The organism is Streptomyces sp. ISL-99, assembly GCF_018614005.1.
Classification (GTDB): domain Bacteria; phylum Actinomycetota; class Actinomycetes; order Streptomycetales; family Streptomycetaceae; genus Streptomyces; species Streptomyces flavidovirens.
In genome coordinates this window covers 1-46,383 of sequence record NZ_JAGGPC010000051.1, presented here as the reverse complement: position 1 = coordinate 46,383, position 46,383 = coordinate 1, and the positions used below count along the sequence as shown (strand labels likewise).

Here is a 46,383-nt window from a genome sequence, read left to right as displayed (position 1 = left end):
CTGATAGGCCGGGTTACCAGTACTCATGTGATCTCCAGGGCGTTGAGGAAACCGGCCACATTGCGGCGGGTCTCGGCGACGCTGTCGCCGCCGAACTTCTCCGCCACCGCGTCCGCGAGGACCAGGGCCACCATCGCCTCGGCCACGATCCCGGCCGCCGGCACCGCGCACACGTCCGAGCGCTGGTGATGGGCCTCGGCGGGCTGCCCCGTGGTCACGTCGATGGTCTTCAGCGCCCGCGGCACGGTCGCGATCGGCTTCATCGCCGCCCGTACCCGCAGCAGCTCACCGGTGGACATGCCACCCTCGGTGCCGCCCGAGCGGCCCGACGTCCGGCGGACGCCCGCGGCACTCGGCACGATCTCGTCGTGCGCCCGCGAGCCCGGCACCCGGGCCAGGCCGAAGCCGTCACCGACCTCCACCCCCTTGATCGCCTGAATGCCCATCAGGGCAGCCGCCAGGCGGGCGTCCAGCCGCCGGTCCCAGTGCACATGCGAGCCCAGTCCCACGGGCACCCCGTGGGCCAGGACCTCCACCACACCGCCCAGGGTGTCGCCGTCCTTGTGTGCCTGGTCGATCTCCGCGACCATCGCCTTCGAGGCGTCCGCGTCCAGACAGCGCACCGGATCCGCGTCCAGCCGCCGCACGTCCGCCGGCGTGGGATGGCTCCCGTACGGGGCCCTGGCCGCGCCCAGTTCCACGACGTGGGAGACGATCTCGATCCCGGCGGTCTCCCTCAGATACGACCGGGCCACCGCGCCGAGCGCCACCCGCGCCGCCGTCTCCCGCGCCGAAGCGCGCTCCAGGACCGGCCGCGCCTCCTCCAGGGCGTACTTCTGCATCCCCGCCAGATCCGCGTGCCCCGGCCGGGGCCGGGTCAGCGGCGCGTTGCGGGCCAGGCTCGCCAGTTCCTCCGGGTCCACCGGGTCGGCCGCCATCACCTGTTCCCACTTGGGCCACTCGGTGTTCCCCACCATCACCGCCACCGGCGAACCCATGGTCAGACCGTGCCGCACCCCGCCCAGGAAGGTGACCTCGTCCCGCTCGAACTTCATCCGGGCGCCCCGCCCGTAACCCAGCCGGCGCCGCGCCAGCTCCTGCGCCACCACGCCGGTGGTGACCGGGACGCCGGCGGGCAGGCCCTCAAGGATGGCCACGAGTGCGGGTCCGTGCGATTCCCCCGCGGTCAGCCAGCGCAACCTGCTCATCGTTCCTCTGCTTTCGTCTCGTCGTCATGGCCGGCGGTTTCCGGTGCGGGACCGCCTGCCGCGCGTGCTCGTGCTCGTTCTCCGGCGGCCCGCATCGCGCCGAGCGGTGCCGCGCGGCATCCCGTGAACAGCTCGACCTGGCCGACGGCCTGATGGACCAGCAGGTCGAGGCCGCCCACGACCGCCCCGCCCGCCCGCTGCCAGGCGGCGGCCAGAGCGGTCGGCCACGGGTCGTACAGCACGTCGAAGAGCACCTCCGGCACCGACGGCACGGCGGTGGCCAGCTCGTCGGTGGCGCCGTGCGGGGTGGTGGCGATGACCAGATCGGCCCGCAGGCCCTCCGCCGCCCGTTCCCACGGGGCGGTGCGCACCGCCGTCCCCAGCCGTTCGCTCCAGTCGCGCATCTGAGCCGCTCGCGCCGCACCGCGCACATAGGCGGTCACCTCACCCGCGCACACCGTGCGCAGCGCTGCCAGCGCCGCGGAGGCGGTGGCTCCGGCGCCCAGCACGGTGGCGGTCTCCACCCGCCGCACACCGTGCTCGCGCAGGGCGGCGACCATGCCCGGGACATCGGTGTTGTCGCCGGTACGCCGCCCGTCCGGGTGGAGCAGAACGGTGTTCACCGCCTCCACCGAGGCGGCGCACTCGCTCACTTCGTCGAGGAGCGGGATCACTGCCCGCTTCAACGGCATCGTGAGCGACAGCCCTGCCCACTCCGGCCCCAGGGACAGGTCCGGGGAGAGGGAGTGCCCGATGGGCGAGCCGAGCACGGCGGCCCGGTGCCGCGTGTACGTCTGCATCAGCGGAACTCCGGGGTGATGTACTCGGTGAAGAGCCGTGCCATCTCCTGGTGGAAGCCGGGGAAGGTCTTCGCCACGCAGGACGGGTCGTCGAGCGTGAGCCGCACCCGCCCGGCCAGCCCCAGGACGGAGAACGCCATGGCGATCCGGTGGTCGCGGTAGCAGGCGATGCGGGCCGGCCGCAGCGGACCGGGATGGATGGTGACCGCGTCCTGCGTCTCGTCCACCTCGATCCCGCAGGCGCGCAGGTTGTGCGTCACCGCGGCGATACGGTCCGACTCCTTGAGCCGTGCGTGCGCCACACCACGGATGGTCAGCGGTGCGTCGGCGAGTGGGGCGAGGGCGGCGAGGGTCATGAAGGTGTCCGAGATGTCACCCATGTCGATGGTGAAGCCGCCGCGCAGCCGGCCGGTGCCGGTGACGGTTACGGAGCCCTCCGACACCTCCACCAGTGCTCCGAGCCGGCTCAGCACCTCCACGAACCGCAGATCGCCCTGGAGGCTGTGTACGCCGAGCCCGGGCAGCGTCACCTTGTGCTCGGTCGCCGCGGCCGCGGCGAAGACGTACGAGGCGGTGGAGGCGTCGGGCTCGATGACCAGGGCGGTCGGCCGGTAGCTTCCCGGGTGCACCTCGACCACGCCGTTGTCGGGTTCCTTGACGTCCGCACCGAAGCGGCGCATGAGGGACAGCGTCATGTCGAGGTAGGGGCGGCTGACCGAGTCGCGCAGGTCGGCCCGTACCGGACGCCGCATCAGCGGAGCGGCCATCAGCAGACCGCTGAGGAACTGGCTGCTCATCGAGGAGTCCACCCGCAGTGTGCCGCCCCCCAGGCCGGCCGCCCGCACGGTCAGCGGAAGGCGTCCCGCCGAGGGTGTCTCCACGTGGGCACCGAGGGCGGTCATGGCTTCGAGGAGAGGGCTCAGCGGCCGGGCCCGTAGCTGTTCGGAGCCGTCGAAGGTGAAGGTGCCCTCGCCCGCCGCGCTGAACGGAGGCAGGAAGCGGGCCGCGGTGCCGGCGTCCGCGCACCACACCTTCGCCGTTCCCACCGGGGCGCGCCCGATGCCGGTCACGTCCCAGTACTGGTCGCTCGGGCTGTTCTCGACGGCCACTCCGAGGTCACCGAGTGCCGCTTTGAAGGCCAGGGTGTCGTGGCTGATCAGCGGAGCCCACAGGGTGCTGGTGCCCCGTGCCGCCGCGGCGAGCAGCAGGGCTCTGGCGGTGATGCTCTTGGATCCGGGGATCCGCGCGGTCAGCGGGCGCAGCCGGGAGAGTTGCGTCGTCATGAACGGGTCGTCCTTTCCACAGCGGCTCGCGCCTCGGCGGCGATCGCCTCGGGGGTAAAGCCGAATTCACGGAAGAGCAGCGCGCCGTCGGCCGAGGCGCCGAACCGCTCCAGGGAGATCACGTGTCCCGCTTCGCCCGCGATGCGGTCCCAGCACATGCCGACACCGGCCTCGACGGTCACCCGGGCCCGTACGCCGGGCGGCAGCACCTGGTCGCGGTAGGCGCGGTCCTGCTCCATGAACCACTCCAGGCAGGGCATCGACACCACGCGGGTCGCGATGCCCTGCTCCTGCAGCAGCTCCCGCGCGGCGACCGCCAGGGACACCTCGGAGCCGGTGGCGATGAGCAGGGCCTGCGGAGTGCCGCCCTCGGCCTCAAGGAGGACGTAACCACCGCGCGACACCTGCTCGTTGGGCGGGTGTACGGGCAGGTTCTGCCGGGACAGTACGAGTCCGTGCGGGGCCGGATCCGTACGGTGCCTGCGGAGGATCTCCGCCCAGGCGGCAGCCGTCTCGTTCGCGTCCGCGGGCCGTACGACATTCAGGCCGGGTATCGCGCGCAGCGAGGCGAGCTGTTCGACCGGCTGGTGGGTGGGGCCGTCCTCGCCGAGCCCGATCGAGTCATGGGTCCACACATGGGTGACCGGAAGCCGCATCAGCGAGGCCAGCCGCACCGCGGGACGCATGTAGTCGGAGAAGGTCAGGAAGGTGCCGCCGTAGATGCGGGTCGCGCCGTGCAGCGCGATGCCGTTCATCACCGACGCCATGCCGTGTTCCCGGATCCCGAAGTGCACCGTGCGGCCGTACGGGTCCGCCTCCGGCAGCGGGTTGCCGACGGGCAGGAAAGAGGACGTGGCGTCGATGGTGGTGTTGTTGGATCCCGCGAGGTCGGCGGAGCCGCCCCACAGCTCCGGCAGCAGCGGCCCGAGGGCGGCAAGGACGGTGCCCGACGCCTTGCGGGTGGCCATGGCGGTGCCGGGTTCGAAGGTGGGGAGCTTGTTCTCCCATCCGGCCGGCAGCCGCCCCTGGGACATCCGCTCGTACTCCTCGGCCCGTGCGGGGTGGGCCTCCCGCCAGCGCGCGAACTCCTTGTCCCAGGCGGCGTGCGCGGCACGGCCGCGGTCGAGGGCCTTGCGGGTGTGGGCGCGTACGTCGTCCGGCAGTTGGAACGACCGGCCCGCATCGAGGCCGAGCATTTCCTTGGTGGCCGCGACCTCCGCCTCGCCGAGCGCGGCGCCGTGCGCCGCGGCGGTGCCCCGTGCGTGCGGGGCGGGCCAGGCGATGACCGAACGTGCGGCGATCAGCGAGGGCCGGTCCTTCTCCTCCCGGGCCGCGAGGAACGCCTCGTGCAGCGCACGGGGGTCCAGGTCCCCGTCGGGCTTCGGCTCCACTCGATGCACGTGCCAGCCGTAGGAGGCGTACCGCTGGACGACGTCCTCCGAGAAGGCGGTGCTGGTGTCGCCTTCGATCGAGATGTGGTTGTCGTCGTAGAGCACGACGAGATTGCCCAGCTTCTGGTGTCCCGCCAGGGAGGACGCCTCGGCGCACACCCCCTCCTGGAGGTCGCCGTCGCCCGCGACGACCCAGATGGTGTGGTCGAAGACGGAGGAGCCGGCCGGGGCGTCCGGGTCGTGGAGCCCCCGCTCGTAGCGGGTGGCCATGGCCATGCCCACGGCGTTGGCGACGCCCTGCCCCAGGGGTCCGGTGGTGGTCTCCACCCCAGGGGTGTGCCCGTGCTCCGGGTGCCCCGGAGTGCGGCTGCCCCAGCGGCGGAACGCCTTCAGATCGTCCAGGGTGAGTGGATAACCGGCCAGCATGAGCTGGACGTACAGCAGCAGGCTGGCATGGCCCGCCGAGAGTACGAAGCGGTCGCGTCCCGCCCAGGAGGGAGCGGCCGGATCGTGCCGCATGACCTTCTGGAACAGGACGTACGCGGCCGGGGCGAGACTCATCGCGGTTCCGGGGTGCCCGTGGCCGGCGTGCTGCACCGCGTCCATCGCCAGGGCGCGGGCGGTGTCCACGGCACGTTGGTCGAGCGTGCTCCATTCCTCGGAGCGTGGCATCGGCCACTGCGGTGCGGTCTGCTCTGGTGCCTGCATGGCGTCGTCCCTACAGAGGTCGGCGGCCTTGGAGGACCGCGGAAGGCTGACGTTGGGGCGCTGCGGAACAGCGCGGTCGAGGTGTGCGCAGGAGGTGGGTCCGGGTGTATGTCCCTGCCCGGTGCCGGACCTCGCTGCGAGGGGCGCGGGTGCTGCCGCGCTCCGGGGGTACCGGCGGCGAGGAGGCCGCCGGAGGGGCCACGCCGTTTCCCGGCCGCCGCTCAGAACTATGGAGGGCAACCTGGTCGCGGCCCAAGCTCAACTTCGAGAACTAGCGTGTGGCAGCTGATGTCTGGTGGGCTGCGGCGCATGGGCGTTGCCGGCCAGCGCGACGACCGCATGGGCGATCGAGGCAAGCGTGATGTGCCGGTGCCATCCGTTGAAGGAGCGTCCGGTGAAGTCCCGGATGCCCACCCGGCCCGCGATGCCGAGGGCGTCGTGGTCCACCCGGTCGGCAAGCCTGCGCAGCCTCACCAGGTAGTCCGTGGGCACCGTGGTGAGGTTGGACAGCCACAGCTCGGCCGGCCAGCGACCGCCGTCCTCCCCCATCCCCACGAGCACCAGCCCTCTGCGCTCCGAGGCAGGGGAGTTCCCCGTGAGCCGTGCGGGTCGCGCCGGGAATCCCACGCGGACGGCAGCGGCCAGGGCCCTGCGCCCCACCGGCTCCGGCGCGTGGCGCCACCCCGACACCGGACGCCGCATGTTCTTGGCCATGACCATGATCTCGTGTGCGCTGCGGATGCCCTGGCCCCGGCCGGGGACGACGGGGTCCGTCACCGTGAGCGGAGTGTTCGGGCCCACTCGCGCCAGGAGCGGCGTACGTGTGGTGGTGAGCCTCTCCAGGAGAGGTGCGTGCGCTTCGTCGAGGTCGAGAACGGTGGGGCGTACGGGAAGTCCCCATCCCATCGCGGTCTCCAGAGCCGCCTCGACCGAGCATTCCTCCATCGTTTCCGCGTTCATCTCGTCCGGAATGGCCGCCTGACTGCGCCGGGAGTCGTCCATGAGCCAGGAGGGAGGGAGGTGAAGGCGCCAGTTGACCGGTGCGCTCAGGTGTTCGGACGTCGCCCAGACACCGACGGCGCGTTGCGCGTTGACCGTTTGTCCCAGGGCCCGGGAGAAATGCCGGTCCACCCCTACGGAGTGCTGTCCCGCCTTGGGGATGATCACAGGCCGCACCACCCATGCCTCGGGAAGCAAGGCGCCGGCAAGGGCTCGGCGAATGGGTACCCAGTCCCAGGTGGAGTCGCAGATGAAGTGATGCAGGTTCTGTTCCGACACGTGCTCTCCGAGCAGTGCCGCGATGTTGCGGATCGACTTGCGCCCCTGGATCTCCAGCAGGCCGTTCAGGTACTGGATTCCCTTTCGGCGCTGGTCACTGCGGGTCAGAGAGGTGAAGACCCGGGAGGCGAGTTCGGCGAGAATCACGTCGCGGGACGCGGAACGAAGCGGAATCGGTATGTCGTGGACAGCATGCGCATCGTGCACATACACGTCAGTCATGGGGGGGTTCCTCACTGTTGCCCGGTGGCCGGACCGCTGGGGATTCGATCGCGGTGCGGTGTGTGTCCGACGGAGCGACGCCTTCGGGGCCAGGGTCAGGTGAGGCCCGGCCACCGCTGTGGTGCGGGCCCCGGCTCCAGGTGGCGGTAGAGGTAGGCGGCGGAGGCCAGCGTCATGTGGTGATGCCAGCCGGGGAAGGAGCGCCCCTCGAAGTCGAGGAGCCCCAGCTCGTTCTGGATGTCCCGGACGGCCGCATCGGTCACGGCCGTGCGGTGGGCGAGTGCGCGTACGGTGGCGGGCTGCGCGTCACGGAGCGAGGTGACCCAGAAGCGGGAGGGCCGCTTCCGGGCGGAGGAGACCTCCGCGACGAGCCGGTGGGCCTGGTGAGCGGTGGGCGCCGAGGGCCGGGAGGAGGGAATGCGGACCGTTGTCGAGTACATGTATGAGTGGCCCGGGTGGGCGGCGGGCGTTCGCGGGCAGCGGGCCTCCGCGAGAGCAGCCGCGTCACTGATGGCCACGGTGGCCATGGACGGGCGGGCCCCACGGAGCGGGACCGGGCTGAGCGGCTGGTGGGACGGCACCTCGACGACGAAGTCCCGTCCCCTTCGGGCGAGATGAGCGGCCAGCCGGGCGGCGCCATGGGCGTAGTCGTGGCCGAGCACCAACGGCGCGGCCTCGGCCACCCCCACGGCGGCGAACTGGTCGAGCATCTCCAGTACGAGCGCCCAGGCCGGCCGGGGCGCCACCTCGTGCGGGATCCGCGCCCGGCGGCGGCGTTCGGGATCGGCGCACCAGGTGTCGTCCAGGAGAAGACGCCAGGCGACCGGGAGGCTGCGCCGGCCGTCGGAGAGGAACAGGCCGATGCCGACCTGACAGTTCACCCGCCGGCCGGTCTCGGGAAGGAGGCGCGGGCGAAGGCCGACGGAGTGATTCCCCCGCTTGCGCAGCAGCACGGACTTTGCCGTCCACACGGCATCGGGCATCAACTCCACGGCTGACCGCGCGAGTTCCGCCTGCGCCGTCGTCCACTCCCAGGGGCTGGCGGTGATGAACTGCTGCAGCGCCTGCGGCGCACTGTCGGGCAGGGCCAGTGTCTGCGCCATCCGCCGGACCGTCTTGCGGCCCGGGGTGTACAGCAGCCCGCGCAGATAGGTGGCGGCCCAGCGGCGCTGGTCGCTGCGCGGGAGATGACCGAAGACCCGCTCGCTGTAGGCAGTCAGGCCTTCGTGGCTCCCGTGCCCCGCGCGGAGCGGTGCACCGAGGACGGCCGTGGCCTGTGCAGACATGACTGACTCCTTGATCGATGCTGGCCGACTGCGGCCGTCGGCGACACTAGAAACATAGCGATAGTTTTTATTTTTTTGAAGAGGACGGGAGGGTTCCGGATGCAACTTCGTCAAGTCGCCGTTGTGGACCGGCCGATGAGCGGTGGACTGTATGGGCGCCCAGTGAGTAGCGGAGAAAGGACGTCATGGCACAGCAGCAAAGGTCGGTGCTGACGCGACGCGCTCTGCTCGACGCCGCCGCGCGAGAGATCGGCGAACACGGCCCCAGCGGCGCGGCCATGCACCGCATCGCATGGGCGGCCGAGGTGTCGATGGGCGCGCTGACCTTCCACTTCCCCACGAAGGACCGCCTGGTGGCAGAGCTGGTGGAGCTCGGCCTCTCGCGGATCGCGGAGAAGGTGCAGGAAGTGGCCGAGCTGCCGGCCTCACCGCTACGCAGGGCCCGCATGCTCGTGTTCACCCTGATGGAACTGCTGCATCGCGATGCCGTCGTACGCGCGGCCGCCCGGCTCACCGAAGAGCTCCCCGGGGTCGACGGCTGGGCGCAGTCCTGGCTCCCGGTTGCCCGCGAGATGTTCCAGCACGCCGAGGAAAGCGGGCAGTTGAGATACGGCGTCACCCCGGAAGCGGTGACCGAGATGGCTCTTTACATCGTCTCCGGGGCGGAGGTGCGCGCCCGCGGCCATGAGCTCCACCGGGAGGACATGGCGGCCGCCAGAACGCGGTTCACCCAGGTCTGCGATCTGCTGCTCTACGGCGTCTCGGCTGTTCAGCCGACCGGACCGGCCTGAATCGGGGACGGATCCCCGGCCGGATCCGCGCGTCCGCACCGGATCCGGGTGTAGCGAAAAAACATAAGAAGGATTATATTTATCTTGGTTCGACAGGGACGATGGAGAGCCGCACGCGCCCGGAAGGGCCCGTGCGGGCTCCGTGCCCCGAGGGGAACGGAATCATCTTGCGGGCGGGGGCCGATGCGATGCCGGCCTCCGCAGACCAGGGGGAGGCGGAACTCGGCATGAGCAGAGGAACGGGTTTGCTGCAGGACAGAGTTGTGATGATCACCGGAGCGTCCAGCGGAATCGGCGCGGCGGCCGGGCGCGTGTTCGCCGCCGAGGGCGCGGCCGTGGTGCTCATGGCCCGGCGCGAAGAGCGGCTGCACGACCTGGCCGCGAAGATAACCGCGGACGGCGGCCGGGCCATGGCGGTGGCAGGAGATGTGACCCGGGAGAGCGACGTCGAACGCGCCGTCGCCCAGGCGGTGTCACGGTTCGGCGGACTCGACGGGGCCTTCAACAACGCCGGATGCGCGGCGGCCGGCCGTCTGCTGCACGAGACGGACGCCGCGGTCTTCGACGAGATCATGGACGTCAATGTCCGCGGCGTGTGGAACTGCCTGCGCCACCAGATCCCGGCCATGCTCGGCTCCGGCCGCCCGGCGGCGATTGTGAACACCTCAAGCGTGGCGGGGGTGCTGGCCACGGGGGCGTCCTCCGCCTATGTGGCAGCCAAGCACGCGGTGCTGGGGCTGACCCGGGCGGCTGCGGCCGAGTACGGCCGGGGCGGGGTACGGGTGAACGCCTTGGTGGTGGGCAGCACGCGGACCGAGATGATGGACCAGGTGCTGACGGGTACTCCTTCACTGGAGGAAGAGTTCGTCGGGCGTTCGGTCCAGAAGCGGATGGCCGAGCCGGAGGAGATCGCCCGGAGCGCGGCCTGGCTCTGCAGCGATCAGGCGTCCTTCGTCACGGGTGTCGCGATGCCCGTCGACGGCGGCTGGACCGCCGCCTGACGCCAGTACGGCCAAAGCTCACAGGGCAGCCCACTCCGGAATCGGAGTGGGCTGCCCCGTCTGTGCCGGGCCTGCGCGAACGGCGCGCCGGGGCCGAAGTGCCGGACACGCCCAGGGGCGTGTCCGGCGGATCAGGCCCGCACCGGCACGGCGACGCTTCCCCTGACCGGAGAGGGAATGATCTCGATGCCGGCCTGCGCGGAGGGGAGGTATCGGTGGCCCGGCTCCCGGGCGAGCTTCACCGTGGCGGAGAAGTGCTCGACACCGTTCTGTCGCAGGGAGATCACGGTACGGCGGTGACCGTCCGGGCCGAGCTGCGGCAGCTGCGCCTCGATCCAGCAGGGCGCGTCGAGTTCGACGTAGCGGAAGAAAGAGGTCTCCATGGCCATGACGGGCAGGGGACGAGGAGCGGGAAGCATCCGGGCGGCCTGGCGGGCCGCCTCCAGGAGGAGAATGCCCGGCGCGTGGTCGAGCGGGTGGTCGAAGAAGAGAGGGTGCGTGGTGTCCACCCGCAGCCTCCAGCGCGTGTCGTTGCCCGCAGGGCTGAGCACCACATCGCGGTGTCTCGCGCGCCGCAGGGCGAACGGAGATATCGGAGCGGCGGGGGAGGCCGGCAGAGCGGTGACGTCCTCGGGGGTTCCGCGACCCGCCCGCAGCCGCTGGTAGACGGCAGGAGCCTGAACGGTCAACCGTGTGGTGCACTGGGCGAGCAGGTCGGCGCCCTGCACCACGGAGACGAGCAGGGTCAGCGCAGCTGCCCGCGTGCCTCGACGGGTTAAGTCCAGGCAGGTGACATGGAGTTCGAGCGGCCCGGAGCGATCCTTCGGGGCAAGCGCCTCAGGGGTGAGCTCATAGCTGAAGGTGTCCCAGAGCAGATGATGGCCCATGGGGACGGCGTACGCGCCGTGGCACAGCAGCGGGAGCGACTGGCGCACCGTCTCGGTGAGCAACAGCGGATCGAGGGCGGTCCGCCCGGTGGCGTAGCACCCATGGACCTTGGGCCAGTGGGCCGAGGCGACAAAGCCGTCGTTCCCGTCGGGCCGCCAGCCCGTCAGGAGAACCTCGGCCGGATTGGCCTTGTGGACGAGCTGCCTGGCCACGAAGGCAGGGCGCTGCGCGAGGGCGGCGTGGATGGCTGTGCTTGGCATGAATACTCCCGGACAGAGGGACGGATACAAGCGCACACGGAACTTCTCGCGCACACGCTTCGAAGCGTGCGGACCAACGCGGACACACGGAGAAGCAGGAACAGGCGCACCCGCCTGGACGGCCGGGGCACTGAGAGATAAAATAAGATTCATTCTTTTTTTTGTCCAGGCTTTACCGGCTCATAGGACCGGCCTTAACAAGCCAAGATCGGAGGGCCGTCATGGCACGACAGATGCAGGAGCGCGCGCTGCGCACGCGCGAAGTGCTGCTGCGGGCGGCAGCAGAGGAGTTCGACGCGTCCGGGTTCGCCGGAACGGGGATCAACAAGATCCTGCGACGCGCCGGGGTGACCGCAGGCGCGCTGTACTTCCACTTCGAGTCGAAGGAGGGCCTCGCCAAGGCGGTCATGCAGGCGCAGCCCCAGACCATCGAGCCGCATCTCGACTCCCGGGGGCTGCAAAGGCTCGTGGACATCACCCTGGTGTGGTCACGGCGGCTTCTGGAGGACCCGCTGCTGCGGGCCGGCGTACGCCTCTCGGTGGAGCAGGGCAGCTTCGGCATGCAGGACGCCACGGCCTTCCTGGAGTGGCGGAACATCATGGAGGAGTGCCTCCGCGACGCCCTCGACGACGGTGAGCTGCTGCCCGCGGTCGACCCGGCATGGGTGGCGGAGTTCGTCGTCAGCGCGTGTACGGGCGTGCAGTTGTACGCCCAGCTGGTGAACGGCCGGGCGGACCTGCCGGAGCGCACGGTGGAGATGTGGCGGCTGCTGCTCCCGGGGATCGCCACCCCCGGAGCCCTGACCCGTATCGATCTCACCCCGGTGCACAGCAGGTCCTGACCCGGACCGCCGTCTACGACGCCGCCGCGCACCACGCGTACGACGTCATGCCTCCGCGACCGCCTTCGGCAGCGCGAGGAGCTGCGGTGCCTCCCGGCTCCAGGGAAATCCGCGGTGCAGCTGGAGCGCGGACGGCACCCCGGAGTCGGCGAGCAGTGCCACGGCCGCCAGCACACCGGGCGCCGGCTCCAGTTCCAGAAATCGCCATGGCAGCGCCTCCTCGTCCTCGGGCGGCCGAAATCCCAGGACGCCCCGTTTCTCGTCCAGAGTGAAGGAGAAGCTGTCGAAGGGCAGTCCGAGTCCCAGGCCTCGCGCTTTGGAGTACGCCTCCTTCAGCGTCCACAGCCGCAGCGTCCGGCAGTCCCGGCTGCGGCCCGGCGCGGCTCGCGCCACCCATTCCCGCTCGTCCCGCGCAAAGGTCTCAATGATCGCGTCGAGCCCCTGCTCACCGCGGTCGACCCGTTCCACATCCACCCCGATCCGGTGACGGCGCACCACACCGAGCAGGTTGTGGCCCTGGGCATGGGACAGGTTGAAGTCCAGCTCCGGTCCGCCGCGTGGCAGTCCTTCGGCCGGCCTCTGCAGGAAGGGCCGCCCCCGTGAGGAGCGCCAGATCACGGCTTCCGCCTCGGGCATGCCGCTCTCCAGAGCCAGTACGCGTCGTACGAGCGCGTGGGCGACCAGGTACTGGCGCCGGTCGCACTCGAACAGGAACCGGCTCGCGATCTTCTGCTCGTGTTCGTCCAGCCAGTGCCTGGCCAGGGTGGTCGCGAGTGCGGAATCGAGCTCGTCATTGGAGCAGAACCACAGCTTGACGGGTTCGGGCCGACCCTGTCCCGGCTCATCGGAAGGAGCACCGGGGACGCCGTCGGAACCGGCCGGCCGGCCGCTGTCCGGGACCTGCCCGGGAGCCGGGCCGGGATGCGTCGCGTTCTCCAGCGCCACAAGGAGCTCTACGGCCCGCCGTCGGTCCAGGAGACCGGCCTTGAACCGGATGAGTATGTCTCGTTCGTCCATTGTTTCCGCCCATTCACACCCGTCGAGGCAGTCGCGTGAGCGCCTCTTCGACGGAGAGTCGGTCCGCCTGCACCGCGTCGAGCAGTGCCTCCAGCTCGATGGCGCCGCCGGTCCCGGCCGGGACCGGCGGCGGCGCGGCTGTCTTGGTGAGGTGAGCGATGTGCACGGCCATGGCGGCGAGGTTCGGGTGGTCGTACAGGGCGACGGCACGCTCGTTCATGCCATGGGCGAGGTTGATGGCCGCTACGAACTGCGCCCCGCGGATGGAGTCCACGCCCAGGAGGTTGAAGGGGGCCGAGGAGTCGATGTCCTCCGGAGCGCAGTGCAGGATGCCCGCCAGCTGCTTGCACAGCAGGTCGAGCACGTCCTGCGCGGCGGGCTCCAGCGGAGTGGGCGAGGAGACCGGGACCGGCGCCGGGGCCGGCAAGGTCTCGGTCTCCTGTGCCACATGACCGGCGAGGGCCAGCGGAGTCGGGTGCTCGAACAGTGAGGTGACCTTGACCTCGCCGCCCCAGCGGGCGTTCACCAGGGATACGAACTTCACGGTCAGTACGGATCCGACCCCCAGCGACCGAAAGGTCTGCCCGGGGTCGATCTGCTCGGGCCGCAGCCGCAGCAGACCGGCAAGCATCTCCACGAGCTCGGTCAGCGGGGCGGGCGGCGGTGCGTCGGCGGCCGCCCCGGGGAGGGTCTGATGTTCATGGGACATGGGCTGGCTCCAGAGTGTCCGTCCCGGCCGGCCGACCAGGGAGTGTCACGGATGCGTCCAAGTGGTCCGGGTGGGGGAATCTCTGCCGCGCCTATCCGACGCGTACGGCTGCCACCTCCTGGAGGAGCGAGGCGATGAGGCCCGGGCCGTCCTGGGTCAGTACGGATTCGGCGTGGAACTGTGTGGAGGCGAAGCCGGGGCCCCGCAGGCCGTGGACCTCACCGGTCGCCGGGTCGTGACTGACCTGTACGGGCCCGTACTCGGGATGCTCGAAGTCGCCGTGTTCGGCATGGGCGGCAAAGGTGTTGTAGAAGCCCACCCGGGCGCGCTCGCCGAACCAGTCGATCTCGTGCTGGACCCCCTGATTGGGCACCGGCCGGCGACGCAGCGGCAGGCCCAGGAGGGTGCTGAGCACCTGATGGCTCAGGCACACGGCCAGGAAGGGCCGGCGCTCCCGAAGCAGTGCGGTGACCGCGCCCCGCAGATGGGCGATCTTGGGGTGGCCCGTCTCCCGCGGGTCCCCCGGACCGGGACCCATGATGACCAGGTCGTGCCGGTCGAAGTCGTACGTCTCGTCGAAACGCCGCACCGTCACTTCGCAGCCGAGGGACCGGACCTGGTGGGCGATCATCTCGGTGAAGGTGTCCTCCGCGTCCACCACCAGGACCTTGCGTCCCGCCAAGGGGTGCTCCGGAGCGGCCGGAGCGGCCGGGTCACGCAGCCAGAAATCGGCGATCTTGTCGTTCCGCCGGTCGAGCGCCTCGCGGACCGAAGGGTGCGACCCGAAACGGACGGGCTCGGCCGCACCGAGTGCCGCGAGCAGTCCGGATGCCTTGGCCCGTGTCTCGCGTACCTCGGACTCCGGATCCGAGTGGCGCACCAGAGTCGCTCCCACCCCGATGCTCATCCGCCCCGAGGAATCGATGTCGGCGGTACGGATGAGGATCGAGGAGTCGAGTGTGCGGCCTCCCGCCGCGTCACGGCCGATCAGGGCGGCCACTCCGCTGTAGTAGCCGCGGCCGACGGGCTCGTACCGGTGGATCACCCTGGCGGCGTTCTCCAGCGGGGAGCCGGTCACGGTCGGGGCGAACAGCGTCTTGCGCAGAATGTCGCGGACGTCCAGGTCGGTCGTGCCCTCGATGAAGTACTCGGTGTGCGCCAGGCGGGCCATCTCCTTGAGATACGGGCCCACCAGGCGGGCGCCCGACGGACAGATCCGGCCCATCATCTTCAGTTCCTCGTCGACGACCATGTAGAGCTCGTCGGCCTCCTTCTGGTCCGCGAGGAACTCCATGACGCCGTCGAGCGTGGGACCGCCTGCGGGGTACCGGTAGGTCCCGCTGATCGGGTTCATGACGGCCACCCCGTCATGCACGCTGATGTGCCGTTCCGGCGTGGCACCCACGAAGGTCCGGCCGCCCGTGTGCACCAGGAAGGTCCAGTACGCGCCGGCCTCGCGCTCCAGGAGCCGCCGGAAGACGGACAGGGCCACCTGCCGGGAGAAGTCGGGCAGCTGCGCGGTGAAGGAGCGCTTGATCACGAAGTTGGCGCCGGCCCCGGTGCCGATCTCGGAGGCGATCACCCGGCGGACGATGTCGGCGTAGTCGTCGTCCGACACGTCGAACTGTCCATCGGTGAACTTGACCGGTTCTCCCGGGAGATGGGACAGGTTCGCACTGAGCGGCACCGCGGCATGCTCGCGCACGGCCATGGAGAGCAGTGACTCCCCGTCGTCGCGGGCCTGGAAGCCCCGCTCGGTGATCTGCCCGTACGGCACGAGGACCAGCAGGTCGTGTCCCGCGCCCGGCACCGGGTCCGGGGGGAGCGGCAGGTCCTTGAGGACGGCGACCTCCGTCACCTCGCCGAGGAGGATCTCCAGGGTGTCCGCCCCGGCCTGTTCCGGCCGGTGCAGCAGCGCGAATTCCTCCGCGCTGCCGTCGAGGATCCGTGCCAGGAGCTCGGGAACTTCATTCGGCGATGTCATGGTGTTCCCCCTTGAGGAAGGCGTCGAGGAAGGCGTCGAGGCGGGCGTGTTCACTGGGCGGCCTCGGACCGGCGCAGTTCGCTCAGCGCGGTCTTGGCCGTGAGCACCCGGCCCGCGCGCTGTGCGGTGTAGTTCAGGGCGAGCCGGTGGTCGTCGGCCGAGAAGTCGGCTGTGGCGTCGGCGACCAGGAAGGGCTGGATGTCGTGGGTGAAGGCCTCCACCACGGTCATCAGTACGCCGATGTGTGCGTACACACCGCAGACGATCAGCTGGTCGCGCCGGTGGAAGCGCATGCGTTCCAGAAGGTTCGACTTGTGGAAGGCGCTGTACCGCCATTTGGTGAACACCCAGTCGCCGTCGCGGGGTTCGAGCCCGTCGACGACCTTGCGGTGCTCCGGGGTCGGGTTCATGCCCGGCCCCCAGAAGTCCTTGAGCAGGCCGCGCTGCTCCGGGGTCATGCCACCGGGCTGCGCGGTGTAGGCCACGGGAATGCCCAGCTCGGCGCAGCTTTCCCGGAGCAGCGTGGCGTTGGACACCAGGGCGCCGCCGGGTTCGCCGGTACGGGGAAACGGCCGGAGGAAGAACTCCTGCATGTCGTGGAGGAGCAGCACGGCCCGGCTCGGGTCGGGCACCCAGCTCACCGTGTTGTCGGGGAGGTCCCCTTCCCCGGGCAGCGGGTACGGCTCAACGGGGGGAATGCTCGGCATGGGCGATGACGTCCTTTCGGTGACGAGGCACTGAGCGCGGGGCGCCGCATGGCCGGCCATGGGCTCGGCCGGCCAAGGGGAAGGCGATGGGCAGGGGGCCACCGCCAGGTGGGCGGTCGGCCGGGGGGGGCCGCCAGGTGTGGCAGGCCAGCGGCCCGGCGAGGTGGGCGGCCGGCCTTCCCCTGGCGCCGGGGGAGGGTCAACAGCCCCGCCAGATGCGCCGGCTCAGCCGTGCCAGGCCGAGACGACCTCGACCGCCTGCTGGGCATTCAGCCGCGGGTCGCAGAAGCTCACGTACTTCTCCCCGAGACGCCCGGCCTCGGTGTCGTCGTGCACGCACTCGAACACGTTCTCGGGGGTGGTCTCCAGGTGGAGCCCGGCCGCCACTCCGCCGTTCTGGGTCACGGCCTCCTGGAAGTTGCGGACCTCCTGAACCACCGTCTTCACAAAACGGGTCTTGATCCCGTCGGGACCGCTGACCGTGTTGCCGTGCATCGGGTCCGACAGCCACAGCACGGGGTGCCCTGCCTCGTGAACCGCCTTGACCAGCGCGGGAAGTGTGCGAGCGGACTGCTCCGCGCCCATCCGCGCGATGAGCGTCAGCCGGCCCGGCTGCCGCTGCGCGTCAAGCCGGTCGCACAGCGCGAGGATCTCGTCCTGCGTCATGGTGGGCCCGACCTTCACGGCGACCGGGTTGGAGATCGCGGAGAGCAGTCCGATGTGCGGGCCGTCGAGCTGCCGGGTCCGCTCCCCCACCCACGGCCAGTGGGTCGACGTCAGCAGCAGCGAGCCGTCGGATTCGCGGCGCAGGAGGGGCAGTTCGTAGTCGAGCAGCAGCGCCTCATGGCTCGTCCAGACCGGTACATCGAGGTCCTTCCTGCTCTCGGTGCCGCGCCAGCCCAGGAAATGGATGATGTCGCTGGCGGCGCGGTAGCCGGACAGCAGGTTCCGGGGGTTCGGGCGCCGCAGTTCGGGGTCGGGCTCCGGGCGATTGACCATGTGGCCGCGGTAGACGGGAAGTTCCCGGCCGTCGACCATCTCGACCGAGGAGGAGCGGGGCTTGGCGAACTGTCCGGCGATGCGGCCGACCCGCAGCACCGGTGATCCGGTGTTCAGCCGCATCGTTCCGGCCATGATGTCGAGCAGTGCGCCCTTGCGCCTGACGTCCGTCGGAGTCGCCTCAGCGGGATCCTCCGCACAGTCACCGGCCTGGATGATCTGCAGGCGGCCGGCCGCGGCCTCCATGAGCAGCGAGCGCAGCCGGTGCACGGCCTCGGCGTCCACCAGCGCGGGCATCTGGCTCAGGTCCGTACGGACCTCTTCGAGCTGCGGTTGATTTTCCCAGTCGGGCTGCTGAAGGGCGGGCATGGAACGGAGGTAGGACACTATGTCGATCATTGAGTTCCCTCGAATTGGCCGGCCGTACGCGGTCCGGCTGTCGACAAACCTGGTGATGGACCGAACCGCACGGAATGACGCGCACAGCTGACGCCCGGCGATTTCAGGAGTCCTTCGGCGGCTTTCGATCGGAGGGTGCTTCACCCCACGAAAGCCCATGGGTCCCGGAGCGCTGAGCCGTTGTCCGCCGCTCAGGTGTGGGAATTTCGATGCCTTCCGCATCGCCGACCGGGACCGTCTCTCGGACAAGTGCCACTCTTGGGCCCGGGCCGCCGGCGGGCAACCGTGGAACTCATAGTTCGTCAGGTGGGGCGATGACGGGCCCGGGCCCGCAGGGCGGACCTGACAGAGTCTGGTTCCTTCGCCCAACAGTTCGGTTCCGTCGTGCTTAGCATCGCCTGGCGCCCGACCTCAGGAATTGGCGTATTCCAGTTACGCGATACGGAGATTCATCATGCGACTTGCGCGAGTGATGGCCGACACGATGGAACGCTACGCGGATCGCCCTGCCCTGAGCGAACGCGCGACAGAGTTCATACGGGAGGCCGATACGGGTCGCACGCGTATCGGCCTGCTGCCGAGGTACGAAATGACCACCTTCGGCGAGCTGTGGAATCGCGTCCGCTCCGTCGCAAGCGAATGGCATCACCGTGCCGAATACGGCGTGCGGGCCGGGGACCGGGTGGCCGTCCTGGGATTCGCGAGCGCCGAGTACACGACGATCGATCTGGCCTGTGCCCATCTGGGCGCGGTCAGCGTGCCGCTCCAGACCAGTTCCCCGGTGCCGCAGCTCGCTGCGATCGTCGAAGAGACCGGCCCTGTCGTCGTGGCCACCAGCGCCGAGCGTCTGGACGTCGCCGTGGAGCTGACGCTGAGGAGCCCGTCGGTCCGGCGCCTGGTGCTCTTCGACTATCACCCGGAAGTGGAAGATCAGTTCGACAGGTTCGCGTCTGCCCGGGACCGGCTTGAGCAGCACGGGCGCGAGGTGGACATCGATCTGCTGTCGGAGGTGTTCAAGCGGGGCGCCGAACTGCCCCCGGCGCCGCTGTTCGAGCCCGCCGGCGACGAGGATCCGCTCGCCATGCTCATCTACACCTCGGGAAGCACGGGCACGCCCAAGGGCGCCATGTACACCGAGCGGCTGTCCAGGGCGATGTGGGGCGGCGCCTGGTCGCAGCTGTTCTCGGACGAGCATGCGGTGAATCTCCACTACATGCCGATGAGCCATGTTGCCGGGCACTCCTCGCTGAAGAACACCCTGTCGCGCGGCGGAACCACGTACTTCACGGCGAAGAGCGACCTTTCCTCGTTCCTCGAGGACATGGCGCTCGCACGGCCCACAGAGATGTCCCTGGTTCCGCGCGTGTGCGAAATGCTCTTCCAGAAATACCAGAGCGAACTCGACCGGCACACGGGCAGCACCGGCGATCCGGAGCTGATCGAGGCGGAAGTCAAGAAGGACATGCGCGAGAAGATCCTCGGCGGCCGTGTGGGGTGGGCCAGTTGCGGATCGGCTCCGCTGTCGGCCGAGCTGAAGGATTTCACCGAGTCCCTGCTCGGAATCGAGCTGCACATCATCTACGGCTCCACCGAGGCCGCTGCCGTATCGGTCGACGGCAGGTTGCTGAGCCCTCCCGTCACCGACTACAAACTCGCTGACGTTCCCGAACTCGGTTATTTCCGCACCGATTTGCCTCATCCCAGGGGGGAACTCCTATTGAAGACCGCGGCGATGGTCCCCGGCTACTACAAACGACCTGACCTGAATGCGGAAATCTTCGACGAAGACGGCTACTACAGGACGGGCGACATCGTCGCGGAGACAGAGCCGGGCCGGCATGCCATCGTGGACCGGCGCAAGAACGTCCTCAAGCTGTCACAGGGCGAATTCGTCGCCACCTCGGGCCTGGAGGCAACCTTTGCCGTCAGCCCGTTGGTCCGCCAGATATTCGTGTACGGAAACAGCGAGCGGTCCTACCTCCTCGCGGTGGTCGTCCCCACCTCGGACGCCCTTGACCAGTTCGGCGGCGACGAGGTGACGCTCAAGAAGCTCCTCGGCGAATCGTTCCAGAGCATCGCGAAGGACATCGGGCTGAACTCCTATGAGATCCCGCGTGACTTCCTGATCGAGACCGAGCCGTTCAGTCAGCACAACGGCCTGCTCTCGGACCACCGAAAGCTCCTGCGGCCCCAGCTACTGGAGAAGTACCGCCAGGACCTGGAGGAGATGTACTCCGATATCTCCTCCAGGGAGACCAACGAGTTGCGTGAAGTGCGCCGCACCGGCATGAACCGACCCGTTCTGGAGACGGTTCAGCGGGCGGCTCGGGCGCTGCTCTCGACCTCGACGGTCGAGGTGAGCCCCGCCGCCCGTTTCAGGGAGATCGGCGGAGATTCGATGTCCGCGGTGACGTTCTCCGACCTCCTCCATGACATCTTCGGTATCCGGGTACCGGTGGATGTGATCATCAGCCCCGGTTACGACCTTCAGCTGCTGGCCGGCTATATCGAGGGAAAGAAATCGGCCGGAGTACGGCGTGTCGACTTCGCCTCGGTCCACGGGGCCGGCAGCACCGAGGTCCACGCCAAGGACCTCACCCTCGACAAGTTCATCGACGCGCAGACCCTCGCCGGCGCCGGGTCGCTTCCCCGGCCCGTCGGAGCGCCGCGCACCGTCCTCCTTACGGGGGCGAGCGGTTACCTCGGCCGCTTCCTGTGCCTGGAGTGGCTGAAGCGGCTTGCCCCGACGGGCGGCAAGCTGATCTGCGTGGTGCGCGGAAAGGACAACGCCGCGGCCAGAAGCCGGCTCGACGAGGCCTTCAGCGGTGGGGACGGTGAACTGGCCCGCACCTTCCGGGACCTGGCCGCCGCGCACCTGGAAGTCGTGACCGGCGACATGGCGGAGCCGCAGCTGGGCCTCAGTGACCAGATGTGGCAGCAGCTGGCCGACGACGTGGACCTGATCGTCCACGCCGGAGCCCTGGTGAACCACATCCTTCCGTACAACCACCTGTTCGACGCCAATGTGGTGGGGACCGCCGAACTCGTACGCCTGGGACTCACCAGCCGGCTCAAGTCGTTCACCTACATCTCCAGCGTGGCCGTTGCCGCCTCCCTGGACGGCGACCAGGCCCTGGACGAGGACTCGGACGTCCGCGAGGCCATTCCCGACCAGCCGGTCGACGACGGCTACGCCAGCGGCTACGCGACGAGCAAGTGGGCCGGCGAGGTACTGCTCCGGGAGGCACACGACCTGTGCGGTCTCCCCGTCACCACATTCCGCTCGAACATGATCCTGGCGCACAGCACCTACCCGGGACAGCTGAACATTCCCGACATGTTCACCCGGCTGCTGCTCAGCCTCATCATCACCGGAATCGCACCGCACTCCTTCTACGCGACCGACCGTGCGGGGAAGCGCCAACGCGCCCACTACGACGGCCTTCCCGTTGATTTCACCGCCGAGGCCGTGGTGACGCTGGGCGGGAACGCGCTGCGGGGCTACCAGACCTTCAGCCTGGTGAACCCGCACGACGACGGCATCTCGCTCGACACCTTCGTCGACTGGCTGAACGAGGCCGGCCACCGCATTGACCGGGTGGACGACTACGACGAGTGGCTGTCCCGATTCGAGACAGCCCTGCGTGCGGCTCCCGAGCCGCAGCGGCAGCACTCGATCCTTCCGCTCCTCCACGGACACCGGACCCCTGAGAACGCCATCACCGGATCCGCCATCCCCTCCGCCCGGTTCAGGGCCGCGGTCCGGGCCGCCCGTCTTGGTCCGGCGGGTGACATTCCGCAACTGTCATCGACCTTCATCGAGAAATACGCGACGGACCTCAAGGAGCTCATTTCGCCCCGAACGGGTCGCCTGGCCGACTGACCTCGGTCCACCCCCCGGCCCCGGCCCCGGTGCCCCGGTGCCCCGACCGTCTGGAACTCGGTCGGGGCGCCGCACCGCAGGTCAGCGGGGCTTGCCACACCTGTACGGCGCGAGTGGCAGACTGCGTTCATGACGACTCACAAGAATCTGCTCTCCGGTCCGGAGCCGACGCATCTGCCGGAGAACGAAGAGGCGTACCGCCTGCTGGGCGAGGAGTCCCGGCCGCCGGCTGAGGTCGTGGCGAAGCACCCCACGTTCGTGCTCGCCTGGGCGATGCTCGCTGACGACGCCTTCGAAGGGGGGCGTGTGGTCGAGTCCTACGCGTATGCCCGCACCGGTTACCACCGCGGGCTCGATGCCCTTCGCCGTTCCGGCTGGAAGGGGCACGGCCCCATCCCCTGGAGCCACCGCCCCAATCGCGGGTTCCTGCGCTGCCTGGCCGCCCTCGCCCGCGCCGCCGACGCGATCGGCGAGACGGAGGAGAAGGAGCGGTGCTGGCAGTTCCTCAAGGACAGCAGCGCGGAGGCGTACACCGAGCTGGCGCGCTAGCCGTCAGCAGTATCCCTGCATGAACAACCATGCCGCCGCTGCTGAAGCAGCAGCAGCAGCGGCGGCGGCATGAAGCACACGACCACATGTAGCTACCCCTCCCCCGCCGGCTCCTCCAGCGGCGGCGCCGTCAGCGGGCAATTGACACGGGACTGCGGGACACAGGCCCCGGCCCGTGGGCCACGTACCGTCCCCCACGCGATCACCGCCCCCACCACCAGCGCCCCCGCACACAGAGGCATCGCCCGCCGGAACGTCTCCCCGAACTCCGCCGCCGACCGGTACGCCTCCGGGCCCATCCCCGCCAGCAGCGGCAGCGCCGCCACCGCGACCAGGCCCGCCGCACGCGCGGCGGCGTTGTTGATGCCGCTCGCCAGGCCCGCCCTCGCCGTGGCCACGGAAGCGAGCACCGTCGCGGTGAGCGGCGCGACGAGCGTCACCATGCCCGCGCCCATCACCAGCATCGCGGGCAGCACATCGGCGGCGTACGACGATCCCTCGCCCACGCGCAGCATCAGCAGCGTCCCGCCCGCGCACAGCAGTGGACCCACCGTGAGCGGGATGCGCGGCCCGATGCACTGGGCCAGTTCGCCGGACTTCGCGGACAGGAAGAGCATCAGGACCGTCGTGGGAAGCAGCGCCGTACCGGCCTGGAGAGCGGAGTAACCCACCACGACCTGCAACTGCAGAGCGGTCAGGAAGAAGAAGCCGCTGAACGCGGCGTACACGCACAGCGTCACCGCGTTGATCGCCGTGAACTGCCGCGACGCGAACAGCGTGAGCGGCATCATCGGATCCGGCCGCCGCTTCTCGACGTACACGAAGACCGCCCCCAGCACGACACCCGCGGCCCCGCAGCCGGCCACCACGGCCGACGGCCCCTGGTCGGGTGCCTCGATCAGCGCGTACGTCACGAGCCCCAGAGCCAGCGCCGCGAGCCCCGCGCCGAGCACGTCGAAGCGGCCGCGCGCCTGCGGATCCCGCGACTCCGGTACGTGCCTGAGCGCGACCGGGACACAGACCAGGGCCAGCGGCACATTCAGCAGGAACACCCAGCGCCAGCCGGGCCCGTCCACCAGCCAGCCGCCCAGGAAGGGCCCGACGGCCGCGCCGACCCCGCCGAGCCCGGACCACACCCCCACCGCCCTCGCCCGGTCGTCGGGGTGGAACGAGGCCTGGATGAGCGCCAGGGAGCCGGGCGTCAGGAGGGCACCGCCGACGCCCTGGAGGGCGCGTGCGGCGATCAGGATCCCGGCGTTCGGCGCCAGCCCGCACAGCAGCGAGGCCGCCGCGAACCACACCACGCCGACGACGAAGACCTTCCGCCGCCCGAACCGGTCCCCGAGCGCGCCGCCCAGCAGGATCAGCCCGGCCAGGGTGAGCATGTAGGCGTTGACGGTCCACTGGAGGGCTGCCAGATCGGCGTCCAGATCCTCGCCGACGCGGGGCAGGGCGACGTTGACGACGGTGGCGTCCACCATCGCCATGGCGGACCCGAGCACGGTGGTGAGCATCACCCACCGGCCCTGGGCCGAGGACAGCCGGACGTCCATGCGGGCATCCTCCCGGCTCGCGCCCCGCCGGGCTACTCGAGAAGGCCCGACTTCGCCAGGAGATAGGCGAGCTCGCCCTGCTCCCGCTGCCGAACTCGTCCGCGGCCCGCCGCACTGCGGAAGACCGCCTGGCGGTCATCGAGACCTGCACCCGTATGGCGTTCCACGCCGACCAGCGCGAGGGGGAACGGCTGGCCGGGGTCTTCGCCGAGAAGGTCACCCTCGACTACACCAGCCTGGCCGGAGGAGAGCCGGCCGAACTCACCCCTGCGGAGATCGTCGCCGCCTGGACGAGCGCGCTGGGCGGTTACGACGCCACCCAGCACCTCATCACCAACCACCTGGTGGACATCGAAGGCGACACCGCCGTCTGCACGGCCGCGTTCCAGGCCACCCACCGGCTGGCCACCCCGCACGGCTCGCCGCTGTGGACGCTGGGCGGCACGTACCGCTTCGGCCTGGTCCGCACGGCCGGGCACGGCTGTGCGGATCAGCTCGGTGGTGAGGACTACGGTCTGGGCGGACGGCAACCAGCACCTGCCCGTGGCGGCGGCACGCACGAGCTGAACCGGTGCTGACGCGCGGGGCCCGGCACCGAATCCGCGATGATCCGCGAATCCGGTGCCGGGCCCTGCCGTGCGGTTCCCGCTTACTTCAGCTTGGTGCCCGTGGAGCGCAGGTTCGCGCAGGCCTCGGTGACACGCTTGGCCATCGACGCCTCGGCCAGCTTGCCCCAGGTGCGCGGGTCGTACGTCTTCTTCGAGCCGACCTCGCCGTCGACCTTCAGGACACCGTCGTAGTTGCGGAACATGTGGTCCGCGACCGGGCGGGTGAAGGCGTACTGGGTGTCGGTGTCGAGGTTCATCTTCACGACGCCGTTCTCCAGCGCGGTGGCGATCTCCTCGGCCGTGGAGCCCGAGCCGCCGTGGAAGACGAAGTCGAACGGGGACACCTTGCCGTACTTCTCGGCGACGCCCGCCTGGAGGTTTTTGAGCAGCTCGGGGCGCAGGACGACGTTGCCCGGCTTGTAGACGCCGTGCACGTTGCCGAACGAGGCGGCCAGCAGGTAGCGGCCCTTCTCACCCAGGCCGAGCGCCTCGGCGGTGCGCAGCGCGTCGTCGACGGTGGTGTAGAGCTCGTCGTTGATCTCGTGCGAGACGCCGTCCTCCTCGCCACCGGTCGGGGTGATCTCGACCTCAAGGATGATCTTCGCGGCGGCGGCCTTCGCGAGCAGCTCCTGACCGATGGCCAGGTTGTCGGCGAGGGTCTCGGCGGAGCCGTCCCACATGTGGGACTGGAAGAGAGGGTTCTGGCCCTTGGCGACGCGCTCGGCGGATACGTCGATCAGCGGACGTACGTACGTGTCCAGCTTGTCCTTGGGGCAGTGGTCCGTGTGCAGCGCGATGGTTACCGGGTACTTCTCGGCAACGATGTGCGCGAACTCGGCCAGCGCGACGGCGCCGGTCACCATGTCCTTGGAGTACTGGCCGCCCAGGAACTCGGCGCCGCCGGTGGAGATCTGGATGATGCCGTCGCTCTCGGCCTCCGCGAAACCGCGCAGCGCCGCGTGCAAGGTCTGGGTCGAGGTCACGTTGATGGCCGGGTAGGCGAACTTGCCTGCCTTCGCCCGGTCGAGCATCTCGTTGTAGACCTCGGGGGTTGCGATGGGCATCTGTCCGCTCCTTATGACGTGCGGGTGTGTGGTGCTGGGCCCTGACCTGGGGGCGACGTCATCGTCGCCCCTATCTTTCCAGACTCTCGCCGGGACTCCACAGGGCGCACTGCCCGCAGGTGCGCGAAGGGCGGACTGTTTCACGTGAAACAGTCCGCCCTTGACGAAAAGCACACGTCAGGCCGGGTGGCCACTCGCACTAGGCGAGGCCGAGCTCCTCCAGCGAGTAGGCGTTGATGTACGGAAGGCCAGCCTCCGCGATCTTCGGGGCCGCGCCCCGCTCCACGATCACCGCGACACCGACGACCTCGCCGCCCGCCTCGCGGACGGCCTCGACAGCGGTCAGCGGCGAGCCACCCGTCGTCGAGACGTCCTCGACGACCAGGCAGCGGCGGCCCTTGACGTCCGTGCCCTCGATCCGGCGCTGCATGCCGTGCGCCTTGCCCGCCTTGCGCACGACGAACGCGTCGAGCCGCTGCCCGCGCGCGGCGGAGGCATGCAGCATCGAGGTGGCCACCGGGTCGGCGCCCAGGGTCAGCCCGCCCACACAGTCGTAGTCGAGCTCGGCGGTGGCGTCGAGCATCACCTGGCCCACCATCGGCGCGGCCTCACCGTCCAGCGTGATCCGGCGCAGGTCGATGTACCAGTCGGCCTCGATCCCCGAAGACAGGGTCACCTTGCCGTGCACCACGGCCTTGTCCTTGATCTGCTGGAGCAGCTCACCACGTACGTCAGTCATGCCATGAGCTTAAAGCCGCCGCCTCACAGTCGCCGCCAGGTCCAGATGGTCTCGATCTCCAGCGGCTCGATGGGCGTCACGAACCGCGGCATCGTGTTGAGCCCGTTCGGCGGCCCCGACTGCGGCTCCACACACACCGCTTCGGGCTGCTCGTCGTACACGACCACCCACTCGGCGCGGCTCGTCACCTTCAGCTCCAGCTGCCCCGGCCAGGTGAGTGTGACGTCCACGCCGTCGGGCATCCCGAAGCAGTCGTCCCAGGGGCCGGGGCGCGGAGCGATCCGCTGCCCGGTGGGGAGGTGGTCGTCACCGCGCTCCTCCTGCCAGGCGGGGGTGAAATCGATCCGCACGTCCTCACCTTCCCCGCCGCCGAGGTTGCGGAGGAACCAGGGGTGCCAGCCGGCCTGCGCCGGGAAGGAGTCGCCGTACGTCTCGATCCCCATCGTCAGCGTGAGGGAGTCCTCGGCCAGCCCGAACGCCTGCGTGACCCTGCCCTGGTAAGGCCACGGGTCGGCCAGGTCGTACGTGAACGCGGCCTCGCTCTTCTCGGCCCGCGCGGTGTGCCAGGCGGCGTCGCGGCCGGTGCCGTGGATGGCGTGGGGCGGGGAGTTGAGCGGCAGCTGGTGCGTGGTCGCGCCGTTGAGGAACCTGCCGTGGTTGAGGCGGCCGCACCACGGCACCATCGGGAAGCAGCCGTAGCGCTCCCCCTGGCGCAACAGCTCGGTGCCGCCGATGCGCAGGCCCGCGATACGGCAGCCGTTGTCCTGGGCGATGGTCAGCTCGGCGTCGCCCGCCGCCAGACGCGTCTCATGGGTGCTCATCCTGCCGACCCTATGGGCTGCCGACCGGCTGGGGCGCGCGCAACGTCCAAGCGGCAAGCATCCCGGCCGCCCTGCGGCAACCATCCAGCCCGTCCGGCGTTTGAGGACCGGGGTCTGGGGCGGAGCCCCAGTTGTGGGAAGGGGCGGGTAGGGGAAAGCTCAGCGCCTGCGTCGCAGCACCCGGCCCACCACCACCGCCGACGCCAGCGCCAGCGCGGCCGCCGGGGCGATCCAGCGCAGGGTGTCGGTCGTCGACGTCGACTGCGGGGCGGGGACCGGCGCGTAACGCCCGCGCGGCGGCGCGTGGTCGACCTCCTCCGCGCTGCGGCCGATCATCGTGCGCCGCGCGTGAGCCGCCTCGGCCGGGGGCTCGGCCGGGGAGGGCACCCCTGGCATGTCCTCCGACAGGTCGGCCGCCTCCGGTACGTCGGGTACATCCGGCACGTCCGGTACGTCGGCCAGCGGGTCCAGCGACGGCGGAGGCACCTCCGTCTCGAACACCGACGCCCGCGACTCACCCGCGCCGCCCTCCGCCGCACCGTCCTCCGCACCCCGCGCACCACCACCGGCCGGCGCATCCGCCAACCGGGCGGTGAAACGGTCCAGCAGCCGCTGGGACGCGGACAGCGTCGCCGGCGGGTCGAGCTCCGTGATGCGGCCCTCGCCGCTCGCCGTCCCCGCGTACGTCACCGTCGTACCGCCGTCGGCCTCCGTCAGGCGTGCCGTCAGCGCCAGCTTGACCGAGCCCGTGCCGCGCGCCTCCGTGCCCTCGCCCTCGACGGCGAAGCTGCCGTCCGGCTGCCCGGTGACACACAGCGTTCCCCGATACGTGATCGTGTGGCCGTCGATGCGGACCTTCAGCCGCCCCGCGAGCGGGCCGGACGCCTCGTCGGCATCCTGCTGGAGCCCCGGGACGCAACGCGCCACCCGGGCGGGGTCCCCCAGCGCCTGTCGGAGGGTCTCAGCCGGAACCGGAACGAACACCTCATGCTCCATGGGAACCGAGCCTACTCACGCACGCCCCCCATGTACCCGACTCGGCGAGGAAACCGCACACGGATCCGGACCGTACTTCAGTACGTGTAGCGCGGATGCACCAGCGTGGAAGGCTCCAGCCCCCGCACCCGCGCGCCGAGCGCCGACCGCTCCGCCGACCGCAGGACCGCCGGCGTGAGCGACCGCAGCCGGGGGGCGTCGGGGGCCAGGCCGAGGCCGGGGCGCGTGTCCCGCGCGGCGAGGACGAAGCCCCAGTCGTGCGGGGCCACCGCCGTACCCGAGGAACGGTCCGGTCCCCCGGTGAACCCGGAGAGCCGGCCGGTCGCACGGTACGGACGCGTCCGCAGGCCCGCCGCCCGCAGCGTCGCGTCGACCGTCCAGTAGGCCTTCGGCCGGGTCGCCAGCGGCCCCGCGTGGACGACCACGCGCCCGCCGCCCGCGAGGACGCGCGACGCCAGCCCGTAGAACTCCTGCGAGTACAGCTTCGTGCTCGGGGTGATGCCGGGGTCGGGCAGATCGCAGATCACCACGTCGTACGGCGGCCGGCGCGGCCCCTCCTCCCGCAGCCAGGTGAACGCGTCGGCGGTGTCGACCCGCAGCCGGGGGTCCTGGTGCGCGCCGCCGTTCAGCGCCGACAGGGCCGGGTCCTTACGGGCCAGCTCGACGACGGCCGGGTCCAGCTCGACCACCGTGACCGACTCCACGCCCGGGTAGCGCAGCACCTCCCGCGCCGCGAGCCCGTCGCCGCCGCCCAGGATCACCACGCGTGCGTGGCGCCCGCGCATCGCGGGGTGCACCAGCGCCTCGTGGTACCGGTGCTCGTCGCGGCCGCCGACCCGCAGCCGCCCGTCGAGGAAGAGGTCGAGCGGCCCGCCGGGGGCGCCGGTGACGACGATCTCCTGCAGGTCCGTCTGTACGGCGACCCGCACCCGCTCCCCGTACACCGCCCGCCGCGCCGCCCGCTCGAAGTCGCCGACCAGGGCGGTCGCGGTGGCGAGCAGCGCCAGCACCACCACGTTCGCCACGACCAGCAGCCGGCGCTCACGGCGCGTCAGCTCGTGCCGGAAGAGCCACAGCACCAGCGCCCCGCCCGCCACCACGTTTACGGCGCCTGTGACCAGCGCACCCGTCAGCTGCCCGAGCAGCGGCAGCAGGATGAACGGGAAGGCCAGACCGCCTACCAGCGCCCCGACGTAATCCGCGGCGAAGAGGTCCGCCACGTCGCCGCTCGTGTCACGGCGCTCCCCGCGCCGGGACACGCGCTGGATCAGCGTCATCAGCAGCGGAATCTCGGCGCCGATGAGCACGCCGATCGCCAGCGAGAAGCCGACCAGCGCGTACCGCGCCCCGCCGAGCCAGGCGAACGTCGCGTACAGCATCAGCGCCGAGGTGCCGCCGCACAGCGCCAGCGCCGCCTCCAGCAGACCGAAGCCCACGGCCGCGCGGCACCGCAGCCGCTTGGCGAGCAGCGAGCCGAGTCCCATCGCGAAGACCATCACCGAGAGCACGACGGACGCCTGGGTGACCGAGTCGCCGATCAAGTACGAGGCGAGGGCGACCAGTTCCAGCTCGTACACGAGTCCGCAGGCGGCACAGACGAACACCACGCCGAGCACCAGGAACCGGCCGGTCCGCGGCGGCACAGGCAGGGCCGCCGGAGCTTCCGGATCCGACAGTGACACAGGCGAATCGATCACCATGGGAACGCTACGTCACAAAGGGCTGACCACCCGTCACCCACAGGGGGGGGACTCCAGCGAAACAGGCATACGCACGCCAACACGTGACCGCGTCACGACCAACTGCCCCTCCTGTGGGTACGCGTGCCAGGTACGCCATCTCACCTGCCCCTCGTACCGCTGTGCCAGCATCGCCGTGAACGCGTGCGGGCTGCCGGGAAACGTTCCCGCGAGGCTGTTGGGATGGTCGGCGACCAGCGCCAGCAGCTCCTGCGCGCGCCCCGCGAACTGGCCCCGCGTGAGGGTCTCGACGCGCGCGGCGAACTCGTACTCCCATTCCCCGAGCCGCTTGGCCACGCCCAGCGGCAGCGGCGTACTGCTGCCCGGCATGCAGGCGACCGTCTCGGAGCAGGACCCTTCGTCGTCCTCCAGGAGTACTTGGTGGGAGGCGCCGAGGAGCCTCAACTGGAGCAGCACGCCGTCGAGTCGGAGATCGAGCACGGCCAGGGCCGGAAGCGGCTCGCGCCCCAGCGCCCAGGCCAGATCGGCGGCGCGCGTGTCGGTGTAGGCAGTCTTGAGAGTCGTGAGCATGAGTGGGCTCCGCAGACAGGCGTTCGGAAGGGTGGACCGGCGTCACCCGGAAGACGAGGTCGAGGAGGTTCGGGGACCGCCTGCTCGGGTCCACATGAGGGCCGAGGGCTGAAGTTCTCGACTGCGAGGGAATCATGAACTGCGCTGTACTCACAGCGTTTTTACCCAACTTGCAGTGGTTTCCATCCCCTCGGGGGCTGAACGGTTCAACTGTTCAACGACAAAGCGCCCGGCGGGAGTTAACCCGCCGGGCGCACGGGCCTGACGTTCGGAATGGTGCTGATGTGGTGCCGGCGCGCGCCCTGCGAGGGCCGCGCGCAAGCGGACCGACTGCCCCGTGTCAGTCGCCTCCGCCGCCTCCACCACAACCGCCGCCACCGCCGCCGCCACCGCCGCAGGACCAACCGCCACCACACGACGACCCGCTGCGGTGACTGCCCTCCCACCAGCTGCCCCCGCTCCTGCGGGAGCGCCGGCCGCCACGCTTCCCCCCGACCGACGCGAGCCCCACGATCACCAGCACCACCAGCACCACAAGGCCGATTTCCATGATTCCCACGGCCCTCACCGCCCTTCCGGTCCCCCGAAGCGAGGTGCTCGCTTCTTACGTGACTGGGGGATGCCCGTGGCGTCCGAAAGCCAAAGCAGACTTGAGCAACTCCAGAGGTTCGGCCCAGGATGGCCGCCATGACGACGCCGGCAGACCACGACGCACGCGGCCAGGACGACGGTCCTCGCGTCCGCCCCCTCCCCCGCCCCCTCCTCAACCGCAGGCTGGCGGAGTTCGGTACGACGATCTTCGCGGAGATGTCGGCGCTGGCCCTGAAAACCGGCGCCATCAACCTGGGCCAGGGCTTTCCCGACACCGACGGCCCCGAGGAGGTCAGGGAAGCCGCGGTCCGCGCCCTGCGCGACGGCCGCGGCAACCAGTACCCGCCCGGCCCCGGCGTCCCCGAACTGCGCACCGCGATCGCCGACCACCAGCAGCGCCGCTACGGCCTGTCCTTCGACCCCGACACCGAGGTCCTCGTCACCGCCGGCGCCACCGAGGCCATCGCCGCGTCCCTGCTCGCCCTGCTGGAGCCCGGCGACGAGGTCGTCGCCCTGGAGCCGTACTACGACTCGTACGCCGCCTGCATCGCGATGGCGGGCGGCACGCGCATCCCGGTGACCCTGCGCCCCCACCAGGGCCGCTACGTACTCGACCTCGACGAGCTGCGCGCCGCCGTCACTCCGCGCACCCGCCTCATCCTCCTCAACACCCCGCACAACCCCACCGGCACCGTCCTGACCCGCGAGGAACTCGCGGCCGTCGCCGCACTGGCGGTCGAGCGCGACCTGCTCGTCATCACCGACGAGGTGTACGAGCACCTGGTGTTCGACGGCGAACACATCCCGCTCGCGTCCTTCCCCGGCATGCGGGAACGCACGATCACCATCTCCTCCGCGGGCAAGACGTACTCCTTCACCGGCTGGAAGGTCGGCTGGATCACGGCGTCCCCCGCCCTGGTGACGGCCGTCCGCAGTGCGAAGCAGTTCCTGACCTACGTGTCGGCCGGTCCCTTCCAGTACGCCGTCGCCGAGGCACTGCGTCTGCCCGAGACGTACTTCACCGCCCTCCGGGACGACCTGCGGGCCAAGCGCGACCTGTTGTCGGCCGGGCTCGCCGACGCGGGCTTCGAGGTCTACCGCCCGGCGGGCACGTACTTCGTCACCACGGACATCCGCCCGCTGGGCGAGACCGACGGCTTCGCCTTCTGCCGCGCGCTGCCGGAGCGGTGCGGGGTGGTCGCGGTCCCCAACGCGGTCTTCTACGACCACCGGGAGCAGGGCGCCCCGTTCGTCCGCTTCGCCTTCTGCAAGCAGAAGGACGTTCTGGACGAGGCGGTGACCCGCCTCCGGCGACTGGCGCCCTGACGGGCGCGGGGGCGACAGAATCCCGGATTCCGGGCAGCCAGAAAGAAATCTGTCGTGACGGTAGTAGACATTGCCGTTCGGTGGGGTAGGGTTTTGCTCGTAGCCAAGACAGCAAGTGAGGCGCGGCAGAGACGAACTGCCGCGCATGCAGGTTCGAGCGAGTTGTGGCACGGCAGTGGAATGTCAGGGCCGGATGGATGCGGGGTCCTGAGGTTGACTGCCGGGCCGGACGGCCCTCAAGGGGCGGATTGTGGCACGGCGGTGGAGTGACAGGGCCGGACGCACGTAAGGGCACTGTCACTGATTGCCGGGCCGGCGGCTCAAAGGGGTCGCGAGCAGTCCCGCAGTTCCAGCAGGAGCTGGCAGATGGTGTTGATCCCCCGGGACCCTGGTGCCGAACGGCACCAGGGTCCCTCGACGCGCCGCACCAACGAGGCTTTGGCGACCGCGGAGACCGCCGACGCCGGCCCGGCGGGCCCGGTGCATAGAATTGGCTCTCATGTCGAAGCCTGACGAGCTGCTCGTTGACGTCGCCGCCATGGTGGAGTCCGGGCAAAGCAATCAGATGTCCCTGACCGTGGTCACCGGTGGCACCGTCATCACCGGTCGACTGGCTCCCGAAGCCGTGTGGCGGCAGCGGGTGTCGGAGGTCCTGACGGATTCGAAGAGCCTGAGCGAGTTCTCCGGCATCTTCACCGCCTCCGCCCGGAAGGACGGGCCGCCCACTCATCTGCACTTCCACGTCGCCCGGATCCTGCAGGGCACGGTGGGGATCCCGGAGACGGGCGGGATGTACCGCGTCTCGATCCAGGACGTCAGCGCCTGGACCATGGGCGACTTCAGCTACTCCGACCACTGAGCCGACCGCTACGACGCGTGCCGGACGAGAGAGACGCAGTGAGGGCCTGACCGGCGCGCGCCGGTCAGGCCCTCACTGCTGTCCAGGTGACGGCGTACGCCTGCCGCCGGTCAGACGGCCACAGGAGTGCCGAGCATCCGGGAGGCCTGCTGGAGCGGGCTGAGGACGGGCATGGGTGCGGCCGGGGCGAGCGTGCGGCAGGTGAAGCCGAGAAGTGCCATGGCCCGCAGGACTTCGCCCGCACTGAAATCACGGCGGTCCTGACGGGTGATGACCTCCCCCGCCTGCTTGACGGGGTAGTGGCGGCGGCCGATGATCACGGACTCGCCGGTGATCGGTTCGGGCTTGACGCCCTTCATCGACTCCAGAACGCCACTCTTCGTCAGCTCGAACGGGAAGCGGGCGATGACACAGCGCATGATGCCTCACAGGGGTTTAAGGGTTGGGGGAGAACGGTCCGGCCGGGCGAGGCGGTTCTAGGCTGCGGCGTCGAAGGCCGGCTGCCGCTGGGCGGTGCGGCGCGGTGCCTGCGCGGGGCGGCTGCGCCGCGAGCGGGCGGAGGAGGCGCCGCGCTTGGGGCGCTCGGACACCGGAGCCGTGATGATGACCGGAACACCGGAGGGGGACTGCGCGCCGGTGATGCGGTTCAGTTCGGCCTCGCCCGAGCGCACCTGGGTGACCTGCGGGCGGATCCCGGCATCCGACATGAGGCGGACCATGTCGCGGCGCTGATTCGGGGTGACCAGGGTGACGACGCTGCCGGACTCGCCCGCACGGGCCGTACGGCCACCGCGGTGCAGGTAGTCCTTGTGGTCGGTCGGCGGGTCCACGTTGACGACGAGGTCGAGGTTGTCGACATGGATGCCGCGGGCGGCCACGTTCGTGGCGACGAGCACGGTGACGTGGCCGGTCTTGAACTGCGCCAGGGTGCGGGTGCGCTGCGGCTGCGACTTGCCGCCGTGCAGCGCGGCAGCCCGTACACCGCTGTTGAGCAGGTCCTGGGTCAGCCGGTCGACGGCGTGCTTGGTGTCCAGGAACATGATCACGCGGCCGTCGCGGGCGGCGATCTCGGTGGTGGCGGCGTGCTTGTCGGCGCCCTGGACGTGCAGGACGTGGTGCTCCATCGTCGTGACCGCACCGGCGGAGGGGTCGACCGAGTGCACGACGGGGTCGGTCAGGTAGCGGCGGACCAGCAGGTCGACGTTGCGGTCCAGGGTGGCGGAGAACAGCATCCGCTGCCCCTCCGGACGGACCTGGTCGAGCAGGGCCGTGACCTGCGGCATGAAGCCCATGTCGGCCATCTGGTCGGCCTCGTCCAGCACCGTGATGGCCACCTGGTTCAGCCGGCAGTCGCCACGGTCGATGAGGTCCTTGAGCCGGCCCGGCGTCGCCACGACGACCTCGGCGCCGCTGCGCAGCGCACCGGCCTGGCGGCCGATCGACATACCGCCGACGACCGTGGCCAGCCGCAGCTTGACGGAGCGGGCGTACGGGGTGAGGGCGTCGGTCACCTGCTGCGCCAGCTCGCGGGTGGGGACGAGGATCAGGGCGAGCGGCTGGCGGGGCTCGGCGCGCTGTCCGGCCGTCCTGGCCAGCAGGGCCAGGCCGAAGGCCAGCGTCTTGCCGGAGCCGGTCCGTCCGCGGCCCAGGACGTCACGGCCGGCGAGGGTGTTCGGCAGGGTCGCGCCCTGGATCGGGAACGGCACCGTCACGCCCTCGGCACCGAGCGCGGCGAGCAGCTGCTCGGGCATGTCGAGGTCGGCGAACGCCTCGACGGCGGGCAGCGCGGGGGTGATCGACTTCGGCAGTGCGAACTCGCCCTGCGGCGCACCGGCTCGGCGGCCGTAACCACCCGAGCGGCTCTGTCCACCCGAGCGGCTCGGTGCGCCGGAGCGGATCGCTCCGCCCGAGCGGCTCGGTGCGCCGGAGCGGCCGGGGGCCGACGAGCGGGTGTGGGGGAAGCGGTCGTTCGTGCGTGTGCGGTTCATACGGAACCTTCCTCGATGCGGCACGTATCAAGGAATTCCCGCAGCGGTTGGCCAGCAGGGAGAATCGCAAGAACGAACCAAAATGAAAGCCAAAGCGAAAGCGAACCCGACCGACACAAGAAACAGCGGGTCAGTCGCAGTCGCTCAAAATCCCAGCGATACGGGATTGAATGCCATACGAAATATGGCCCAGAAATGCAACGAGCTGGGGCCCGCACCCCAAGGTGCGGGCCCCAGCTCAGACTACGCGCGAGCGTCAGGCGGGAACGATGTTCTCGGCCGTCGGGCCCTTCTGGCCCTGCGCGATGTCGAAGTTCACCTTCTGGCCTTCGAGCAGCTCGCGGAAGCCCTGGGCGGCGATGTTCGAGTAGTGGGCGAACACGTCAGCGCCGCCACCGTCCTGCTCGATGAAGCCGAAACCCTTTTCCGCGTTGAACCACTTCACGGTGCCAGATGCCATGTCAATCTCCTTCGGGGCAGTGCCCGGAGTCCGCACTTTGCGGCTCCGCGTCGCCGCGATGATTGCCCCGCCCGGAAAATTTACCGGCAGTACGAACCACAACTGCAACTTGTATAGACAGTAGCACGGCAGGATCGACTCCGCGGCATCAACAATTCCGCCCTGCCGGTTGTGCGAGATATCCTCGACCCGCGTTGCTTCAATTTCTTACTTCGCGGCTACAGATATTCGCTCACCCCGAATCGGTAATGCCGGCCGCCCGGTCGGCCGACCAGCGGTAGCGGCCGTTCGCGGGGCCGCCCATCGTCAAGGTGACCGACTCGTCGCCCCGGAGGTGCTCACCCGTGTCCGCCGACACCGCAGAAGGGGCCGCCGTCCGGCCCACCCGCACCCCCGCGCCCCGAGCGGTCCGCGCGCTGCGCCGGGCGGCGCCCGCCCTCGGGCTGTTCGCCGCCGTCCGGCTGACCGGCGTGCTCGCGGTGGCCCTGGGCTCCTGGTACGCCGGCGAGAATCCGTTCGCGCGGCTCGGTGACTCCTGGGACTCCCGGTGGTACACGGGCATAGCCACCCACGGTTACGGACACCGCACCCTCACCTACCCCGACGGCACGGTCCAGAGCGACCTGGCGTTCTTCCCGCTCTACCCCGCCCTGATCAAAGCGGTCACCACCGTCGTCCCCGTCTCCGGCACAGCGGCCGGCCTGTTCCTCTCCTGGACCGCCGCCGCGGCCGCCGCCTGCGGCATCCACCTGACAGCCGACCGGCTGTACGGCCGCCGCACCGCCACCGCCCTCGTCGTCCTCTGGGGCCTGCTGCCGCACTCGGTCGTTCTGACCATGGCGTACACCGAGCCGGTGCTCACCGCCTTCGCCGCCTGGTCGCTGTATGCCGTCCTCAGCGGCCGGTGGCTCTGGGCCGGCGCCCTCGCCGCGCTCGCCGGACTGGCCAGGCCCAACGGCATAGCGGTCGCCGCGGCGGTGGGGGCGGCAGCGGCGTACGAGCTGTGGAAGCACCGCGGCCACATACCCGGCCGGATCTGGGCGGGGGCGGCCGTCGCCCCGCTCGGCTGGGCGGGCTTCGTGCTGTGGGTCGGGATCGCGAAGGGCGATCCGCTGGGCGGGTACTTCGCCGTCCAGGACGGCTGGGGCTCGCGCTTCGACTTCGGCGCCGGGGCCCTGCGCTTCACGAAACACCTGCTCCTCGAAGCCGAGGTGCTGTCGTTCCCGGTGGTGCTGGTGATCGTCGCGGCGGCGCTGGTGCTCTTCGCACTGCTGCTCCTGCCCCCGGACCGCCCACCGCTGCCCCTGCTCGTCTACACGGGCGTACTCGTCCTCATCACGGTCGGCGGCTCGGGCTTCTTCGAGTCCAAGGCGCGCTTCCTCCTCCCCGCCTTCCCTCTCCTCCTGCCCCTCGCCCACGCCATGACGAAAGCCCGGCCGAGGGCCGCGATCGTGGTGACCGCCGCCCTGGCCGGGCTCTCGCTGAGCTACGGGACGTATCTGGTGACGATCGCCCCGGTGCCGTTGTGACGCGCGGTGCTCAGGCCTCGCCGTCGCCGTCGCCGTCGGCGGAGTCGACGTCCTTCTCCAGGCCGAGCTGCTCGACGAGCCACTTGTCGAACTCGATCGAGGCGCGCACCCAGCCGACCGTCGACGACACGAAGTGCTCCAGGCTGACGCCGGTGCCGATCAGCATCTGCGCCTCACCGATGAGACGGACGGTGCCGTCGTCGTGGGTGTGGCTGTAGACCTTGGGCCACAGCGTGCGGCGGTTCCAGTCGTCGATCAGTTCGAGGAGCTGGACCTTCTCCTCGATCTGGTGCGGCCGGTCGTAGAAGGTCCGTACCGAGAAGACCTGCTGGTCGTCCTCGCCGCGGAACATGAAGTACGTACGGAATTCCTCCCACGGCGCGGCGAGGTCGCCCTCGTCGTCGACGACGTACTTCAGCTCCATCTGCTCCAGCAGCTGCTTGACGAGGTCCTGGTCGGGGACGACGGGGCCGGCGGGCCCTTCGGGCTGCGGTTCGGGCTGGCCCCCGAAGTTCGGGATCGAGGACGGGTCGATAGACATTTTCAATACTCCTGGGGTCTCGCGTATGAGGTCTTCGCGTGGCTGCCTGACATCGACCCTAGTCGCGAAAGCGGGCGGCGGTCCTTCGCCCTGCGCTGAAACCGCCGCCGCGCCACTCACCGTGCCGCGCCCACCGTCAGCCCGTCACCGGAACGGTCCACCCGGACCGTGTCGCCGTCGGTGACCTCGCCCGCGAGGATCTCCTTCGCGAGCCGGTCGCCGATCGCCGTCTGGATGAGGCGGCGCAGCGGCCGGGCCCCGTAGGCCGGGTCGTTGCCCTTGTCCGCGAGCCAGGCCAGGGCCGCCGGAGTGATGTCGAGGGTGAGCCGGCGGTCGGCCAGGCGCTGGGCGAGGCGGCCGATCTGGAGCTCGGCGATGTGCGCCAACTCGTCCCCGGACAGGGCCGAGAAGACGACCAGGTCGTCGAGCCGGTTGAGGAACTCCGGCTTGAAGGACGCCCGTACGACCTCCAGGACCTGCTCCTTCTTCACTTCCTCGCTGGAATGGGGCATCTCCCTGCTCGAACGAAGTTGAGAGCTTGGGGAAGGCTCGACCAGGTACTGGCTGCCGAGGTTCGACGTCAGGACGAGGATGGCGTTGCGGAAGTCGACCGTCCGCCCCTGCCCGTCGGTCAGCCGGCCGTCGTCGAGGACCTGGAGCAGGATGTCGAAGACCTCGGGGTGGGCCTTCTCGACCTCGTCGAGGAGTACGACGCTGTACGGGCGGCGGCGGACCGCCTCCGTGAGCTGGCCGCCCTCCTCGTACCCGACGTAACCGGGGGGAGCGCCGACCAGCCGCGCGACGCTGTGCTTCTCGCTGTACTCGCTCATGTCGATGCGGACCATGGCCCGCTCGTCGTCGAAGAGGAAGTCCGCGAGCGCCTTGGCCAGCTCGGTCTTGCCGACACCGGTCGGGCCGAGGAAGAGGAAGGAGCCGGTGGGGCGGTCCGGGTCGGCGATGCCGGCGCGGGTGCGGCGTACCGCGTCCGAGACGGCGCGCACCGCCTCGTGCTGGCCGATCAGCCGCTTGCCCAGCTCGTCCTCCATGCGCAGCAGCTTCTGCGTCTCGCCCTCCAGGAGGCGTCCGGCGGGGATGCCGGTCCAGGCGCCGACGACGTCGGCGATGTCGTCGGGGCCGACCTCCTCCTTGACCATGGTGTCCGTACGGACCTCCGCCTCGGCGGCGGCGGCCTCCTCCAGCTCGCGCTCCAGACCGGGGATCTCGCCGTACAGCAGCTTGGAGGCGGTGTCGAAGTCGCCGTCGCGCTGGGCGCGTTCGGCCTGGCCGCGCAGGTCGTCGAGCTTCTCCTTCAGCTCACCGACCCGGTTGAGGCCCTGCTTCTCCTTCTCCCAGCGGGCGTTGAGGCCGCGCAGCTCCTCCTCCTTGTCGGCGAGGTCGCGGCGGAGCTTCTCCAGCCGCTGCTTGCTCGCCGGGTCGGACTCGTTCTTGAGCGCGAGTTCCTCCATCTTCAGCCGGTCGACTGCGCGCTGGAGCTCGTCGATCTCGACGGGCGAGGAGTCGATCTCCATGCGGAGCCGCGACGCGGCCTCGTCGACGAGGTCGATGGCCTTGTCGGGCAGGAACCGGGAGGTGATGTACCGGTCCGAGAGAGCCGCGGCCGCCACCAGCGCGGAGTCCGCGATCTGCACCTTGTGGTGAGCCTCGTACCGCCCCTTGAGGCCACGGAGGATCGCGATGGTGTCCTCGACGCTCGGCTCGGCGACCAGCACCTGCTGGAAGCGGCGCTCCAGGGCGGGGTCCTTCTCGATCCGCTCCCGGTACTCGTCGAGCGTCGTCGCACCGACCATGCGCAGCTCGCCGCGGGCCAGCATCGGCTTGAGCATGTTGCCGGCGTCCATGGCGGAGTCACCGCCGGCGCCGGCCCCGACGACGGTGTGCAGCTCGTCGATGAAGGTGATGATCTGCCCGCCGCTCGCCTTGATCTCGGAGAGGACGGTCTTGAGCCGCTCCTCGAACTCACCGCGGTACTTGGCCCCGGCGACCATCGCGCCGAGGTCCAGCGACACCAGGCGCTTGTTCTTCAGCGACTCGGGTACGTCGCCCTTGACGATGCGCTGGGCCAGTCCCTCCACGACGGCGGTCTTGCCGACGCCGGGCTCACCGATGAGCACGGGGTTGTTCTTGGTACGCCGCGACAGGACCTGCACGACGCGCCGGATCTCCTGGTCCCGCCCGATGACCGGGTCGAGCTTGCCCTCGCGCGCGGCCGCCGTGAAGTCGGTGCCGAACTTCTCCAGGGCCTTGTACTGACCCTCCGGATCCGGTGTGGTCACCCGGCGCCCTCCCCTGATCTTCTCGAACGTGTCCAGCAGCCGCTCGGCGCTCGCGCCCTCGTGGGACAGTACGTCCCCGGCCTTGCCGCCCTTGGCCGCGATACCGATGAGCAGGTGCTCCGTCGACAGGTACTCGTCGCCCAGCTCCTTCGCCCGCTGGGAGGCGTCGGCGATGACCGCGAGCAGTTCGCGGTTGGGCTGGGGCGGGGCGACGGTGGACCCCGTCACGCTGGGCAGCGCGGCGAGCACCCGCTCGGTTCCGGAGCGTACGGCCGCCTGGTCGGCCTCGACGGCGGCCAGCAGGTCGATGATGTTGGCGTTGTCCTCGCCCGCGAGCAGGGCCAGCAGCAGATGCGCGGGCGTGAGGTCCGCGTGTCCGTCCTTGACGGCGCGGTTGCTCGCCGCCTGGATCGCGTCCCGGCTCTTGTTGGTCAGCTCTGCGTCCACTGGCTCTCTCCTCCTCGCGGCTACGACCTACGACAGCAGCTATGACATACACAGCATGTGTAAAGTTGAGTCTATTCCACTCAAGGCGCAGAGGGTAGCGACTACCCTGCCGTCATGGCCAATGATCTCGACGTACGGAACCCCAGCCCGGACTACCTCGCCTTCTGGCGCGAGTACCACCTGTGCACCCTGACAACCCTGCGCCCGGACGGCTCACCGCACGTCGTGCCGGTCGGCGTCACGTACGACCCCGAGGCGGGGCTCGCCCGCGTCATCACCAACAAGACCAGCACGAAGGTGGCGAACGTGCTGGCCGCGGGCGAGGAGGGCGCACGGGTCGCCGTCTGCCAGGTGAAGGGCGGCCACTGGGCGACGCTCGAAGGGCGCGCGGTCGTCCGTACGGAACCGGACCTCATCGAGGAGGCGGTACGCCGCTACGCCGAGCGGTACGAGCGCACGCCGGCGCCGAACCCGGACCGCGTCCTGATCGAGATCACCCTGGACCGCGCGATGGGCCGCGCCCCGAGCACGGCCTGAACAGCGTGAACGCAGCACAGCGGCGCCATCGTGTTCAGGTCCACGATGACGCCGCTGTGTGGGGGAGCGCCTGAGCGATTGTGAACGACGGGGGAATCGCTTCAGGCGCTGCGGGGGGTGGCGGTGCTGGTTTCTGGTTCGATCAGCTGGTGGTCACGCTGATCGAGATTGACGAAGACCATGCCGTAACGCACGGCACAGCGAACGGGTTGCGGGGCGCCCCGGGGCTTGCGAAGGCACCGGTACGCACGGACGTCCTCATCCTCTTCACGCGCGACCAGGATCGGCTCGCCGAACAGCGTGACCATCAGCGAGTCGCCACGGTGGGGAATGGCCGTGACCAGGTCGATGAAGTGCCATCCCGAGCGGTACGCGGTGGCCATCTCACGCCTGAAGGTGCGGTCGTCCGGTGGAACAGTCATGCGTCTGTCTTGGCCGGCGTTGCGCCCCAGCCCGTGTCCGGCGGACCTTCCGCCTGCACGTTGCCCCAACCCGTGTCCGGTGGGCCGGCCAGCTGCGAACTGCCCCAGCCCGTGTCGAGCGTCGCCGACCCGGGCGAGCCACTGCCCCCCAGGGCCCCGAGGCCCACGGCAGCGGAGAAAGCAACGGCAAGCGCCGAGCGAAGCAATATTTTGTACATTGTCGGCTTCGTCCTCACTTGAAGGTTTCCTCTCCCCCGCGTCACAAAGACGATGGCTCATTCAGGCACGTCAACGCCACAGAACCGATGCATCATGTTCCTGCATGTTCAGGACCCTGGGGGGTGGAGATTTGCCTATCAATGAGTCAATACCGGCACATCCCCATGCCGTCACTGAGCTCTGCGAGGACGGAGCGGAGCTTTACGCCAGCGCTCTGAGTGCGGGACGCATCGCCCGTACCGAAGTACACACCGCCCCGTGCCTGCTGGACTTCGCCCTGCTGCACCCGGATCCCGACGACGAGAACTGGCTGCGCCCGGTTCCGCCCTCCGTCGCGCTGGCGCAGCGACTACACCCCCTCGAACGCGAAATTCAGGACCGGAGACGTCATTCCGTCGAACTGACCGAATCCTTTGAGCCGTTCATGGCCATCAGCGCCCAGGACCCGGCACCCACGCACGCCATCACTGTGCTGGAAGGTTCCTCCCGGATCAACGCGGCGCTCAATCTCGCCACCGCGGAGTGCCAGAACGAGGTGCTGACGATCCAGCCCGGAGGCCGGCGAACCGAGCACATCCTCAGCCAGGCCCTGGAACGCGACAGACCGCTGATAGACCGCGGCGTCCGGATGCGCACCCTGTACCAGCACACCGTCCGGCACAGCCAGGGCACCATGGCCTACGTCGACCGGATAGCCAACGGCAAAGTAGAGATCCGGACACTTGAAGAACTGGTCGACCGGATGATCGTCTGCGACCAGACAGTCGCCTTCATCCCGGCCCGCGACGACCAGCAAGTCGCACTCGAGCTCCGCCATCCCGGCCTCGTGCACTACCTCATCGGGGTCTTCGAACAATTCTGGCAACGCGCCGTCCCGCTGCAGGAGCAGGTCTCGTACGCCCACACCCCCGATGGCGTATCCGGCGTTCAGCGCTCAATCGCCAAGCTGCTCGTCGAGGGTTACGTCGACGAGGCCATCGCCCGCCGGCTCGGTATGAACGTACGAACCGCCCGCGCGCACATAGCCAAGCTCGCCGCCACTCTCGGCAGCGGCAGCCGCGCCCAACTCGGCTATCGCATCGCCCAGTCCGGCATCCTGGATCAGGATCACTGACCCCGGTCGGTCGTGGCGGCGCAAAAAAGGGGGCGGCCACGACCGGGACTGGGCACGGGGGGTGTCGCCCCCGGACACCGTCAACACTGCTCGCCCGACTACGATTTCGCCACCGTCATCTTGTTGCACTGCAAAAAGCGGGGGGAGCCCAGATGGGCAGAGATGAGGAAAATTCGCCGCATTCGCATGGCGACCGGGAGCTGTGCGACTCCGCGATCCGGCTCTACACCGAGGCACTTCGCAAGGGACGCATCGCACGGGCCGATCTTGAACCCGCCCCTTGCCTCATCGACATGGCACTGCTCCACCCCGACCCCCGGGACGCTTTCTGGATGCGCCCCACACCGCCGTCCGCTGCACTCGCGCACCTGCTGCAACCCATCACCCGGGAAATCCACGAGCGCGTACGGCTCACCACCGCGCTGGCCGACTCTTTGGCGCCTCTGACGGCCGTCGCCTGCGAGGATCCCAGCCTGGCCATCACCGTGCTCGAAGGACTGCCGCTGATCGCCAGTGCCATCGACGACGCCGTCAACGCCGGTTCGGAGGAAATGCTGACGGTTCAGCCGGGCAGCACCCGGCCACCCGAGGCGCTGCGGCAGGCCCTGAGCCACAGCCTGCCGGCCACCGCGCGCGGGATGAGGCTCCGGCACATCTACCAGCATTCGGCACGCTACAGCCCGGGCCTCAAGGAGTACCTGGAGCATTTCACCCCCGATAAGCTCCAGGTCCGCACCGCCGAACAAACCGTCGAGCGCCTGGTCATCGTCGACCGAGCGGTCGCGTTCATCCCGGCCACCCTCCGCCGCGACGTCGCCCTGGAGATCCGACACCCCGCCCTGCTCACCTACCTCGTCCAGGTGTACGAGGTGCTGTGGGCGCAGGCCACCCCCATCGCCGAATACCTGCATGTCGCGTCCCCAAACACCCCCGTCACCGCCGTGCAGCGCAGCATCGCGCGCCTCCTGGTAGAGGGAAACACCGACGAGACGGTGGCCCGCAAGATGGGCATCAGCGTACGGACCTGCCGCTCCCACATCGCCAAGCTCATGCAGGCCCTCAACGCCTCGGGCCGCACTCACCTGGGCGCGCTCCTCGTCCAGTCCGGCCTCGTGGAAGCCGAGGTCTGCGCGCCCCCACCATCAAGCTCGTGACGGACCCGTGATCGCCTCGGTGATCACGAAACCCTTGGCCGGACCTTCGGAGACGGTCACCTCCGTGCCGTACGGAACACGGTGCTCGCCCTCCCAGTCCGCCTTCTCCGGCAGGGGGCCGGTCAGGACGGTCACGGTGCCGTGCTTGTCGTAGTCGTCGACGATCACGTACACGGGGATCCCGGCACGGGCGTACTCGCGGCGCTTGCGGATGCGGTCGCGGTCCAGGTTCCGCTTCCCGGGAGAGGTGACCTCGACGACGAGCCGCACGGCGGCGGCCACGATGCCCAGGCCGTCGGCCGTCACGTACCGCTCGGCGTCCCTGGGTCCGATGTACAGGTCAGGTACCCACGCACGTCCCTCGTGAATGACGTTCGTGTCGTTCCGGGCCGCAAAGTCGCCACCCCTCAGAAACTCCGCCAGCTCGTCCCTGAGGAGATTGACGACCTGGCTGTGCGAATAACGACCGGTGGGCGACACCTCGATGGCTCCCTCAATGATCTCAGCGTGGTAGCCCTCGGGAAGCTCCATGGCCTTCCATGCCTGCCACAGGACCTCATCCAGCTCGGTTACGGACTCAGTCCTGGTGTCCGGCATGGTCTCGGGCCTCTCCTGTGCAAGAGCGGTCATGGTGCAGCACCTCCTCTGCAAGTGTGGGCTCGGGTGTCCTCGGGGCACAACCGACGCCGCCAAGGTAGGCAGGCGTTCGGCGCCCACCTGAGGAAAAGTGACCGACTCACCCAAACAGGTGATGACGGAGGGCTTCACCGGCTGCCGGCCAGCTCGAACCAGACCCCCTTGGCGTGCCGCCCGGCGCGGTTCTCGGCGACGCCCCAGCGGTCGGCCGTCTCCGCGACGAGCGTGAGGCCGCGCCCGTAACACTCCACCTGACCGAGCGGTCTCAGGACCGGCAGCGCGGGGCTCTCGTCGAAGACGCTCACACGCACGAGGAGCGGGCGGACGAGGAGGCGCATCATGGCCTCGCCCTTGGTGTGCAGGTGCACGTTGGTCACCAGCTCGGAGGTGCAGAGGCAGGCAGCCGCGACGAGCTGCCCGTGCCCGAGCGTGAGGAGTACGGAACGGACGAAGTCCCGGCACACCTTTGGCGCGGTGGCGTCAGCGGGTGCGAACAAGCTGTACGAGTGGCTGAGTTGGACCGCGCGGTGCGCGGGTTGCCGGTCGGACAGGTCACAGTCCATCAGGGTCGTCCCCCTTCGGTACGGGTGCGTGGGCTGCGCAACGCGATGGCGTTGACCGAGCCCGGCTGGGAGCGGGGACGGGTGCACTTTCGGCTTGTGCGCACAGGCAGAACCAGTGACCTCGTAGCGTGATGGTCACGACACTCACAGTAGAACCTGAGGTCTTTATTGTTCAACCCAGTCACCGGATTGGGTGGACCAAGTCCCTTAACGTGGGCAGACTTTGAGCGGCCTGGTAAGGAGAGACCCGTGGGATTGCGCACCACCATCAGCGAACGGCAACACCGACTCGCCTTCGAGCTCAAGCGGCTGCGGGAGCAGGCTGGATTGAATGCCGGGGAGGCCGCCCAGCGCATCGGCATGGGACGCGCTCAGCTGAGCCAGATCGAGACGGCCCGGACATCGATCCTCACCGAGCGGCTGCGCGATCTTTGTCGAGCATATGGATGCAAAGATTCGCCCTACGTAGACGCTCTCGTGGCGATGTCCGAGGCAACGGGCAAAGGCTGGTGGAGCGCGTACAAGAACCGCATCGGCCCTGGCGCGCACAATCTCGCCGAACTGGAGGCGTCGGCCACGGAGTTGCGCTTTCACGAGTCGTTGTTCGTCCCGGGCCTCTTCCAGACCGAGGACTACGCCCGCGCCATCTTCAAGAGCCCGAAGCTGGGCTTCGAAAACATCGATGACGCTCTCGCCTTCCGGATGGAGCGGCAGCACATCCTGACCGGTGAGAGCCCGCCATCCGTGCACGCCGTGATCCACGAAGCTGCCTTGCACATGCGCTTCGGGGGAGCTGCGACACTGCGCCAGCAACTGCTGCGCCTGATTGAGCTGGCCCAGCTCCCCACTATCACGATCCAGATCTTCCCGTTCACTGCCGAGGCGTACGCAGCATTCACCGGCAACTTCCTGCACGCCAGACCTGTGGTCCCTGAGCTGGGAACCGTCGTACTGGAACAGCCAACCGGCTCCCTTTACTTGTCAGAACGGGAACAGCTCAGCAGGTACGAAACGTTGTTCGGGCAGCTGACTGAACACGCGTTGCCGCCCATCAATCCGCAAACCACGCCTGAGTCCCACTTCGCGAAGGACTCGCTGGCCCTCATCCAGCACCTGCTCTACGCCCTGTAGGAGTCCCGAATGTTCACGCCCGACTGGCAGAAGTCGTCGTTCAGCGGTGGCCCGGAGGGCAACTGTGTCTACATCGCTTCCGCGCCCGACGGAACCATCCACCTCCGCGAAAGCGACGAGCCGGAAGTCGTTCTCCGCACCAGCCCCGACCGCCTGGCCGCGCTCATCGGCGGGTTGAAGCAGGCCGCGCGATGGTCGAACTCCGCCTGAAACCAGCGGGTTTCCGCATTACCACGTCTCGCCGGGGCCGGCCTGTTGAACCGGCCCGAGGCCCAACAGCGAAAGGCCCGGCATCCCCCGCCGGATGCTGTTGGTG

42 protein-coding genes are annotated in these 46,383 nt (G+C 69.7%); 14 read left to right on the top strand and 28 right to left on the bottom strand.

Translation table 11 applies throughout. The features are described from left to right. Window positions 1–23 precede the first annotated feature (23 nt). From aroC to J7E91_RS29060, 6 genes are all read right to left on the bottom strand, one after another. On the bottom strand, window positions 24–1,208 hold the full coding sequence (aroC, locus tag J7E91_RS29085) for a chorismate synthase (protein WP_214909639.1): 1,185 nt from the start codon (window positions 1,206–1,208) through the stop codon (window positions 24–26). Further along, on the bottom strand, window positions 1,205–2,008 hold the full coding sequence (locus J7E91_RS29080; RefSeq protein ID WP_214909637.1) for a shikimate dehydrogenase: 804 nt from the start codon (window positions 2,006–2,008) through the stop codon (window positions 1,205–1,207). The genes aroC and J7E91_RS29080 overlap by 4 nt, the downstream gene beginning before the upstream one ends. Continuing rightward, window positions 2,008–3,291, bottom strand: a complete 1,284-nt coding sequence (gene aroA / locus J7E91_RS29075) for a 3-phosphoshikimate 1-carboxyvinyltransferase (RefSeq protein WP_214909636.1) — start codon at window positions 3,289–3,291, stop codon at window positions 2,008–2,010. The genes J7E91_RS29080 and aroA overlap by 1 nt, the downstream gene beginning before the upstream one ends. Then, window positions 3,288–5,390, bottom strand: a complete 2,103-nt coding sequence (gene tkt, locus J7E91_RS29070) for a transketolase (RefSeq protein ID WP_251016419.1) — start codon at window positions 5,388–5,390, stop codon at window positions 3,288–3,290. The genes aroA and tkt overlap by 4 nt, the downstream gene beginning before the upstream one ends. Before the next feature lie 258 nt (window positions 5,391–5,648). Beyond that, a complete protein-coding gene (locus J7E91_RS29065) occupies window positions 5,649–6,890 on the bottom strand; it encodes a transposase (protein WP_251016418.1) in 1,242 nt (413 codons plus the stop codon). Window positions 6,891–6,985: 95 nt separating this feature from the next. Further along, window positions 6,986–8,176, bottom strand: a complete 1,191-nt coding sequence (locus J7E91_RS29060; RefSeq protein WP_214909635.1) for a transposase — start codon at window positions 8,174–8,176, stop codon at window positions 6,986–6,988. Between the two features lie 185 nt (window positions 8,177–8,361). Between J7E91_RS29060 and J7E91_RS29055 the strand changes: the two genes are divergently transcribed. Together J7E91_RS29055 and J7E91_RS29050 are read left to right on the top strand one after the other, a co-directional pair. Then, on the top strand, window positions 8,362–8,967 hold the full coding sequence (locus tag J7E91_RS29055; RefSeq protein WP_214909634.1) for a TetR/AcrR family transcriptional regulator: 606 nt from the start codon (window positions 8,362–8,364) through the stop codon (window positions 8,965–8,967). Window positions 8,968–9,194: 227 nt separating this feature from the next. Beyond that, a complete protein-coding gene (locus J7E91_RS29050) occupies window positions 9,195–9,968 on the top strand; it encodes an SDR family NAD(P)-dependent oxidoreductase (protein ID WP_214909633.1) in 774 nt (257 codons plus the stop codon). A 131-nt stretch (window positions 9,969–10,099) separates the two neighbouring features. On the opposite strand, the gene J7E91_RS29045 is transcribed toward J7E91_RS29050, so the two are convergent. Further along, the gene (locus J7E91_RS29045) at window positions 10,100–11,116 is read right to left on the bottom strand and encodes a ScbA/BarX family gamma-butyrolactone biosynthesis protein (RefSeq protein WP_214909632.1); all 1,017 of its coding nucleotides are present in this window, start codon (window positions 11,114–11,116) and stop codon (window positions 10,100–10,102) included. Between the two features lie 221 nt (window positions 11,117–11,337). On the opposite strand from J7E91_RS29045, the gene J7E91_RS29040 reads away from it, so the two are divergent. After that, the gene (locus J7E91_RS29040; protein ID WP_214909631.1) at window positions 11,338–11,958 is read left to right on the top strand and encodes a ScbR family autoregulator-binding transcription factor; all 621 of its coding nucleotides are present in this window, start codon (window positions 11,338–11,340) and stop codon (window positions 11,956–11,958) included. Between the two features lie 45 nt (window positions 11,959–12,003). On the opposite strand, the gene J7E91_RS29035 is transcribed toward J7E91_RS29040, so the two are convergent. From J7E91_RS29035 to J7E91_RS29015, 5 genes are all read right to left on the bottom strand, one after another. Then, complete coding sequence (locus tag J7E91_RS29035; RefSeq protein WP_214909629.1) at window positions 12,004–12,975, bottom strand: 4'-phosphopantetheinyl transferase superfamily protein; 972 nt, start codon at window positions 12,973–12,975, stop codon at window positions 12,004–12,006. A 13-nt stretch (window positions 12,976–12,988) separates the two neighbouring features. Next, window positions 12,989–13,684, bottom strand: a complete 696-nt coding sequence (locus J7E91_RS29030) for an acyl carrier protein (protein WP_214909628.1) — start codon at window positions 13,682–13,684, stop codon at window positions 12,989–12,991. A gap of 91 nt (window positions 13,685–13,775) precedes the next feature. Next, complete coding sequence (locus J7E91_RS29025) at window positions 13,776–15,668, bottom strand: anthranilate synthase family protein (protein WP_214909627.1); 1,893 nt, start codon at window positions 15,666–15,668, stop codon at window positions 13,776–13,778. Window positions 15,669–15,718: 50 nt separating this feature from the next. Then, a complete protein-coding gene (locus J7E91_RS29020; protein WP_214909626.1) occupies window positions 15,719–16,375 on the bottom strand; it encodes an isochorismatase family protein in 657 nt (218 codons plus the stop codon). A 225-nt stretch (window positions 16,376–16,600) separates the two neighbouring features. Then, a complete protein-coding gene (locus J7E91_RS29015; protein WP_214909625.1) occupies window positions 16,601–17,773 on the bottom strand; it encodes a 3-deoxy-7-phosphoheptulonate synthase in 1,173 nt (390 codons plus the stop codon). A gap of 352 nt (window positions 17,774–18,125) precedes the next feature. Between J7E91_RS29015 and car the strand changes: the two genes are divergently transcribed. Together car and J7E91_RS29005 are read left to right on the top strand one after the other, a co-directional pair. Next, entirely contained in the window at window positions 18,126–21,656 is a 3,531-nt protein-coding gene (gene car / locus J7E91_RS29010) for a carboxylic acid reductase (protein ID WP_374224793.1), read from the top strand. A gap of 129 nt (window positions 21,657–21,785) precedes the next feature. Further along, a complete protein-coding gene (locus J7E91_RS29005; RefSeq protein WP_214909624.1) occupies window positions 21,786–22,205 on the top strand; it encodes a DUF3151 domain-containing protein in 420 nt (139 codons plus the stop codon). A 92-nt stretch (window positions 22,206–22,297) separates the two neighbouring features. Here the strand turns inward: J7E91_RS29005 and J7E91_RS29000 are convergent, their stop codons facing one another. Continuing rightward, a complete protein-coding gene (locus J7E91_RS29000; protein WP_214909622.1) occupies window positions 22,298–23,758 on the bottom strand; it encodes an MFS transporter in 1,461 nt (486 codons plus the stop codon). Window positions 23,759–23,913: 155 nt separating this feature from the next. On the opposite strand from J7E91_RS29000, the gene J7E91_RS28995 reads away from it, so the two are divergent. Next, on the top strand, window positions 23,914–24,336 hold the full coding sequence (locus J7E91_RS28995) for a nuclear transport factor 2 family protein (protein WP_251016415.1): 423 nt from the start codon (window positions 23,914–23,916) through the stop codon (window positions 24,334–24,336). Window positions 24,337–24,407: 71 nt separating this feature from the next. Here the strand turns inward: J7E91_RS28995 and fbaA are convergent, their stop codons facing one another. The 7 genes from fbaA to J7E91_RS28960 all read right to left on the bottom strand — a co-directional run bounded on the left by fbaA (window position 24,408) and on the right by J7E91_RS28960 (window position 30,815). Next, the gene (fbaA, locus tag J7E91_RS28990; RefSeq protein WP_214909620.1) at window positions 24,408–25,430 is read right to left on the bottom strand and encodes a class II fructose-bisphosphate aldolase; all 1,023 of its coding nucleotides are present in this window, start codon (window positions 25,428–25,430) and stop codon (window positions 24,408–24,410) included. Window positions 25,431–25,629: 199 nt separating this feature from the next. Continuing rightward, complete coding sequence (pyrE, locus tag J7E91_RS28985; RefSeq protein WP_028810489.1) at window positions 25,630–26,169, bottom strand: orotate phosphoribosyltransferase; 540 nt, start codon at window positions 26,167–26,169, stop codon at window positions 25,630–25,632. 23 nt (window positions 26,170–26,192) lie between these two features. Then, the gene (locus tag J7E91_RS28980) at window positions 26,193–26,990 is read right to left on the bottom strand and encodes an aldose 1-epimerase (RefSeq protein WP_214909618.1); all 798 of its coding nucleotides are present in this window, start codon (window positions 26,988–26,990) and stop codon (window positions 26,193–26,195) included. A gap of 159 nt (window positions 26,991–27,149) precedes the next feature. Then, window positions 27,150–27,986, bottom strand: coding sequence for an SRPBCC family protein (locus J7E91_RS28975; RefSeq protein WP_214909617.1), 837 nt, complete (start codon window positions 27,984–27,986; stop codon window positions 27,150–27,152). Window positions 27,987–28,063: 77 nt separating this feature from the next. Further along, the gene (locus tag J7E91_RS28970) at window positions 28,064–29,686 is read right to left on the bottom strand and encodes a polyamine aminopropyltransferase (RefSeq protein ID WP_214909616.1); all 1,623 of its coding nucleotides are present in this window, start codon (window positions 29,684–29,686) and stop codon (window positions 28,064–28,066) included. 33 nt (window positions 29,687–29,719) lie between these two features. Beyond that, window positions 29,720–30,256 (bottom strand): DUF2617 family protein, encoded by a 537-nt coding sequence (locus J7E91_RS28965; RefSeq protein ID WP_214909615.1) that lies wholly within the window; start codon window positions 30,254–30,256, stop codon window positions 29,720–29,722. 340 nt (window positions 30,257–30,596) lie between these two features. Next, the gene (locus J7E91_RS28960; protein ID WP_214909614.1) at window positions 30,597–30,815 is read right to left on the bottom strand and encodes a hypothetical protein; all 219 of its coding nucleotides are present in this window, start codon (window positions 30,813–30,815) and stop codon (window positions 30,597–30,599) included. 128 nt (window positions 30,816–30,943) lie between these two features. Between J7E91_RS28960 and J7E91_RS28955 the strand changes: the two genes are divergently transcribed. Both J7E91_RS28955 and J7E91_RS28950 read left to right on the top strand, forming a co-directional pair. After that, window positions 30,944–32,173 (top strand): pyridoxal phosphate-dependent aminotransferase, encoded by a 1,230-nt coding sequence (locus J7E91_RS28955; RefSeq protein WP_214909613.1) that lies wholly within the window; start codon window positions 30,944–30,946, stop codon window positions 32,171–32,173. A gap of 499 nt (window positions 32,174–32,672) precedes the next feature. Beyond that, on the top strand, window positions 32,673–33,032 hold the full coding sequence (locus tag J7E91_RS28950; RefSeq protein WP_214909612.1) for a hypothetical protein: 360 nt from the start codon (window positions 32,673–32,675) through the stop codon (window positions 33,030–33,032). Window positions 33,033–33,142: 110 nt separating this feature from the next. Here J7E91_RS28950 and J7E91_RS28945 read toward each other — a convergent pair whose 3' ends face one another. The 3 genes from J7E91_RS28945 to J7E91_RS28935 form a co-directional block, all read right to left on the bottom strand. Beyond that, the gene (locus tag J7E91_RS28945) at window positions 33,143–33,451 is read right to left on the bottom strand and encodes an SCO5918 family protein (RefSeq protein ID WP_214909610.1); all 309 of its coding nucleotides are present in this window, start codon (window positions 33,449–33,451) and stop codon (window positions 33,143–33,145) included. A gap of 57 nt (window positions 33,452–33,508) precedes the next feature. Then, entirely contained in the window at window positions 33,509–35,020 is a 1,512-nt protein-coding gene (locus tag J7E91_RS28940; RefSeq protein ID WP_214909609.1) for a DEAD/DEAH box helicase, read from the bottom strand. Window positions 35,021–35,276: 256 nt separating this feature from the next. Beyond that, complete coding sequence (locus J7E91_RS28935; protein ID WP_028810498.1) at window positions 35,277–35,480, bottom strand: cold-shock protein; 204 nt, start codon at window positions 35,478–35,480, stop codon at window positions 35,277–35,279. Window positions 35,481–35,824: 344 nt separating this feature from the next. On the opposite strand from J7E91_RS28935, the gene J7E91_RS28930 reads away from it, so the two are divergent. Continuing rightward, complete coding sequence (locus tag J7E91_RS28930; RefSeq protein ID WP_214909608.1) at window positions 35,825–37,009, top strand: hypothetical protein; 1,185 nt, start codon at window positions 35,825–35,827, stop codon at window positions 37,007–37,009. A 10-nt stretch (window positions 37,010–37,019) separates the two neighbouring features. Here J7E91_RS28930 and J7E91_RS28925 read toward each other — a convergent pair whose 3' ends face one another. Further along, the gene (locus tag J7E91_RS28925; protein WP_214909607.1) at window positions 37,020–37,550 is read right to left on the bottom strand and encodes a YbjN domain-containing protein; all 531 of its coding nucleotides are present in this window, start codon (window positions 37,548–37,550) and stop codon (window positions 37,020–37,022) included. 116 nt (window positions 37,551–37,666) lie between these two features. Further along, the gene (gene clpB, locus J7E91_RS28920; RefSeq protein WP_214909606.1) at window positions 37,667–40,291 is read right to left on the bottom strand and encodes an ATP-dependent chaperone ClpB; all 2,625 of its coding nucleotides are present in this window, start codon (window positions 40,289–40,291) and stop codon (window positions 37,667–37,669) included. A gap of 114 nt (window positions 40,292–40,405) precedes the next feature. Here clpB and J7E91_RS28915 point away from each other — a divergent pair, with 114 nt between their 5' ends. Further along, on the top strand, window positions 40,406–40,828 hold the full coding sequence (locus tag J7E91_RS28915; protein ID WP_214909604.1) for a pyridoxamine 5'-phosphate oxidase family protein: 423 nt from the start codon (window positions 40,406–40,408) through the stop codon (window positions 40,826–40,828). 101 nt (window positions 40,829–40,929) lie between these two features. On the opposite strand, the gene J7E91_RS28910 is transcribed toward J7E91_RS28915, so the two are convergent. Continuing rightward, window positions 40,930–41,250 carry a (2Fe-2S)-binding protein gene (locus tag J7E91_RS28910; protein ID WP_214909602.1) on the bottom strand — a complete coding sequence of 107 codons (321 nt, stop codon included), beginning with the start codon at window positions 41,248–41,250 and terminating at the stop codon, window positions 40,930–40,932. A 322-nt stretch (window positions 41,251–41,572) separates the two neighbouring features. Between J7E91_RS28910 and J7E91_RS28905 the strand changes: the two genes are divergently transcribed. Next, the gene (locus tag J7E91_RS28905) at window positions 41,573–42,583 is read left to right on the top strand and encodes a helix-turn-helix transcriptional regulator (protein ID WP_214909601.1); all 1,011 of its coding nucleotides are present in this window, start codon (window positions 41,573–41,575) and stop codon (window positions 42,581–42,583) included. Window positions 42,584–42,735: 152 nt separating this feature from the next. Then, the gene (locus J7E91_RS28900; protein ID WP_214909600.1) at window positions 42,736–43,737 is read left to right on the top strand and encodes a LuxR C-terminal-related transcriptional regulator; all 1,002 of its coding nucleotides are present in this window, start codon (window positions 42,736–42,738) and stop codon (window positions 43,735–43,737) included. On the opposite strand, the gene J7E91_RS28895 is transcribed toward J7E91_RS28900, so the two are convergent. Together J7E91_RS28895 and J7E91_RS28890 are read right to left on the bottom strand one after the other, a co-directional pair. Further along, complete coding sequence (locus tag J7E91_RS28895; RefSeq protein WP_214909599.1) at window positions 43,726–44,367, bottom strand: Uma2 family endonuclease; 642 nt, start codon at window positions 44,365–44,367, stop codon at window positions 43,726–43,728. The two genes, J7E91_RS28900 and J7E91_RS28895, sit on opposite strands and share 12 nt — an antisense overlap. A 134-nt stretch (window positions 44,368–44,501) precedes the next feature. Further along, a complete protein-coding gene (locus J7E91_RS28890) occupies window positions 44,502–44,936 on the bottom strand; it encodes an ATP-binding protein (protein ID WP_214909598.1) in 435 nt (144 codons plus the stop codon). 249 nt (window positions 44,937–45,185) lie between these two features. Between J7E91_RS28890 and J7E91_RS28885 the strand changes: the two genes are divergently transcribed. Together J7E91_RS28885 and J7E91_RS28880 are read left to right on the top strand one after the other, a co-directional pair. Further along, a complete protein-coding gene (locus J7E91_RS28885; protein WP_214909597.1) occupies window positions 45,186–46,067 on the top strand; it encodes a helix-turn-helix transcriptional regulator in 882 nt (293 codons plus the stop codon). A 9-nt stretch (window positions 46,068–46,076) separates the two neighbouring features. Beyond that, complete coding sequence (locus J7E91_RS28880; RefSeq protein ID WP_214909595.1) at window positions 46,077–46,277, top strand: DUF397 domain-containing protein; 201 nt, start codon at window positions 46,077–46,079, stop codon at window positions 46,275–46,277. Window positions 46,278–46,383: the final 106 nt, after the last annotated feature.

What these genes read in the sequence shown, in the direction of transcription:
- J7E91_RS28945 (WP_214909610.1), bottom strand. Translation starts at nt 33,451, where the DNA reads ATGCGCTGTGTCATCGCCCGCTTCCCGTTCGAGCTGACGAAGAGTGGC.
- J7E91_RS29035 (WP_214909629.1), bottom strand. Translation starts at nt 12,975, where the DNA reads ATGGACGAACGAGACATACTCATCCGGTTCAAGGCCGGTCTCCTGGAC.
- J7E91_RS28935 (WP_028810498.1), bottom strand. Translation starts at nt 35,480, where the DNA reads ATGGCATCTGGCACCGTGAAGTGGTTCAACGCGGAAAAGGGTTTCGGC.
- tkt (WP_251016419.1), bottom strand. Translation starts at nt 5,390, where the DNA reads ATGCAGGCACCAGAGCAGACCGCACCGCAGTGGCCGATGCCACGCTCC.
- J7E91_RS29040 (WP_214909631.1), top strand. Translation starts at nt 11,338, where the DNA reads ATGGCACGACAGATGCAGGAGCGCGCGCTGCGCACGCGCGAAGTGCTG.
- J7E91_RS28905 (WP_214909601.1), top strand. Translation starts at nt 41,573, where the DNA reads ATGTTCAGGACCCTGGGGGGTGGAGATTTGCCTATCAATGAGTCAATA.
- J7E91_RS29060 (WP_214909635.1), bottom strand. Translation starts at nt 8,176, where the DNA reads ATGTCTGCACAGGCCACGGCCGTCCTCGGTGCACCGCTCCGCGCGGGG.
- J7E91_RS28975 (WP_214909617.1), bottom strand. Translation starts at nt 27,986, where the DNA reads ATGGAGCATGAGGTGTTCGTTCCGGTTCCGGCTGAGACCCTCCGACAG.
- J7E91_RS28900 (WP_214909600.1), top strand. Translation starts at nt 42,736, where the DNA reads ATGGGCAGAGATGAGGAAAATTCGCCGCATTCGCATGGCGACCGGGAG.
- J7E91_RS28895 (WP_214909599.1), bottom strand. Translation starts at nt 44,367, where the DNA reads ATGACCGCTCTTGCACAGGAGAGGCCCGAGACCATGCCGGACACCAGG.
- aroC (WP_214909639.1), bottom strand. Translation starts at nt 1,208, where the DNA reads ATGAGCAGGTTGCGCTGGCTGACCGCGGGGGAATCGCACGGACCCGCA.
- J7E91_RS28925 (WP_214909607.1), bottom strand. Translation starts at nt 37,550, where the DNA reads ATGTCTATCGACCCGTCCTCGATCCCGAACTTCGGGGGCCAGCCCGAA.
- J7E91_RS28940 (WP_214909609.1), bottom strand. Translation starts at nt 35,020, where the DNA reads ATGAACCGCACACGCACGAACGACCGCTTCCCCCACACCCGCTCGTCG.
- J7E91_RS29045 (WP_214909632.1), bottom strand. Translation starts at nt 11,116, where the DNA reads ATGCCAAGCACAGCCATCCACGCCGCCCTCGCGCAGCGCCCTGCCTTC.
- J7E91_RS29030 (WP_214909628.1), bottom strand. Translation starts at nt 13,684, where the DNA reads ATGTCCCATGAACATCAGACCCTCCCCGGGGCGGCCGCCGACGCACCG.
- J7E91_RS29055 (WP_214909634.1), top strand. Translation starts at nt 8,362, where the DNA reads ATGGCACAGCAGCAAAGGTCGGTGCTGACGCGACGCGCTCTGCTCGAC.
- J7E91_RS28970 (WP_214909616.1), bottom strand. Translation starts at nt 29,686, where the DNA reads ATGGTGATCGATTCGCCTGTGTCACTGTCGGATCCGGAAGCTCCGGCG.
- J7E91_RS28950 (WP_214909612.1), top strand. Translation starts at nt 32,673, where the DNA reads ATGTCGAAGCCTGACGAGCTGCTCGTTGACGTCGCCGCCATGGTGGAG.
- J7E91_RS29050 (WP_214909633.1), top strand. Translation starts at nt 9,195, where the DNA reads ATGAGCAGAGGAACGGGTTTGCTGCAGGACAGAGTTGTGATGATCACC.
- J7E91_RS29080 (WP_214909637.1), bottom strand. Translation starts at nt 2,008, where the DNA reads ATGCAGACGTACACGCGGCACCGGGCCGCCGTGCTCGGCTCGCCCATC.
- J7E91_RS28980 (WP_214909618.1), bottom strand. Translation starts at nt 26,990, where the DNA reads ATGAGCACCCATGAGACGCGTCTGGCGGCGGGCGACGCCGAGCTGACC.
- J7E91_RS28915 (WP_214909604.1), top strand. Translation starts at nt 40,406, where the DNA reads ATGGCCAATGATCTCGACGTACGGAACCCCAGCCCGGACTACCTCGCC.
- J7E91_RS28955 (WP_214909613.1), top strand. Translation starts at nt 30,944, where the DNA reads ATGACGACGCCGGCAGACCACGACGCACGCGGCCAGGACGACGGTCCT.
- J7E91_RS29000 (WP_214909622.1), bottom strand. Translation starts at nt 23,758, where the DNA reads ATGGACGTCCGGCTGTCCTCGGCCCAGGGCCGGTGGGTGATGCTCACC.
- J7E91_RS28910 (WP_214909602.1), bottom strand. Translation starts at nt 41,250, where the DNA reads ATGACTGTTCCACCGGACGACCGCACCTTCAGGCGTGAGATGGCCACC.
- fbaA (WP_214909620.1), bottom strand. Translation starts at nt 25,430, where the DNA reads ATGCCCATCGCAACCCCCGAGGTCTACAACGAGATGCTCGACCGGGCG.
- J7E91_RS29005 (WP_214909624.1), top strand. Translation starts at nt 21,786, where the DNA reads ATGACGACTCACAAGAATCTGCTCTCCGGTCCGGAGCCGACGCATCTG.
- J7E91_RS28995 (WP_251016415.1), top strand. Translation starts at nt 23,914, where the DNA reads ATGGCGTTCCACGCCGACCAGCGCGAGGGGGAACGGCTGGCCGGGGTC.
- J7E91_RS29015 (WP_214909625.1), bottom strand. Translation starts at nt 17,773, where the DNA reads ATGATCGACATAGTGTCCTACCTCCGTTCCATGCCCGCCCTTCAGCAG.
- pyrE (WP_028810489.1), bottom strand. Translation starts at nt 26,169, where the DNA reads ATGACTGACGTACGTGGTGAGCTGCTCCAGCAGATCAAGGACAAGGCC.
- aroA (WP_214909636.1), bottom strand. Translation starts at nt 3,291, where the DNA reads ATGACGACGCAACTCTCCCGGCTGCGCCCGCTGACCGCGCGGATCCCC.
- J7E91_RS28880 (WP_214909595.1), top strand. Translation starts at nt 46,077, where the DNA reads ATGTTCACGCCCGACTGGCAGAAGTCGTCGTTCAGCGGTGGCCCGGAG.
- J7E91_RS28890 (WP_214909598.1), bottom strand. Translation starts at nt 44,936, where the DNA reads ATGGACTGTGACCTGTCCGACCGGCAACCCGCGCACCGCGCGGTCCAA.
- J7E91_RS29065 (WP_251016418.1), bottom strand. Translation starts at nt 6,890, where the DNA reads ATGACTGACGTGTATGTGCACGATGCGCATGCTGTCCACGACATACCG.
- J7E91_RS28965 (WP_214909615.1), bottom strand. Translation starts at nt 30,256, where the DNA reads ATGCTCACGACTCTCAAGACTGCCTACACCGACACGCGCGCCGCCGAT.
- J7E91_RS29025 (WP_214909627.1), bottom strand. Translation starts at nt 15,668, where the DNA reads ATGACATCGCCGAATGAAGTTCCCGAGCTCCTGGCACGGATCCTCGAC.
- J7E91_RS29020 (WP_214909626.1), bottom strand. Translation starts at nt 16,375, where the DNA reads ATGCCGAGCATTCCCCCCGTTGAGCCGTACCCGCTGCCCGGGGAAGGG.